Genomic DNA, 57,671 nt, shown 5'->3' with positions numbered 1-57,671 from the left:
TTTTATTGATTTGTTCTATGAATTCCTACCATAAAATTAGTACCATTATAGCACATTTCAGCTCTATTGAATACTGAAAGGAAAGCATGAAAAAAATCTGAGACAGGAAGCTCAGATTTTTTGGATTAAAAGTTTTCTGTGATATATTTATAAACTTCTTGGCCAGCAATCGCACCGTCTCCGACGGCTGTCGTCACTTGACGCAAATCTTTTTGACGAACATCGCCAACCGCAAAAATACCTGGGACTGTGGTTCTCATATGATCATCCGTGACCACCCAGCCATTTTCATCTAAAATACCAAGTTCTGTCGCAAATTCACTGACAGGATCTAAACCGACATAGATAAAGACACCACCGAAGGCTTGCTCTCTAACCTCTCCTGTCTTCACATCTTTTAAAAGGACAGACGTTACTTTTTGTTCACCCTTAATTTCTTCAACAACTGTATTCCAAGCAAAGTGAATTTTATCATTGGCAAAGGCACGATCTTGAAGAACTTTTTGAGCACGCAATTGATCACGACGATGGGCAATGGTCACTGTTTTTGCAAACTGAGTCAAAAAAACAGCTTCTTCTACCGCAGAATCGCCTCCACCAACGACCAAGAGATCCTCGTCTCTAAAGAAAGCTCCATCACAAACAGCACAGTAGGAAACCCCTCTACTATTCAGCTCCTCTTCACCAGGGACATTTAATAAACGGTGGTTGGAACCTGTTGCAATCACAATAGTTTTAGCTTCAAATTCTCCGTCATCTGTGACAATCTTTTTGGTTGCTCCGAGGTCTTCGATGCACTCTACATGACCAAACAAATGTTCCACACCAAGATTCTCCAAAGGCTCGAACATTTTTTCAGCCAAGTCTGGGCCACTAATATTCGCATAGCCAGGATAGTTTTCAATGTCAGACGTATTGTTCATTTGACCGCCTGGAATTCCTCTCTCAATCAATGCGACTTTTAAATTGCTTCGTGCTGCATAAAGGGCAGCAGTCATCCCTGCAGGACCTGCTCCAATAATCACTGTATCAAACATACTCAACCTCTTTCTGTTTCGTTGTAACCATTATAATTCTAACACGGTCTTTTTGCAATTATCGTGCTTGAAAGATAAACAAAATCCCTATGACCGCAAAGGTTAAAATAGGAATCGTCATGATATCAATTAAGAGGATATCATACAAATGGGCTTGTCGTTGCTTGGCTGTTTTATCTTTCTTCTTAAGGGCACGGTAGCCAATCCAAATACAAGAAGCGATCCCAACTAAAATCGTTGTCGTCACTAAACTTTGTAAATATAAGGACAATAATTTATTTAACATCACGACTCCAAATATTTTTACATTTTCAGAAAACAAACCCAGCTAGCATCGCCAGCTGAGTCTTACCTCTCCTCTATTATATCAAACATAGGTCCGTTTGTAACTAGCAAAGAATTCTTTTGTCCGTTCTTCTTTTGGATGTTGCATGATTTCCTCTGGTGTTCCAGATTCAATAATCCGTCCTTTATCCAAAAATAGGACCTTATCTGCTACTTGCGCTACAAAAGACATATCATGGCTGACCAGTACCATGGTTTGTCCTGATTTTGCTGCATTGGCAATGGATTTTTCAACTTCTCCAACCAATTCTGGATCCAAGGCTGAAGTCGGTTCATCCAGTAAAAGAACTTCTGGTTTCATAGCCAAGGCACGAGCCAAAGCCACACGTTGTTTTTGTCCACCTGAGAGGTGACGAGGATAGTGATTTTCACGATCCGATAAACCGACTTTTGCCAGTTCTTCTCGAGCAATTTTCGTTGCTTCTTGATCGGATAGGCCCTTCACAACAATGAGCCCTTCTTTCACATTTTCAAGAGCTGTTTTTCTACCAAACAAATTAAACTGTTGGAACACCATGGCCAATTTTCTTCTTAAGGTTAAGATTTGATCTTGGGTAATGTGCTCAAAATCAACCTCGAAATCATCAATCTTAATTCTACCGCTATCTGGTGCTTCCAAATAGTTTAAACTGCGTAAGAAGGTTGATTTACCAGCTCCCGAAGACCCGATTAGGGCCACGACTTCCCCTTTTTGAATTTCCAAACTTAGATTATTTAAAACCTTTTGACCTGAAAATGTCTTTGATAATTCTGAAATATAAATCATTAAATCCGGACCTCCTGATCTGGTAAATCAATTGCTACGGGAGTCTCAATATCCAGTCGACGTTCAATGTGACGGCCTAGTATTTCAATGAGAATATTCACAATCCAGTAAACAATCGATACCGTGATAAAGCGTTCAAAGTACTTCAAATCGGTCCCCCCAATAATCCGTGCTTGAGCAAAAATTTCAACTACACTGGCACTAAAGGCTAGCGAGGTCCCCTTGGTCAAGCCAATGAGAGAATTGATTAAGGTTGGAGTTGCAACGACTGCTGCATTGGGAATAATAATCCGGCGATAAACTTGACGGTTGGTCATTCCAAGACTACGCGCTGCCTCAATTTCACCAGGATCAACCGATAAAATGGCTGCCCGGATGGTCTCACTCGCATAAGCTGCCTCATTAAAGGCAAGAGCTACAATTGCAAATAACTCAGCTGGAATGGCATTAATATTAAAAGCTGTTCCATAAGACTGATTGATCGCTTTTAAAATAAGAGGAATCCCATAATAGGTCAACATCAACTGAACCAACAAAGGAGTCCCCCGTAAAAAACTGACAAAAACAGCTTGAATCGGGTAAAGAATTCGTACACGATTAATTTTGACCAGAGCAAAAATCATGGCAAAAATAATCCCAAAAAATGCGCCTCCTAGGGCTAATAAAATCGTCACAGGCAATTTCCCTATGACAGCCGGAAATGCATCCAATACGGCTCTCAAACTAAACAGCTTGCTATCTGGAACGTGTTTTAAAAAGTCAGCATACCAGTTGGCAGTTAAAAGATTAGTTGTAAACATTTTTGTTACTTCCTTTCTCGAACATAAACATTCTATCACATTCACTATCGGAATTCCAAAAATTGCTACAGAAATAGAAAAATGATAGACTACTCAAATTTAGTCTATCATAATTTTAGACAAGTTCCTAATAGTTTTTCTTTATGGAGTTCATAAAGAAAATCTATGTTTTCTTCTGAACATTTGAAAGAAGGGGTTAGAAAGTTTGACGTTTGGCCTTTCGTTCGGCCCGACCACGCGCACGGTTTTCAGCTCGCTTAGCTTTTCTCCGCTTTTCATCAACTGCCCATTTGATTTTTTTCTTGTAGCCTGGTTTGATTTTTTTCTTTTTCTTCTTCACCAGACCAATCATTTCGATGTCGAGTTTCTCTTGCTTTTTCTCACGATTCGCCCGTCTGTCCCGATCATAAGTATCTTCAATAACCCCATTTTTCAACACTTTCGGTACGAAACGAATTCCCATTTTTTCTAGTTCACGGATATCTGAATCATCACTTGGTTGGTAAAGAGTAATAGCGACACCTGGTAGACCATTGCGCCCTGTCCGGCCAACACGGTGAACAAAGAAGGAAAGATCTTGTGGAATAGCATCGTTGATGACATGACTCACCCCTTCGATATCAATTCCACGAGCCGCCAAATCGGTGGCCACAATATACTCAAAATCAAGATTTTTAACCTGATTCATGATTCGTTTCCGTTCACGTGGTGGGATATCTCCGTGAATCTTTGCCACTTTCAATCCCTGAGCCACCAAATAGGCATGGAGATCATCTGCTCTCGTTTTGGTATTAACGAAAATCATGGCCAAATAAGGTTGCAAGGTCTTGGTCAATTGGTAAATTTGCTCATTTTTATCCCGACCCTTGGTGGAAACCAGCCAATTATCGATGGTATCTGAAATCACCGTCTTAGTCTTAATTTGCTCCATGACTGGGTTTGAGAGATATTTTTTCAAGAAAGGCTGCAATTTTTGCGGAATGGTGGCTGAAAAAACTAAAAATTGCAGTTGTTGCGGAAGCCTTGAAGCAATCTTATCCACAGTAGACAAGAATCCCATGTCCAGTGTCATATCTGCCTCATCTACCACAAAAGTATGGGCCTTATGAATAGCCAGATCACCCGATGCAACCAGATCATAAATCCGGCCTGGAGTTCCAATCACGATATGTGGTTGTTTGACCTGCAGTTTTTCAATCTGACGGCTTTTATCCGTTCCTCCAACATAATTTACAATCCGAATCTCTTTTTCAGAATGACTAGCGATTTGACGAGCAGCTTGGTAAATTTGCGTCGCCAACTCCCGACTAGGAGCCGTGATGACCGCTTCTACTTGTTGGCTGTCTTCATTTAAGGTTTGAAAAATCGGCAAGAGGAAAGTATGGGTTTTCCCAGAACCTGTCTTTGACTCTCCTACCAAATCATTTCCAGCTAGGACAATCGGAATTAGTTTTTCCTGTACTTCGGTTGCTTCTCTAAAATTGATTTCTTTCAGTGCCTCTTGAATATAAGGCTTAAAATTAAACTCTGTAAATTTCATTTTCTCAGTTCCTTTCATGATCTCTATTATTATATCAGAAAAGCTGTCTTCTTGCCTCTCTTATGAGTCATTTTTCCTAACCAGCGAAGTCTCTCTGAGTCAGTAAAAAAACGATGGGCAAGCCCACCGTCGTTTTATAGGTAGAGAAGAACTAGAGTCACGACACTTGTCACCAAGGCAATGCTCCACATAAAGGCATCCACTTTCCATTCTGACCAGTTTCGGCCATTGCCAGAAAGGCCACCCAATTCTAAATGATGGTGGAAAGGAGTCATTCGGAAAATCCGACGTCCTTCCCCGTACCGTTTCTTGCTCCATTTGAAATAGGTCACTTGTAGCATCACTGAACCTGTTTCAATAACATAGACCAGACCAATTAAGAGCAGCGTCCACTCAACATGCAAAGCCATTGACAAGGCTGCAAGCATCCCTCCAAGAGCTAGACTACCGACATCTCCCATAAAGATTTTAGCCGGCTTGTGGTTGAAGACAAAGAATCCTAGCAAGGCCCCAATCATACTCAAGGTGACAAAGAGAATGTCCCATTTCCCTTGCATATAGGCAATAAAGGAATAGGCACTCAGGCTAATGGCAACGGAGATGCTGGCTAATCCATCGATCCCATCTGTCAAATTGACAGCATTTGAGAAACCAACCAACCAAAATAAAGCAAAGAGAATGTAGAAATGGCCCAAGTAAAGTTCATATCCGAAAACATTCAAAAGGCTTCCTGCACCGTGGCGTTCAGAAAAAATATAGAAGATGATTCCACCAACAAGTTGAAGGGCCAATTTTTGTTTTGGATTGAGACCTTCATTAATCTTACGAAAGACTTTTAAAAAGTCATCCAAAAATCCAACAATTCCATATAGAATCAAGATAAATAGAATCAGTTGAACAGGGCGCGTGAAATTTCCAGTCAATACGGTAACGACAAAACTAACTAGAACGGCTGTAATGAGAAATACAACTCCACCCATTGTCGGAGTGCCAGCTTTCGCTTTGTGTTGTTTCACATCTTCGTGCATTTGTTGCCCGGAAATATGAGCACGATGGTAAAATCGAATAAAGGCTGGAATAGCAGCCACTGTTAATAGAAACGATACAAGGATCGTAGCAATATACATCTTAGTCTCCTAATGTTAACGTAATCTTTTTAGTTTTATTGAGTGAGGTGTTCATTTTGACACTTTGTTTGGTTACTTTCTTTCCACTACCTTTATAGGTAATCTCAATTCCAGTCCATTCTCCAAAGATGTCCGCATTTTTCTTTGTCCAACCGTACATATCTGGAACCGCATCAAAGTCTTCTGTCAATAACAATACTTGCTGATTGGCTTTGACTTTAGAGCCTACATCCACAGACATCTTGCGGATATTTTTCCCGGTTCCTAGGACAATTGGTTGCACCAAATTGCGACGCAATTCCTCTGAATAAGCACCTGGGCTCAGATTTTGTTTCAGATTCAACTCCTTAGAGAGAGTTTCTACTGAAGGGATTTTGTAGGTCGTTTCTTTGGTCACATCATCCAAAGTTGGTGCCTCTGATGTTAGATGCAATTCGTCTTTTAAAGCAACTGCATCTTCCAAAATAGGATTGACCAGCTCTTCCCAGCTGGTGAATGAGAATTTCACTTCTGGTTGTTGGACCGTCACATACATGATGAATTCAGGATCTTCTGCAGGTGTCATGGCTACAACCGAGTAGATATAATCATTTTCTCCTTGCAAGTATCCTTGATCTGTCGCCATTTGGGCAGTCCCTGATTTCACCGCAACGTTTTGACCGGGTACCTGAATGATGGGTCCATCACTGTACAAGGTTCCATACTCTGGATCTGTTCCGACGGTGATCATATAGTTCCGTGTCTGTTGTGCAGCTGATCCTGAAACTGGTTTTCCAACAACTTCTTTTTTTGATTTGCGGGCTGTGTCTGATTTTTTATCGTAAATAGCACTAATAAACTTCGGCTCCAACATTTGTCCATCATTAGCGATGGCACTAAAGGCCCGTAACATTTGGGTTTGACTGACGGAAATCCCTTGACCGAAGGAAGACATGGCCTGACTGACATAGTTATCCCCTGGAAGACCCCCGTAAGCTTCATTTCCCATTCCAAAACGGGTCGGAAGACCGAATTTAAAGCGGGTTAGGTAGTCCATCCAGACAGCATTTCCCATCTTTTGCTCCAAGCGGGTCATCCCCACGTTACTTGAGTAAGCAAAGCCTTGTGCGATATTCATATAGCGACCTTCAGACAGTCCCATATTGACATCCCAGTCACGGATCGTCGCATCTTTTACTTGTAGTTCGTTACTGTAGTATACTTCATTATAGGCTGGGAAGGTTCCATGATCAATCGCCGAAGCTAATAACATGACCTTCATCGTTGAACCCGGTTCATATTGATCTTGATAAAGGATGGTATTCCAGGTTTTCAAGTTTTTCAGATCCAACCCTTGTTTGGTATCCGCATTATAGGATGGACGTTGCGTTGTCGCCAGGATTTCTCCAGTTTTTGCACTCACAAGAGTCGCACTAACATACTTTCCTTTTACTTTTTCTTGGAAAACATCCATTCGCGTCTCAAGGTAGGTTTGTAATTCTGCTGAAATGGTCGTATAGACATCTTTTCCATCTTCTGTTTTGACAGAAACCTTATCTGAACCAGGAACGATATTCCCGTTTCGGTCTTTGTCATAGGTGATAACCCCATTTTGACCAGCGAGAATACGATCGAGGGATTTCTCCATCCCTGATTGCCCCTTCAGGGTTTTATTCCCCTCTTTATCTTCTTGAAGAGAGGCCTGACCTATAAATTGAGAGGCAAAAACCCCATTTTTATAGCTCCGATTTGGACTAGTTGTAAAGGCAACCCCTTCAATCTTCGCCGCTTCCATGGCCTCACGGATGGCCGTCATATTGCTATAAGTTATGCCGTTTCCGTTCGAGCCAAAAGAAACTTGTTTCAATTTCTTTTGCGACAACTGTTGAATGACGTAATCCTCATCCATCCCTAAGTACTGCTTAAAGATTTCTGCTACTTTTTTAAATTGGCTCTCTTCTACATAGAGGATTTTCCCAGTTGCTGATTTGTACTTTTTATCAATAATAGCATAAACGTTATAGGTCGTCGCATCTTCAGCAATTACTGCTCCATTTCGGTCGTAGATCGTTCCACGTTTTGCAGGAACAATGACCGTCTGCTCATGGACTTTTTTGGCTTGATCCGATAAGGTTACACCAAATTTTTTGTCAGTCCCAATGATCATTGCAAAATTAATCAGAAAGAGAAAAAAGAGGAAAATCGCCAGTACACTGAGATTTTTCCCAACTTGTTTTCGGTTCTGATCCGGCAAGCGACGTTTCTTTATCGAATACCCGATCAATAATTTTTTGAATTTATTCATCACTACTTGCACTCACTGTTTTTCGATTTTCTTTTTGCAGCTTCATTCCTTGGGAGCTAGCCAACTGTGATAAGCGGTCATAACGTGTTAATTCATTGACCTCTTGACGAACATCTGCCAATTCCGTCTTCTTGGCTTCTAGTTCCGTATTCAAATCCGTCAATTCACTTTGAACTTGTAAAATCCGTGTCTGCATAAAGACGATACTAATGGCTAAAATCACAGCTGTTAAGACAATCGACCCATAAAAAGCCTTTTCTACTCTAGAGAAACGGCGAAAGCGGTCTTGCAGTATCTGTGTTCTTGTTCTCTCATCTCTTGCTGCCATATCAATTCCTCTTACTTGTGTATTTTTCGAGCAACCCGTAGTTTTGCTGAATGGGATCGATTATTATCCTCAAGCTCTTCTTCACTTGGTAAAATAGGTTTCCGGTTGACCAACTCCATCTTTGGTTTCAAATCATCTGGAATAAAGGGAAGTCCCTTTGGAACCTCAACCGTCGAAGCTTCTTTAAACAATTGTTTGGTCAATCGATCCTCTAACGAATGAAAGGTAATCACAGAAATACGACCATCGAGGGCCAACAAATCCATGGCTTGCTGAATCGATTCATCTGCAGCTCCCAGTTCATCATTGACTTCGATACGAATGGCTTGGAAAATCTGTTTAGCAGGATGGCCCTTTTTCTTGAGCTCCTTAGCTGGTTTAGCAGATTTAATAATCTCTGCTAATTCAGTCGTTGTTTCAATCGGTTTAATTGCTCGTGCTTGCTCAATTTTCCGCGCAATTTGCTTGGAAAATTTGTCCTCTCCATATTTGAAAAAAATACGGACTAGATCATGGTAATCGTAGCTATTTACAACCTCATAGGCTGTCAAGGAAGCTTCTTGATTCATCCGCATGTCTAACGGCGCATCTTTCTTATAAGAAAATCCGCGTTCCCGTTCATCTAACTGAGGACTAGAGACACCTAGGTCATAACAGATCCCATCAATTTCAGTCACACCCAATTCGTTTAGACGTTCCTTCAAATGACGAAAGTTATCCTTAATGAAGGTCACCATGCCTTTCTCAATGAAAGGTGCCAATCGAATCTTAGCATTCTCAATCGCATGCTGATCTTGGTCAAAGGCATAAAGATGGCCCGATTCATTTAATTTTGTTAACAAATATTCGCTGTGGCCTGCCCCACCCAATGTGGCGTCTACATAGATCCCATCTGGCTTAACATCCAGCATATCGATCGTTTCATGAAGCAAAACCGTTACATGATGAAATTCTTTACTCATATCTTTACTATTTTACCACAAATGGGACCAAGATGCACTCCTAAAAGAAAATTCACTAACTAACCCTATCGGACCTTTTCAGATCCTACAAAATACCTAGAAAGGCTTGATTTTATTTGTTTCCTCTAGGATTTATGATACAATACTCTTATGAAAATAAGAAAACAGATTCTCATCCCACTTTTATTGGTCGATGCTATCGCTCTCTACTTTTTTCTAACCACTATTGAGGCTTGGATTTTTTGGCTTGCTGCCCTGATCCTAGTCGGCTCACTTTGGTGGCTCAAAAAAGCCATTCAAGGACAAAAAACAGAGATGGAAGAAAAATAATTTCTTCCACCTCTGTTTTTCTTTTATTCCCTCCAAGTAATTCCTTAAAAGAAAGCAAACTAGCTCTGAAATAATAAAAACTCACCGTTTGGTGAGTTTTGTTGTTTATTTATTATGTTTCCAATTGCTGTAAATTCCAAAAAGAATGATCCATATGGTTGCTCCAATCGCTCCAATGTATGTTGATTCTTGCAAGAAGAGACAAACGAATACAAAGAGGAAGAAAACAATGGTCAATGGATTCAACACTTTATAGGCTGGCATGACAAAACCATCTGGCATAAATTCTTTCGATTTACGGTACTTAAGATGGGCAAGCATAGTCAAAATGTAAATAGCAATGTAGACACCAGAAGAAGATGCCGTAATCAAGGCAAAGGCATCTGAGACACCTGGCAAGACATTGATAAAGGCAGAAACAGCAACCACAATCGCAGAAAAAATAATCGCCCGACTTGGAATCCCCATACGAGATAAGCTATTCAGTTTCAAACGATTCATCACTTTACTGTTTGGCGTCTCTTTTGCAATCTGGTACAAGTGACGCCCTGTTGAATAGAGGGTGGAATTCAAGGAAGATGCAGCAGCTGTCAGTACAACAAAATTAATCAATCCTGCTGCCCACTTGATTCCTACCATCTGAAAGACCGTTACAAATGGTGATTTATTGACGGGAAGCTGTTGCCAAGGGAAAATAGCCATAATCGCCAACAAAGCCCCTACATAAAAGATTACAATTCGGATTGGAATTTCTTTAATGGCTTTTGGTAATACTTGGCGGGGATTTGCTGTTTCAGAAGTAGTAATTCCAACAAACTCGATCGCTTGATAAGCAAAGAAGACCATTTGGAAGGCCATGACGAACTTGACCCAACCATTTGGAAACATTTGAAAACCATTGGTAATATTGGTTAAGCTAGCGTGTCCAGCAGGTGTTTCAAAATTCGTCGTCACCATAAAGATCCCTGTTGCGATCAAGGCTAAAATCGTGACAATCTTGATCATTCCAAACCAGAATTCAACCTCTCCAAACACCTTCACAGCGATCAAGTTTACACAACTTAAGAGCGCTAAAAAGATAATTTGAATCTGCCAGGCTGGCCAATTTGGAAACCAAAGCTGGACATAGTTGGAAACAGCGGTGATCTCTGCCATTCCCAAAAATACCAAGGAGACCCAATAGGACCATCCTGAAAAATAACCCCAACCTTTTCCTATATACTTGGTGATAAAGTTGATAAAGGTGTGTTGATCAGGGTCCATATAGAGCATTTCTCCGATTGCCCGCATCATCAAGTACATGAATGCGCCAGTCAGCATATAGACTAAAATAATAGAGGGCCCTGTCAAAGAAAGGGAACGACCGGCTCCAAGAAAGAGTCCTGTCCCGATGGTTCCTGCAATAGCGATCAGCTGAACATGCCGATTTTGCAGACCACGAACCATCCCATTTTCGGTTTCTTCACCAGGATGATGTTTTTTTGACATATAATTACTCCAATTCTTTTTCTGTACATTTTCAGAAAAGTATACTTCAAATTTTCATACAATCTACTATACCATGTTTTTAAAAATTGGTCAATCCAGTCCAGAATATTCTGAATTTTATAGATTAAAAAGAGTGCTGGAGTCTCTTCCAGCACTCTTTTGCTTATGAATTAGGGTCATCGAGACTACGGCCATGCAAACCTTTTTCACGTTGCACTTGGCGTAGTTTCTCAGGTGTTACATCGTTACCTTCTTCATCCACAATTTTGATCCCTTCGATGTGGTGACGAACCGAACGACGATAACCTTCAATGTATTCTTCACGAAGTTTTGCTTGTTCCACTGCTTCTTCAGGAGTCAAACCTTCTGTTTTTTTCTTTTTAGCAAGCTCATTGATACGAGCGATTTTTTCAGGTGTCATAATAAAACCTACTTTCTACCTGTCATCAGGTACTTATTTTGTGTTCAATTGGTTGAAGGCTGCAACAGCGTTAGCTTTCGCTACAAGGCCTGCAAGAAGGGCCAAACGGTTGTTTTTAACCGCCTCATCTTCTGCCATCACCATGGTATTATCAAAGAAAGCATCGATGACTGGGCTAAGAGCAAAGAGTTGAGCCAATTTGTCGCTAGCTGAACCAGTCAATTCAAGATCTTCAATTGCTTTAGCAAGGGCTTTTTCTTGATCGTTTTCAAAGAGACTGGCATCGACTGCTACTGAAGCATCTGCTTTTTCTGCCAAGTTAAAGGCACGAGAGAGGGACTCAACAGCCGCCTTATAACCATCGGTCTTCGCAGCTTCTGAAAGAGCTTCAGCTGCTTCCAGCATATCAGCCACGACAAAGTTTGAACCAGCAAGAACAGCGTCTTTGATATCTTTTGGTGTGCGTCCCATCATCTTGTCCACACGCGCCTTGATGAAGTTGAGCACTTCTGCTTGATTGTCATAGGAAAGGCTATCAAATGAAAGTCCGTAAAGGCTGTCAATCAACTCATCCATAGGGATATGCCAACCAAAAGCATCCAAGATTCGAACAATTCCTTGTGTTGCACGACGAAGCGCATAAGGGTCGTTGGAACCTGATGGAATCAAGCCAACTGAGAAGAAGGAAAGGAGGGTATCCAATTTATCTGCAAGGGCAAGAATGGCACCAACCTTAGTCTCTGGAAGGACTCCGTCTGCTGAATCAGGAAGGTAGTGCTCACGGATAGCTGTCGCAACCGCAGCATCTTCACCAGCGAGGAGGGCGTATTTTTCACCCATGATTCCTTGCAATTCATCGAACTCTCCGACCATACCCGTCAAGAGGTCAAATTTGTAGATTTCAGCTGCACGAGCAACGGCTGCTCTTTCTTCAGCAGTCAAACCAGCTTGCTCAGCTAGTGACGCTGCAATAACACCCGCACGCGCCATGTGTTCTGAAAGAGAACCAATTTTTTCATGGAAGGTCACGTTCGCCAATTTAGCAACGAGGTCTTCAATCTTAAGTTTTTGGTCTTCACGCCAGAAGAATTCACCATCTTCAAGACGCGCCACCAAGACTTTTTCATTTCCTCGGATAACATTTTCCAAGTGCTCAGCGTTCCCATTACGGACGGAGATGAAGTTTGGTTTCAGCTTACCATCAAGGTCGCGTACAACAAAGTACCGTTGGTGTGTTTCCATTGAGGTCACCAAGACTTCTTCTGGAACGTCCAAATATTTAGTGTCAAAACTTCCCATAAAGGCAGTTGGGTATTCGACCAAGTTCAAGACTTCATTCAAAAGTCCTTCTTCGATTTGGACTTGAACACCTTGTTCTGCTTCGATGGCTTTAATTTGCTCACGAATCATGTTTTCACGTTCTTTGCTATCCGCAATCACGTAAACCGTGCGAAGGTCTTCTTCATACGAATCCGCATTGGTAATTTCTACTTCATGTCCAAGGAAACGGTGCCCACGACTCACACGACCCGACTTAATATCCAAGAAATCAAGGTCGAGTGCTTCGTCGCCCAAAAGAACGATCAAGGTGTGAACTGGGCGAATGTATTCAAAGGTGTTGTTAGCCCAGTGCATGCTAACAGGGAAGGTCAATGAAGCAAGCACCTCTGGAAGGCCAGCCAAGACTTCTTTAGCTGGTTTTCCAGCTTCGTGCTTCGTAACATAAACGTACTCTTCACCCTTGACTTCACGGAATTCGATATCATCAACCGTCAAGCCTTTCCCACGGACGAATCCTTGAGCCGCTTTTGAGAAGTTTCCATCTGCATCCAAGGCGATTTTCTTAGAAGGTCCTTTAAAATCTTCGGTCAAATCAGATTGTTGATCTGCTAAACCAATCACACGGATAGCCAAACGGCGTGGTGTTGAGAAGGTTTGAATGCTTTCGTATGAAAGTCGGTTGTCATCCAAGAAGGCTGCCATTTTCTCACCGAGTTGTTTTTCACTTGGTGTGACAACGTAGGCTGGCAACTCTTCAAGTCCAAGTTCTACTAATAAGTTTTTTGTCATGTTTTTTCCTTTACAAAATTCTTCTTTTTGATAGGCACCTTAGGTACCGGGGACGTCGCTAACTAACTTTGTGAGGCTGTAGGGAAATCTTCTGTCTCTTTGACATCGATTTCCAACAGTCTCATCAAAGTGGATTTAGCCAACTGATTTTTGAACCTAACGTTTCAAAAATCCCCATCAAGCAGTACGGCGGTGCCTATCCCTTTAGCAAGTCTCCGACTTGCCTCTGGGTAGCCGTACGGGCTCACTTTGTTTGCCCATTTTCCATTCTTGTAACTCTTTTTATTCTTCCTCTTCTGCTAGGAGTTTGGCGCGTGTGGCTTCGTCGAGAAGTGGGTAACCAAGTTTCTTGCGTTCTGCGACGAAGGTTTTGGCTACGACACGGGCCAAGTTACGGATGCGGGCAATGTAGCCGGCACGTTCTGTAACGGATACAGCTCCACGAGCATCAAGCAAGTTGAAGGTGTGTGAACATTTCAAAACGTAGTCATAGGCGGGGTGAACAAGACCCAATTCCAAAGCACGTCCTGCTTCTTTTTCAAATTTTTCGAAGTTTTCAAGAAGCATATCTTGGTCAGAAACTTCAAAACTGTATTTTGAGTGTTCGTATTCTGGTTGAAGGAAGATTTCTCCGTATTTAACGCCTGGGGCCCACTCAATATCGTAAACAGAATCTACTTCTTGGATGTAAGAAGCCAGACGTTCCAAACCATAAGTGACCTCAGAAGTAACCGGACCAGTTGCCAATCCACCAACTTGTTGGAAGTAGGTGAACTGAGTGATTTCCATACCGTCAAGCCAAACTTCCCAACCAAGACCAGCCGAACCAGTTGATGGGTTTTCCCAGTTATCTTCAACGAAACGAATATCGTGTTCCAAAGGATTGATCCCCAATTTTTCCAATGACTCAAGGTAGAGTTCTTGGATGTTTGATGGTGATGGTTTCATGACCACTTGGAATTGGTGGTGTTGGTAAAGACGGTTTGGGTTTTCCCCGTAACGACCGTCCGCTGGACGACGAGATGGCTCTACATAAGCCGCATTCCATGGCTCAGGACCAATGGCACGGAGGAAAGTATATGGACTCATTGTTCCCGCACCTTTTTCATTATCATAAGCCTGCATGAGCATACAACCCTGGTCATTCCAGTATTGTTGCAAAGTCAAAATAATTTCTTGAAATGTTAATTTCTTAGACATTAAATACTCCTTGATTTAAATGATTTCTTGCGACACGAGTCTGCCTCGTCGATCATACGAGGCAAGACGAGTTAGTACTGCGTTTAGCTCAGGCACCCTAGTGCTGAGCGTGGGGCAGTCCGACTGTATGGAGGTCTCTGCCACTAACGCAGTGAAAGGTTAGTTTTTTAGACATTGCATACTCCTTTTTCATAAAGTTTCTTGTGACTCAGGATACAAAAAGAACCGCGTCTTCGCTCCTAAGTCTGTGACCTAGGGGCGTCAGAAACGCGGTTCCACCCTAATTTATTACTTCATTTTATCTTACTTTACTCAGCTTTTTACTGAGAGAAAGCGCCACTTGCTTACTTTGCTCTACTTGGCTCTCACTATCCCAAGCTCGCTAGAAAAACGCCATAAGCCCTTCTTTCTTGACTAGTATTATAGCAGATTTTTAGTGACTTGTAAATTAAAATCCGCATGAAACAATCGTTTCATACGGATTTTAGGCTAACAAACAATGTTGTTTTTCTTATGGACGTCTTGCAGCTTTTGGTTTTTTACCATGAAGTTTTTTCTTGGCATTCTTCAAGGCTGTCAAAGCATCTTTCACATCTTGTTGGCTTGCTCCTGGATTTGAAAGGATAGTTTGTGCATCCTTGAAGGCTACTAGGTAAGCTTCTTTTTCTTCATTTCCAGCATAGATGAATTTAGCATTCTTTTCTTGGAACTTCAATTCTTCCTTGATGTATTTTTCAAGACTTGAAAAATCAGTTGCTTTCCCGTTTAATTTTCCTTCTGCACGGCTAAGCTCAGCAAGTGCTTGATTGATTTGTTCTTGTTTCACAGTTGGATCAACTGCAAGCAAGGCAACTGTTTGGAAAGCACGATCGTAGTCGCGACGTACTTTTTCTTTGGCATTGGCATAACGACCAGTTTTAGTCGTAGCATCGTAAGCCTGCATGGCTTCTTTCAAGGCCGCAACGTTTGAATCTTTCCCATCCAAAGCTTGGCTGGCAGCTTCAAGACTAGCTAGAGCTTGGTTGACTTGCTCTTGACTAACCTTGTTGGTCAAGGCTGCTTGGGCAGCTTGCAAGGCTTGATCATAGGCTTCCTTCTTATCTGCACTGGCATTGAAGTATTGCGCTGTCTTTGTAACATCTGCTTGGTTGTTCAAAGCAGCCAAGAGATCCACTTTTGAGATCACTCCAATACGATAATTATTGTTGCGTCCTGCGACAACTGAGATCACTGGTACTTTCTCAGCTAGTTCATATCCTGTAGGAAGAGTTGCAACCAAGGTATATTGACCAGTTGCTACAGATTTACCAAAGCCATTTTTACCATATTTTTCAGCAGGCAAGACAAAGTTTTCACCATCTGCCCCTTTTAATACGATCGTAGCTGCTTTTGAAACCGGTTGATCAAAGCGAATGCTGACAGGTGCATATTCCAAGGTGTTGGCAAGGAATGTGATCGTTTGGAAACTATTCTCTTCTGTCAAATCGAACTCTTGCGTCAAGCTGCTGACAAATTTCACTTCGGTACGATCATACGTAAAGATTTCTGCAGTATAATGACCAAAGTTCAAGAAGTTAATATCTTTTGTCTTATCAACTGATACGTATTGGCCATTGCTATCTTTGATTCGGTAAACATACATAGTATCCAAATCTTTGTTCGTTTTAACGTCACGAACTGCAATTTGAACCCGACCACTATTTTGATCCCGAACTAAATCTGCTAGTGAAACATAGTCTACGTTCCCCGCAAAGTCTTCTACATAGTAGTAGATATTCTTCTTATCGATGTTTTCAGGAAGATCGAAGCTACCATCTGCATTGGCCTTGATCACATGGTAATTTTCAAGCGCACGTGTACCATTCTTATCTTCACTGGTTTGGACCATTGTCCCCTGATCATCGAATGGAGTCACGTAGACGAGTTTTTCAGTTAAGATACCACCTTCGCCAACATCTTTGGCTTTACGTGCTACAAACTGTTGAGCCCCATCTTTAAAGCGAATATATCCAGATGTGATCACTGGTTTTTGAGTATCGACCCGAACCTTGAAGGTCGTTGATTGCTCTTCAGCTCCAGGAACCATTGGTGTGTAACGAATGACATAATCATATAGACCATCTGCTACTGCTTTCCCATTTGCATCGGTACCATTCCAAGCAGTATTATCTAGTGTGTAGCTGCGTGGGTTCTTTTGGTCTCCGTTGAAGAAGTTCTTACGATGGTCAGATGGAGTTCCTTCCCACAATGGATTTTTATGTTCCGTATCACTTGCTGCATAAACAGTTGCACGAAGGTTTTCAATGTTTCTAAGGGCAACTGTCTTGTATTCAACGAGGTCTTTATTCCCATCTTCATTTGGCGAAATAGCGATGCGAACATTTCCATTTTCATCTAATTGAAGAGAATGTGTACCTTCCGCATTTTCTTCAATACCAAGAACTGTCATCCGACGACCATCTCGTTTTCCTTGTGTGAGGAGAAGATCATTTTGAAGGGTAACAAGCGCAGAAACATTGGCACTAGAGGAGATATTCAAATCTTTTGGAACATGATAGTAGAAGCCATCTTTTCCTTCGCGAACCAAATCATAGATTGGTTTTTCAACAGCTGGAAGGTTTTGGAATTCTCCCTTGAATCCCATAAACGGCAAGCTGACCACATCCCCATCATCTGCCGGATCTACAAAGCGAACAAATCCTTCAAGGAAATAGCCGTTCGGCATTTCTTTGCTCAACTCTTCTGTGAATTTACTTGTATCGACTTTCACTGTAACCGTTTCAGAGCTATGAGCTTTCACAGTTACTTCAGGCCAGGCTGTTTCAGTCAATTTACGTGGACGAAGGGTAAATTTACCATCTTTTACTTCATCTGTGTCTGTATTGACCAACATTTTCAAGGTACGATCGGTATCTGAAATATTGTGGACTGTGACATCAAAGGTAAAGCTATCTCCAACATTACCAAGAGTGACGCTTGGATAGTTGTTTTCACCAGTCACATACAAGTCTGTTGAAACGGCTGCGGCTGTATCGACAACCCCTGCACCTTGTTGACGTGGAGAAGTATAGACACCAGTTTCTTTGTCAACATGTGGTTTAGCTGTAGACATAATCAAGGCTTTCACAGTTACAGAAACTTGTTCTGGAGTCAATTCTGGATGGTTCTTCACAAGGTATTCTTTAACCAAGGCTGCCACACCTGCTACGTGAGGAGAGGCCATACTTGTACCACTCATATCCCCGTAGGTATTGTCATTTAAAGAAGAAAAGATATTCCCACCAGGTGCTGTGACATCTGGTTTCAACTGACCATCGGTTGTCACTCCCCAGCTTGAGAAATCAGACAATTGGTCTGCTTCTGGAGATGGACGGTTAGCCATGGTATCGTTAAAGACAACTTTGTAAGATCCAGCTTTAAGAGCTTCCCCATAGCGTTTTGAAATGAAGACAGATGGAATTTTCTTAGCATCTCCATCAATTGCCATTCCAAGATTAGATCCTTCCACATTATTGTAGACCAAAGCTCCTGCTGCACCATGATGGAAGGCATTGGCAATCTTTTCTGAGAATGGAATTTCCCCACGTTGGATTAAGGCCAATTTACCGGTAAGGTCTAGATCTTTAAAATCATCTTCTTTCCCAAGACCAACTGATACATATTCGTACTCTTTGCCTTTTTCAAAATCAGCATCTGCAGCAGATTTACTGTAATCAAATTTTCCGTTATCCGCTTCTGCATTGCCTTCCAAACCTTTGACTTCAAAAACTTCTGTTGTAATGATGTTGTTATTGATAGAAGCAACAGAGATAGAGTCCTCTACCGTTGATGGATTTCCAACCAAACCGTAATCTGGATTTTCTGCTGCTGGTCTAGAATAACCATTCCCAAAAGTATTGCTATTTCCTGCAGAGATTAGGACAGATACCCCTTTAGCACGCGCTCGTTTAATGGCATCCACAATATCTGAATCAGCATTGACCATAGAACCAGTAGTAGATCCAAGACTCATATTGATGGTATCTGCACCAAGGGCTACAGCATCATCAATTGCTTTTACATAAAGGGCAGAACCCGTTGTTTTTTGACGATCTGAAAAGACACGCATAAACATAACTTGCGCTTCTGGTGCTACACCATAGATCTTTTCACCGTTCCCTGCTTCTTTATCAGGATTCCCTGTTGCAATCCCAGTAACGTGCATCCCATGGGAATCTCTTTCAGCCTCTTTGATATTGTCGGTCCCATCAAAGTAGTCATAAGCGTAGACAACCTTGTCGTTGTACCATTTACCATAATCAATTCCTGCCGCTTTCTTAGCAGCTTCGATTTCTTCTTGGTTTTTAAACTTAGCTTTTGAAGGATCGGTAATCCGAAGAACCTCGTGGTTCACATCCAAGCCAGAGTCGATGACGGCGACAACCATCCCTTCCCCTTTATAACCTTGCTTCCAGGTTTGGGGAACAGTAATAATTTCGTCACTTTCGATGCTTTGAGGTTTTTCAGCTGCCTCATGGCGATTCGTTGTTTCTGAACTTGTCGCAGTAGCCACTGCTGTTGCTTTTTCTACAGGTTTTTCCGCTACTTCCGGTTTTGTTTCTGGAACAGTAGCTGCCTCTTTCGGAGCTTCTGTTTTTTCAACAAGAGCTACTTCTGTTGCATTCGTTGTCTTTTCAGCAACTGTTGCTTCTTTTGCAACTTCTACTTTCTCACTAGCAACTGCTGTATTTGCTTCTGTTGCTTGTGAATGCTCTTCTTCAGCAGGTGCCTGTTGAGTAGTGGCTACAAGCTGTGTTCCAGCACTTGTTTGGCTGGCTGCTTGTTCTTCAGCACTCGCTTGTGCAGATCCAAATACCAAAACAGCCCCTAATAAAACTGAGGCTACACCAAATTTGTATTTTCTTAATGAAAAACGTTCTTGTCTATTCATAGAAACTCCCCTTTTATTTTAATAGTAACTATTATAACGCAAAATTGTCTGAAAATTCATTCAAAAAACAAAATGTAACACAAATGTAACATTCACGAATGTTACTAACTATTAATTTATTTTCGTTCGGAAAAATGTAAATTAGTATGGGAAGGTATTATAGAACATCTGTTTTTGTTGGAGTTTTAAAATTATTTAATCATTGAAAGGATTTTAAAAACCGAGAACGAAACTGTCCTCGGTTTTCATTAATGAATAGAAATTCTCTCTTAAAAATCTTTGGTGTCCGGATCTGGTGCACCTGCTTCAACCGGAAGATGGCGAAGGAGTTCCATATCATCTGCCGTCAATTCAAAATCAAAGCAATTTAAATTACTCGCAATCCGCTCAGGTGTAACCGATTTTGGCAGTGGAAGGAACCCTTCTTGCAAACTCCAAGCCAGGGCTAGTTGAGCAACCGTCTTTCCATATTTAGTAGCCATTTCTTTTACTTGTTCATTTCGGAACAATTCTCCTTGGCCAAAAGGTCCCCAAGCCTCTAGTAAAATGCCATGCTTACGACTTGCTGCAATGGCTTCACTTTGGTACACCCCAGGTGCTAGACGAATTTGGTTCACAGCCGGAATGACCCGAGCTGTTTCAAGGAGGGCTTCCAAATGATGAGGCAGAAAATTGCTAATACCAATAGCCCGAACCTTGCCAGAAGCTAGCATATCTTCCATTGCTCGCCAAACCTCAGCATTTCGTTGTTTCCAAGCATCATTTTCTCGAAGGGGTTTTGGATTTGGCCAATGAATCAAATAAAGATCCACATAGTCCAAGCCTAGTTTCTCAAGAGACTCTTCCAAAGCAGCTTGAGCGTCTTCATAGGTGTGATGAGTATTCCAAAGTTTGGTGGTAATAAACAGGTCTTCGCGCGCAAGACCACTGTCTTTAATGGCCCGACCCACACTCTCTTCATTCTGATAAATCGCAGCTGTATCGATATGGCGATAACCTGCTTTTAAAGCAGCTAAGACAGCTTGATAGGCTTCTTCTCCATTCGCTGCTTTCCACGTCCCAAATCCCAATACAGGAATCTCCACCCCATTATTTAAACGATAATGATTCATTTCTTCTTTCCTTTCTTCGACTTCGGTTTCTTAGGCCCTCGAAGCTTGAGCTCTGGCTTAAAAATATTCTTCTTGGTTGGCTCCATCTTCTTGCTATAAAAACTATAGAGTAAAAATGCCCCACCAACGATCACAATAAAGATATTTTTTCTTACAATCCCATAGAGCAAGAAAAAAATCCCCATCAATAAAAAACGTATATCAATTGCCTTCATAAGCTACCTCACATTTCAATTCCCATTATAGCATGAAAAGACAGCATTCACAAAATTGCACTACCATTGGTAAACAAAAACCTCTCTAGGTATGACCTAGAGAGGAAGTATTCTATCTTTAATTCTTGAATCTAGTTCGTAGCCTGGTAACGTTTGACCCCATCGAGATAGGTCGCAACCAGATCCAAATTTTGATCAAGCACGATGAAGTCAGCATCATACCCTTCGCGAATTTGACCACAAACATCATCAATATGGACTGATTTTGCCGGATTGAGGCTGGCCATCATCACTGCTTCGTGAGGGTTAGCAATCCCCCACTCTACAACATTTTTTAATCCATCTTTCAATTTCAAGATTGAGCCAGCTAGATTACCAGTTGATTTCAAGCGAGCCGTCCCTTCAGCGACCACAACCGGGAATTCCCCAAGCATGTAGTCCCCGTCTTCTAAGCCCCCAGCTGTCATACAGTCAGTAATCAAGGCAACATTTTCTTTTCCTTTTTGTTTCATCAGGATATCACACGCTAGCGGATCCACGTGATGGCCATCACAGATCAACTCTGCTGTTGTATGAGGCAACTCATACATAGCACCAACCATACCGAGTTCACGGTGCGTCAAACCACGCATACCATTGTAGGCATGCACCCAGACACTCGCACCTGCATCTACCGCTTTTTTAGCTTCTTCAAAAGTTGCATTGGAGTGTCCCAAAGCAACAGTCACCCCTTCTCCTGTAATGGTCCGAACAAAGTCTTCTACACCTTCACGCTCAGGAGCAAGGGCAATCTTATTCAACAGACCATTGGCAGCTTTTTGCCAAGCCCGGAATTCTTCCATACTTGGATCCTTCATATAAGATGGGTTTTGAGCTCCCTTGTATTTTTCTGTAAAATAAGGTCCTTCAAAATAAATCCCGCGAATCTTAGCTCCTGTTGCTTCTTTGTATCGTGCACCGATATTTTCCGTTACTGCCAAAAGTTGTTCGTAAGAGGAAGTAAGGGTCGTAGGCAAAAAGCTCGTAACCCCTGTACTCAAGAGCCCTTCACTCATGGTATGGAGAGTGCCTTCGATATTATTATCCATCACATCTACCCCACCAAATCCGTGAATATGGGTATCTACGAGGCCAGGCGCAATGCTGTAACCAGAATAATCCAGCACATCCGCACCTTCTGGTAAGCTTTCCACATGTTTTCCAAACTTGCCATCAACAAGCTCCAAATAGCCTCCGCGGCGAACCCCATGTGGATAATAAAATTGATCTGCTTTAATATATGTAGACATACAATCGTCCTTTCCATTGTAGGAACTGTGTTCCATTTATATTCATACATATTATAACGCTTTCACTTTCATTTGTAAATGGTCTAGACCTATTTTTGAATAGAATCCAACAAAAAAACAGAGTAAGCTTCCTACTTACTCTATTTAACGTTCATTAAATTTGCTCGATTTGTACTTTTTCAGCTAGATTCATGGCATGGTCTGCAACACGTGTATAGTGAGAAATGATATCAATAAAGTTCACTCCGGCTTGTGGCGTACATTCACCTTGGTTCAAACGACGAATATGAGTTTTCCGAAGTCTTTTCTCCAATTTTTCAATTGCCTCGTGACGTGCTACCAGTTGATTTGCAAGACTCACATCATTGTGCTCGATAGCTTTCAAAGCATCCTCTACAAATTGATGGGTTTGGTTGTAAATATCTTCCAATTCAGCCAAGGCCGCTTCTGAAAAGACCACTTTCTTACGAATTAAATAATCGGTCAGATTGATCAAGGCTTCCGCGTGATCTCCAATCCGCTCCAAGTCCCGTGAGGAATCTAGGATGTTGGTGAGAACTTCACTTTCTCTCGGACTCAAGGCTTCACTCGACAAACGAATCAAGTAGCGAGTCAAATCATCATCAATGGTATTAATGGCTTCTTCTGTCTTATGTCCCTTTTCAGCTGTTTTTTCATTTTGATGAACAATATAATCATAAGAGAGATTAAAAGCTTTGTCTGCATATCCACCTAAATGAAGCAACTCTTTTTTTGCATTTCCTAGAGCAATCGAAGGCGCTTGAGTGATCAAGTTTTCATCCAAATAGAGCGGTTCATATTTAACAACCTCATCCTCACCAGGAATCAGCTTGGTCACAAAGTATGCCAAAGCTCCAATGAATGGGAACTGGATGATGGTATTGGTTATATTAAAGGTTCCGTGAGCAAAGGCTATGGTCATTTCTGGGGATAAATGAAGAGTCGTTTCAAACCATTGAATCAAAGAGGTAAACGGAACAAGGAAGACAAGACAGATAATGGTTCCGATAACATTAAAGGCTACATGGGCACCTGCCACACGTTTGGCCGCAATATTAGCTCCCAAGGAAGCAATGATAGCTGTAATGGTCGTTCCGATATTATCACCAAAGAGAACTGGGAGGGCTCCTTTCAGGTCAATCAAATGACTAGCATAGAGATTTTGCAAGATACCAATGGTTGCAGAAGAGGCCTGAATCAAAAGTGTTAAGCCTGATCCAACAAAGACACCCAAGATAGGACTTTTACTTAACTGCACCATATAGTCACGAAAGACTTGCAAATCTTTAAGAGGTTCCATAGCCCCACTCATCAAGTTGAGGGCAAAGAAGATACCACCGACACCAAAAACGATTCGTCCAACATTATTAACCAAACGATTTTTGGTAAAGAAGAGACAAACCGCTCCGATAAAGAGCATGGGAAGAGCGTAGTCTCCTAATTTAAAACCAATGATAAAGGAGGTAATAGTCGTTCCAATATTGGCCCCCATAACAATACCAATAGCTTGACGGAGGGTTAGAAGTCCTGCACTCACCAGACCGACCGTAATCACTGTAACCCCTGAACTCGACTGAATCAAGGCAGTCATCCCAATCCCTACTAGAACCCCTAGAAAGGGATTACTCGTATATTTATCAATATAGTAGCGAAGTCGATCTCCTGCAGCCTGTTGCAAGCCTTCTCCCATGGTTTTAATACTATAGAGAAAGAGCCCCAGCCCTCCCAAAAAGTTAAATACAATTTCCTGCCAGTTAATCGACATGTTCATTCCTCCAAATTTGAGATCAGAAATAAAACTCCTCTCCTATTGTAAAGGATAATTTCCAATCACACAAGAGATTTCTGTAAATTTCTATTATTTTTTGAAACCGTTTTTTCCTTCTGTTTTATTTTCCTCGTTTTAAGAGCCAAAAAAAGAGGGTGGAAAATTTCCAACCCGAGACTGTAGACAAACTATTCTTTTTTATAAATCTAATAAATTCTATAAAAAGAAATGTTACTCGTTAGAGTGATTCAATCATCTACTGAAACTTTTCGTCGTGAGAAAAGTACCTGAAACTTAATAGTTTCAGGTACTCGGAATTATTGAGACCTTAGGCTCAATAATTAGTCATGGAACTTCGAAGAAGTTCGCTGACGTCCGTACTCACCTAAGGAAAGTTTCTAAGAAGACTTTGTCTTTCAATCTGGGCGTGGAAAATTTCCAACCTCTCTAGTCTTTGTTCAAATTGCGTAACATCTCATCGATCTTGTTACCGTATTCGATAGACTCGTCTTTGACAAAAGTAAGATCCGGAATCTTGTATAATTTCAGATTCCGACCTAATTCACGCTTGATGGTTCCTGTTGCTTTTTCAAGGCCTGTCTGAGCCTTTTGATTGTCTGAAGCCAAATCACTCATAATTGAATAATACACTTTGGCCATAGACAAATCACCTAGCATTTGAACATCCGTAATGGTGACGCCTTGAACACGCGGGTCACGGACTTTCTTTTGTAAAATCTCGTTGACTTCCCGCTTAATTTCCATCCCTACTCGGTCTGTCCGAAAATGACTTGCCATAGGAACTCCTTTCTGCTCTGTGTTTAAAAACTAGGAAATCAGAGGAAAACCCTCTTTTTTCCTAGTCAGCATCTTATTTTTTAATTTCTTCCATGATGTAGGCTTCGATGGTATCATCTGTCTTGATATCATTGTAACCTTCAATCATCAATCCACCTTCACGACCATTTGTGATCTCTTTGACATCATCTTTGAAGTGTTTCAAGCTTGCAAGAGCACCGTCATAGATCACGACACCGTCACGAATGACACGAACTTTGGAATCACGTGTAACCTTACCACTAAGGACCATAAATCCACCAATGGTACCCACTTTAGAGACCTTAAAGGTTTCACGAATAACCGCTTCCCCGATGACTTTCTCTTCGAACTCAGGATCCAACATTCCCTTCATAGCATCTTCCATTTCTTCAATCACTTTGTAGATAATTGAGTGAAGACGGATTTCTACCTCATCAGCTTCTGCTTGCTGACGTGCTTGTGGCGTAGGGCGGACGTTAAATCCGATGATGAAGGCATTTGAAGCTTCTGCAAGGGTCACGTCTGATTCGTTGATCGCACCAACTGCTGAGTGAACGATGGTCACTTTCACACCTTCCACTTCAATCTTTTGAAGGGAGGCAGCAAGGGCTTCAACCGAACCTTGTACATCGGCTTTAATGATGACATTAACAGATTTCACTTCCCCAGCCTTCAAGGTATCAAAGAGATTTTCAAGGCTGACGCGGTTGGTTGCTTGACGTTGTTTCATCAGAGCACGTTTGGCACGTTCTTCACCCGCTGCACGCGCTGATTTTTCATCTTCATAAACCGCGAAGTGGTCACCCGCCATTGGCGCTTCGTTCAAACCAGTGATAGAAACCGGAGTAGATGGTCCTGCCACCTTCACACGACGTCCAAGGTCATTGGTCATGGCACGGACACGTCCAAAGGTATTTCCGACAACGATTGGGTCTTGAACATTCAAGGTACCTTGTTGAACAAGGAGGGTTGCCACCGCACCTTTTCCTTTATCCAAGCGCGCTTCGATAACAGTACCGATGGCACGAACAGTTGGATCTGCCTTGAGTTCTTGGATTTCAGCCACAAGAAGGACCGTTTCCAAGAGTTCGTCGATATTTTGGTTGAACTTAGCTGAGATTTCTACAAACTCAGAATCGCCACCCCAAGCAGTTGACATAACCCCATGCTCTGCCAATTCACCGATGACACGCTCTGGGTTGGCACCTGGTTTATCAATCTTGTTAATAGCCACAATGATTGGGACATTGGCAGCTTTTGAGTGGTTGATGGCTTCGATGGTCTGTGGCATCACCCCATCATCTGCTGCTACAACCAAGATGGTAATATCGGTAACAGATGCACCACGCGCCCGCATAGAAGTAAAGGCCGCGTGTCCAGGTGTATCCAAGAAGGTAATCTTCTTACCATTTTCCACGATTTGGTAGGCACCGATGTGCTGGGTGATTCCTCCCGCTTCACCTGTTGCTACACGGGAATTACGAAGGGTATCCAAAAGGGTAGTCTTCCCGTGGTCAACGTGTCCCATGATGGTGACAACTGGTGGACGCTCTACCAACTCATCTGGATTCAAATAACCATCTTCAACGAAGAAGCGTTCGATATCGGCATTGTCTACTTCAACCTTTTTCTTGGCTTCAATTCCATAATCCACCATCAAGAGTTCAATCGTATCTCCATCCAGCGATTGGTTTTGAGTCGCCATGACTCCCATCATAAAGAGTTTCTTGACGATTTCAGCCGGTTCACGCTTGATGCGTTTTGCGATTTCTGCAACCGTCATTCCATCCGTATACTCAAATTCACTTGGTAATTCATGGAATTTACGCTCTGTTACTGGTTTTGGAGCATCATTACGGTTGTTCTTTCCTTTTTTATTTTTCTTATTGTTATTCCAGTTACTATTTCTCTGATTTCTCACTTGATTTTGACTATTTCGATTCCTTTGTTGTTTTCTTGGACCATCTTCTTCACGATCAAAATCATCGCGTTTCTTATCTGGTCGCGCTTGTTTCTTCCGACGTGTATCGACTTGAGCTGGAGCAGCAGCAACAGCTGGTTTTGTATGGTTCTCAACAGCTGGCTCCTGTACAGGTGCTTTCACTTCTGGTGCTTCTACCCGTTTCCGGCGCTGTTGACGTTCTTGTTCTGCTTTTGCAGCTTGTTGTTTGTAGCGATCTTCACTTCCACGTGCGTACTCAGCATTTTGTTCAGCTTTCAGTGCTGCTGCACGCGCTTTGAAATCAACTTTTGGTGCTACTTGGGGTTGTGCACTACGTCTTTGATCTGGTCGGTTATTGCGACGCTCAGAACCTTGATTTCGTTGTTCATTTCGCTCTTGTGGTCGTTGATTTCGGTTGTCACCATAACGCTGATTGTCCTTGCGATCGCGTTTTGGACGATTGCCTTGTTGTTTTCTACGTTCAGCCTGCTCTTTTGCACGCGCTTCTCGTTCCGCTTTAAAGTTACGACTCTTTGGTTTAGCAGCTGGCGTTACTGATTTTGTCTCAGTTGCTCCTTCTTTTTTGACGGGCGCTGCTTCTTTTTTCGCTGCGACAGCCGTTGTCTTGGCAGCCACTTCTGCTACTTTCTTTTCGACTGTTTCTTTTTTCGCTGCAAAGCTCTTGATCAACTTTTCAGCAACATCAGTATCGACACTAGATGCATGACTCTTGACGTCAAAACCTAATTCTTTCGCACGAGTGACGACTTCTTTACTTTCCTTGCCCAATTCTTTGGCAATTTCGTATAATCTTTTCTTAGACAATTGCTGTCCTCCTCTTCTATTCCATAAGAGACCTCATTTTCTTTGAAAATCCAGCATCTACAACAGCGACGACCTTACGAGAACGTCCAATTGCAGTGCTTAATTCTAGTGTTGAAAACACGGTAGATACTTGAACCTCATAATAGTGACCCTTATCTGTCACCTTTTTTGTCAGGTTACTAGCTGCATCATTTGCTAGAAAAACTAATTTTGCTTTTTCTTCCTGGATGGCTTTGATCACGAGTTCTTCTCCAGAAATGAGTTTTCCTGCTCTTTGCGCCAAACCCAACAAATTACTTATCTTTTGCTTATTCAAGGCCTAACTCTCTTCTCTTCACCTTATGATCTACATAAGCGATCAATTCATCATAGAAAGCTTCTTCCACTTCCATATTAAAGCTACGATTAAAAACTTTCTTTTTCTTAGCAAGTGCCGCTTCTTCATTGTCTAGCTTGATGTAAGCACCTCGACCATTGGCTTTGCCAGTTGGATCGATAAAGACTTGTCCTTCTTTATTTTTGACAATGCGGAGCAAATCGCGCTTATCAATAATTTCATTTGAAACGACAGATTTTCTTAAAGGGATTTTTCTTGTTTTTACCATTTTCCCTCCCTCTCTTAATCGACTTGCTCTTCGCCACTTTCTACTTGGTCTTCAAAAGTTTCTTGAGCTGCTTCCATTTCTTCGAACTCACTAGCAGATTTGATATCAATGCGGTAACCAGTCAAATGAGCCGCCAAACGAACGTTTTGACCACGACGACCGATGGCAAGAGATAGTTTATTATCTGGAACCACAACGAGAGCATGTTTGCTATCTTCATCATCAAAAATAACTTGGTCCACTTCTGCAGGAGCGATCGCATTGTAGATAAATTCAGCTGGATCTGGAACCCACTCGATGACATCGATATTTTCTTCTGTCGGAACCATACGGTCTAATTTTTGATCGTATCGAGCTGGGTGGAACTTGCTGGTAATCTTTTTAATATTCGATCCACCACGACCAACGATAGTCCCAATCGCATCTACGTTTGGATTATGGCTACGAACCGCAACTTTTGTACGATCTCCAGCTTCACGCGCTACACTCATAATCTCAACAGTTCCATCGTAGACTTCAGGAATTTCTTGTTCCATCAAACGTTTGATCATTTCAGGGTGGCTTCGGCTAACAAAGACATTGACACCACGTGGATTATCTTCTACCTTGTAGACAAATACTTCAATTCGATCATGAGATTGGAATACTTCTCCTGGAATTTGGTCTTGCTTAGACAATTGAGCTTCGATCGAACCAAGATTGACATAGATAAATCGATTGTCAAAGCGCTCCACCGTTCCACTCATGATTTCATTTTCATGTTCTTTATAAGTGTTATAGGTGATGGTGCGCGTTTGCTTACGCATTTTTTCCATGATCGTTTGTTTAGCAGATTGAGCTGCTACACGACCAAATTCAGCTGGTGCTTCTTCAAACTTGATCTTGTCCCCCAACTCATAAGCAGAGCTAATGGCCAAGGCATCCTTCAAGCTGATTTCTAAACGGCTATCAAAGACTTCATCCACCACTTCACGAACCGTATAAACACGGAAATCTCCAGTTTTTTCATTGAATTCAATCGCTGCACTTTCTGATTGTCCATAACGACGGCGATAAGCCGAACGCAATGATTCTGTGACGGCTTCGATGATATCTTCTTTTTTGATCCCTTTGTCTTCTTCCAAAATGCGGAAGGCTTCTAGCATTTCTTTACTCATGTTTTTCTTGCCTCTACTATAAAGGCATCCTTTCTTTCATTCTGTTACAATTTTACAGCCAACCTTGCTTTGGACACAAGGTTATAAGGAATTTCTACAGTTTTCTTTCGTGTTTTATCCATATACTCAATGGTCAAAACATCCTCTTCAAAACCTACCAAGTTCCCCTCAAAGACCTTTTGCTTTTCAACAGCCTTATACAAGCTGATATTGACATACTTGCCAACAGCTCCCTCGAGTGCTTCCTTGGTTTTCAAAGGTCTCTCCAAGCCAGGACTGGTAACTTCTAAAAAGTACTGTTCTGGAAATGGATCTGGTTTGATTTGATCCAATAGCGGGCTAATGATTTCTGTCAAATCCGCTGTATCATTCAGTGTGATCCCTTCTGGTTTGTCTACGAAAATGCTTAAGACGTAGTCACCACCCATTTTGCCATATTCAACATCGACCAATTCAAATGGTTCCTGGATGGCAGGCTGAATCACTTCTGTTACTAAATCAACAATCGTTGCGATGGTTGCCACCTCCTCATAGATAAGAGGCGAAGATATTTCCCCGCCTCTCCTTTTCTATTCATTTAAAGTATTATAACACGATTCCCCAATGATTGCAAGGAATATGCTAAAACTGTGCTTCTACACGGTAAATGACCTGGCCTTTACTTGAGAACTTTTTCTCATATTCCGTCATGACATTCCCCTCAAAATCACTATCATGAAGATCTAGCCAGACTCCCTTCAAAGTCATACCATACTGTGAAAAGCTCACCAAACTGTATTCAAACAGACCTCGATTATCTGTTTTAAAGTGAATCTCCCCATGTTCTGGAAGAATTTGCTTGAAGGTATCCAGGAAGGTCTTGTAAGTCAAGCGACGCTTCTCATGACGTTTCTTAGGCCAAGGATCTGAAAAATTCAGATAGAGTTGATCAATTTCCCCATCTTCAAAATAGTTGGTCAAGCTATCTCCGTCTACCCAAAGCAATTTAATGTTAGGAACATCAGCTTCTAAGACCTTATCTAAAGCATAACTCAAGACCGATTTTTGAATATCAATTCCGATGTAGTTGATCTCTGGATTGGCCTTGGCCATCCCAGTAATAAAGGCCCCTTTCCCGCTGCCCACTTCGATATGAATAGGATGGTCATTCCCAAAAATTTCATGCCACTTTCCCTTGGCATCTTCTGGATTTAGGACCACATATTGCGGATTCGCTTCTAATAATTCAGTCGCTCCCTTGCGATTTCTAACTCTCATATTTCCTTTCCATATTTCAACCGGAAATTGCGCAGAGCATAGATCTCGCGATTGACATTTTCTAAATCATTATTTTCATAGTATTTAGCAATTTGGCACAAGAAAGAGTATTGACCAAACCAATAGAGTTTATCAAATACTTTTTGATTGTACTTGTAGCCATAATAGCCTAACCAATCGCGCCAATTAGAATCTGGGATATAGTGACTCAAGATATGCGCCACATCCAACATCCGGTCTGTCAAACGAACAGAGTCCCAATCGACTAGATAAATCAAGCCGCTCTCTGTCTCAATCCAGTTACTATGACGAACATCTCCGTGGACGATCGTCGCATAATCCTCCCGAAAGGCAGGCACTGTCTTACGTAAATTCTTTACGACTGATTGGATATAGTGGTTCTGACGTAGGGCAATTGGCAACCGGTTACTCCAAGAATTGAGCAATTCTAATGGAGATTCCACAGGATAGCCAAGTTTTTTTAATTGAGTCATCAAAGGTCTAGAACGGTGCAATCTCGTTAAAATATTGACGACTTGTTTTTTCGACATCCCATTTGGCGTGAGAATTTCCCCATTCAACCATTCTTGGGCACTCATCACATTTCCATCTGGCAAGCGTCGACTCCATAACAATTGAGGAGCAATCTGTTCTTTTGCTAGACCCGCAAGGATTGGGGTCGTATTCATTTTTACAAAAACGCGCCCACCATCTGGGTAGGTCCCCATGTAGGCCTTCCCACTCTTCCCAGGAATTGGGGTGAGGCTTAGCTCTTTTTCATTCGAGTCCATCTTTTCCTCCGTAAAAAGTTTCCAATCTATTTTACTAATTTTAACGATTTTCGTCAACCAAGCGCACCATCTTAAATGGAAGATAGAGTAGGATTAAAGCAACTGTATAAGCCAGTAGACCTAACAACAGGACTTTATCTGAAATAAAGACCAGGCCAATTCCCCCTTCTATCACCGTTATCATCCCCATGACCAGCTGAATCGTTTTGTTCAACCCTGCCTTTTTACTACCCTGTTTCATCGGGAAAAGGAGGGTCAAGGGTTGGTAATCAAAAGCACTGTAAAGCCCCAGTAATTGAAAAATAACCAAGTAATTGAGCAAGGCTACAAGGGCAATCACTACGAGAGGTTGAGGAATAAAGATGATAGCGAGAATGGAAAGAGCCAAGAGTCGGAGAGTCATAGAGAAAAGATCTCCATTCCGTAGGAAGGAGCGCATATATAAGTGAAGCCACGTATTGCCATGTGTTTTGGGAAGAAGCCCTAAGAAACCATCCAAGTAAGCTCTTCTTTTAACACTGTTAGTAATACCTTTCACCGTTGTAAACAAGGCAAAGAAACGAAGAATCAATTGTTTCCTTGCATTCTCACGAGCAATGGCCAAGTTCCAATTCAAATTTCCATCCTGGTAGAAGCGCGCTTCCTTCCAGCTAAAAACAGCCCCTTTAGCCACTCCTAAGACAAGGATATAAGCTACAATAGCAAGTTTATCCAGCCCCGTTGCCAGAAGAAGAGGCACAAATAATAGAAGGACAAAACTTTGAATCAAAAACCAAAACACAAAAGACTTCTTGGCCTGCCCTTTGATATAACGTTTCACTTCCTCTTCCTTTACCAAAAGGAATAAAGCATCGGGCTTCTCTAAGTAGGTCGCAATAGAGCCTATCGGAACCAAGAGGAGCAAACCAATCATGAGACTCCAACGGATCAGGCTTGTATCTTTGGGTAGATCTTGCAAGAATTGACTGTATTGAACCGCCAAAAATCCTATAAAAATCAACATAAAGAGGACGAAATGATCATTGAGAACATAGCGGCTATATTTTACACATTGAGTTCGAAACGTTTGTTGCCGTTTTTTCATCAACTCTTTCATGCTGTTTCCTCTTCTGTCAAGGTCATGTAGATATCATTTAGACTTGCTTTCTCATCCCCAAAAGTTGAACGCAGCTCGTCCAAGGTCCCTTTTGCTCGGATCTGACCCTTATGGAGGATCACAAAACCATCACACATCTTTTCAGCCGAATCCAGAACGTGAGTACTCATCAAAATCGATTTTCCTTTTGCTTTCTCATCTGCCAATAACTGAATCAAATCTGCAATCGCAACAGGATCCAATCCCAAAAAGGGTTCATCGACAATATAAAGACTTGGATCCACTGCATAGGCGCAAATAATCATGACCTTTTGCTTCATCCCTTTTGAAAACTGGGTCGGGAACCAATCTAATTTTTCAGCCAAACGGAAGCGTTCCAACAAAGGCTGGACGCGTACCATGACCTGATCCATGTCTAAATCATAGGCCATAGCTACGGTCTCGATATGCTCTCTCAGGGTTAATTCTTCATATAGGCTAGGGGTTTCTGGAATATAGCCGATTTTTTTACGATAGTCAGTTGGAGCTTCTGGAAGACTCAAGCCGTCAATCCGTACTTCTCCAGCATAAGGATGCAGGAGACCAATAATTTCATTAATCGTGGTTGACTTCCCAGCTCCATTAAGTCCAATCAAACCAATCAGTTGGCCATCCGGAACTGAAAAACTCACCTCTTTCAGGACAGGGATGTTGACATAGCCCCCTGTCAACTTGTTGATTTCTAACATATTTTCTCCGATTTCTGGTATAATGTTCTTATATTATAACAAAATTTAGTCTAAATGAGGTGTATTTATGGTTGACGATTGTATTTTTTGTAAGATTATAGCTGGCGACATTCCTTCCTCCAAAGTCTATGAGGACGAGGAAGTCCTCGCATTTTTGGACATCTCTCAGGTTACACCAGGTCATACGTTAGTGGTTCCAAAAAAACACGCTCGCAACCTCTTAGAGATGGACGAAACCGCCACAGCTCAACTATTTGCACGTGTTTCTAAAGTTGCTAAAAAAGTAGAAGCTGCTACCCAAGCTAAGGGAATGAATATCATCAGCAACATGGAAGAAGTTTCTGGACAAACCGTTTTTCACACACATGTCCACATTATCCCTCGCTATTCTGATCAAGATGAGCTTGCCATTTCATTTACTGAACACGAGCCTAATTTTGAACAACTAGCAGTTCTCGCAGAAACCATCAAAAACAGTTAAAAAGGAGGCCATATGAAACTCAAAAATCTCTTTTGGTTTGCAACAGGAGCTAGCATTAGCTACCACCTAGTAAAAAACCGCAAAGAAATCAAAACAGAGGTGACTGAATCCAGCCAATTGATCAAGGGAATTCAAGATAACCTAGCAAAAATCCAACGCAATCTGGATATTATCCAATACCAAAAGACCAATCTTCAAGAATTGGTAACGGATTTCCAATACAAGACCAAACTATTTAGTCAACAAGCAACAGCCTCTCTAAAAGAAATTCAAGACATCTGGCAACCAAGTAAAAACGATTGAGAAAACTCAATCGTTTTTTTCTTATTCTGAAGGTACCGTAGGTGTCACACTGCTCGACTCTGTAGCTGCAGGTGCAACTGGTGTCACTGGTGCAACAGAACTTTGAGGCGTCACCACTCCCGTATCCTGGGTCGATGGTACAACTGGTAGTTGGTTAAACTCTTGGTAAACAGGTGCTTCCTCAGATGATGCCGCTGGCGTATCATTTTGAGAAGAAGTATTCTTCAACTCTTCATCTCCATCTAATAGGTAAGCATTGGTTTTCAATGTTTTAATTTCTTTCATCCCCAAAGCTTTGCGGATGATATTTTGAATTTTCAAGAGATGTTTTGAAGTGACAATCTGATAACTTCCGCCATCTGCTAAGGTGGCATCTTCTCCTTTCAGCTGGTACTGATGAATCGTTGAAAGAGCATCTTTATATCCTAGCAATTGAAGAAGACTATTACTGTCAAGCGCTATGTTGGTTTGCATATTGTCACTAACAGACTCAATGATTCCTTTGTAGTGACTCAAACTATTGAGGCTTAAAACTTTCTCAACAATCTTTTTGATCACTTCACGTTGGCGTTTTTGACGTCCGTAGTCTCCTTCTGGGTCTTGGTAGCGCATGCGTGAATAAACGAGAGCTTGGTCCCCATTAATCTCCTGACGTCCTGGTGCAATCTTAGCCGTATATTCTGGCTCATTTTCCTCGATCGAGATATCGAAGTCAAATGGATTGTTAACCGTGATACCACCAACCTTATCCACTAATTGAACCAATCCCTTCATATTGATCATGACATAGCGGTCAATATGGATATTCAAAAGATCTTGAATGGTCTTAATGGCTAACTTGGCACCGCCTTGAGCATAAGCCGAATTCAATTTTGCTTGGACCGTTTCGCCATCTGAAGTAATATTGGTTAGGATATCTCTTTCCAAACTCGTCATGGTTGTTTCTTTTGTTTGAGGATTAACAGTCACCAAAATCATGGTATCACTATTTCCGGCCCAAGGATCTTCCCGAGAACCGCTACCTGTATCAACCCCCATCAAAAGGATAGTCATCGGCTTGTTTTCTGCAATGACATTGGTCTCATTTCCAAAGCCCTTATAAGTCTTACTGAGAGTCCCAGTCGTTTGATTGAGGATAGTGAGGCCATAGGCCCCGATCCCAATCACTGTTACCGTCAATAAGCTCAAAAACATCAAAATAATTTTTTTTACCATGTAGACTCTCTCTCTAATCTATCAGTTTCCCCATAAGGTAAACATCTAAGAATTCTCCTTCAGCTGAACAAGCTCCACGAGCTTGGCAACCTTCGATCTCAAAACCTAACTTTTTATACAGGTGAACTGCTCGTTCATTGCACACTTGGACATTCAAGACTAGTTTCCTAAGAACACCGGTCGAGTGCGCCCACTCGATCCCTTCTTCCAACAAGATCTGTCCAAGCCCTTGATTCCAATAAGCTTTTTGAACCACAATAAAGACATCACCAATATGCCGAATGGACCGTTGAGAAGCTGCAGTGATATTTAACAAAGCTGCCAGTTCCTGATCTAGAAATAGCAAGAGGCAAATCCGATTTTCCGCCATCTCTTGCACCATTAGAAATTGCTCCATGTCTGCTGGAGACATGCCAATCCCAGCTTCATCTAGCGTCATGTAATCTGACTCTTTCCCAACTTGATTTAAGAAATCAACGACAAGAGCCGCGTCTGCACTGTCAGCTTGCCGAATTTCTAATGTTACTTCCTTTTCCTTAGTCATCCGTTTTTTCCACCTGCTCAAAGGATGCTAGTAAAGCTTCTGCACGCGCTCCATGAGCTTCAAAAGCCAACTCTCGCCCATCTTCTAATTTTCGGATAAAAATTTTTAGATAAGCATCCGAGAGACTGGGCTCAATCAGCTCTCCCCATTCAATAATGGTCGCCCCATCTCCAAATAGAAAATCATCTAAATCAATAGAATCTGGATCATTCCCAATCCGGTAAACATCCAAATGGTATAAAGGCAAGCGACCTTCGTATTCACGAACAATGGTATAGGTCGGGCTTTTAATCATCTGATCAATCCCTAACCCCTTTGCAATTCCTTTGGTAAAGGTCGTTTTTCCTGCTCCTAGATCACCTGATAAGATAATCACGTCTTGCTTTTCTAAGAGTTTTCCTAGCTGTTTTCCTAGAGCGATCAGCTCCGTTTCATTGTGACTAATCATTTTTCTATTATACCAAACTTTTTAAAAATCTGCTCTTTCTTTTAGAAATTGTTTGATTCAAGTTTGTTTTTGAGAAGAAGAAATCAAAGAAAACAGGAAACTCTCCGATTTATTCCCTCGATCCATCTAAAAAGGAATGGGAGACAACTCCCATTCCTTTTTGGCACTTTTCTGATACTTAATTCAAGGCCATGCTAACGTAGTTTAAAATAAAGAGAACATCTAGGATCCAAATCATGCTGTGCACTTCTTTGGCTTCTCCTTTAACCACTTTCACTAAGCTATAGGTGATAAATCCAGCAGCGATCCCTTGTGTAATCGAGTAGCTGAAGCCCATAAAGATAGAGGTGAAGAAGGCAGGAACTGCTTCTGACATATCTTCCCAATGGATATTTTTCAAGCCACTCAACATCATGATCCCAACAACAATCAAAATTGGAGCTGTAGCAGCGGTCGGTACAATCGCCAACAAAGGACTAAAGAGACTTGAAATAGCAAAACAGATTGCCACAACCAAGGCTGTCAAACCAGTGCGTCCACCAGCTCCAATACCGGCTGCAGATTCAACATAAGTCGTTACGTTTGAAGTTCCTGCAATAGCTCCGACTGAAGTCGCTACAAGGTCTGAATAGAGAGCCTTATCTAATTTCGCTGATTGATGGTTTTCCCCATTTGTCGCAACAATCCCAACTTTTTCACCCGTACCTATTAAAGTTCCAATTGTATCAAAAATATCCGTCAAGGAGAAGGCTAAAATTGCCATTAAGGTCTCAGGCAAACGAGACGTATTGGAAATCAAAGAACCCAATCCTTTTGATCCCAAAGCTTGACCAAAGATCGTGCCTAAATCATTAAAGGCAGCTCCTAGATGATTACTTGCAAAGTCAATTTTAGTGATATCAACCACATGGATGAGAATCCCAAGCACAGTCGTTGCTAAGATAGAAAGGATAATCCCTCCCTTAATCCCTTTGACAACAAAGAAAATAGTAATTGCAAGACCAACAAGAGCCAAGAGGACCGCCGGATTGTTAAAATCAACCAATCCAGGAACAGCAGATGCATTGGCTGAGATCGTTGCATTCGCCTTATCTGCTCCTTCCCCGACCACTGTATAAGTATGAGGGTCAATCGTGAATTTTAAAAATCCTGCATTCTTAATCCCAACATAGGCCAAGAAAATCCCGATCCCCGCTGAAATAGCAGAGCGAAGAGCAGTCGGAATCGATTCGATGATCATCTTCCGAACTTTTGTCAATGTGATAATCAATGAAATCACACCACAAATGAAGACCATTCCCAAAGCTTCCTGCCATGAGTATCCCATACCAAATACAACTGTAAAGGTAAAGAAGGCATTCAAGCCCATCCCAGGTGCTTGTGCATAAGGTAAATTGGCATAAAAAGCCATCATCAAGGTCCCGACAACGGATCCAATAATCGTTGCAAGGAAGACTCCTTGAGCTGGCATACCTGTTTGTGACAACATTTGAGGGTTTACGAAGAGGATATAACTCATCGCAAAAAAGGTTGTCAAACCAGCAAGAACCTCTGTTCGAACAGTGGTTCCATGTTCTGAAAGTTTAAAAAACTTATCCATTTCAGAATAAACTCCTTTTTCATCATTCTCGCTCCCAATCAATTTGCGAACGTTATTTCTATTTTACCAAAAGATCTTTCGCCTTTCAAGAAATCCTACTTCTCTTCTCGATTTTTGAGCGCTTTTCCGATTTTTCTGATATAATGGTCTCATTCTTCTCGAAAGGAACTGAAATATGCATAAAAAGATGATCGCTCTAGATCTAGACGGCACTCTCTTAAATTCCGAAAGCAAATTGAGCGACTTTACCATTGATACGATAAAAAAAATTAGTGCTCTCGGCCATAAAGTCATTATTACAACAGGCCGCCCCTACCGTATGGCGCACACCTATTACAAACAGCTAGAGCTAGATACTCCGATGATCAATTTTAACGGCTCCCTAACGCATCTCCCTGAGAAAAAATGGGCGGATGAACAATGTTTGACTTTAGATAAAAAATACCTGTTAGATATGGTCGCTAACCGAGACACCATCCAAGCGGACTTTATCGCTGGCGAATACCGCAATAAATTCTTTATTACCGATCCAAATGAGCACGTTGCAGATCCTAAACTATTCGGTATTGAATCTTTCCAACCAGAAAATCAATTCAATCCCAAACGGGTAACGAGCGACCCAAACTGTATCCTCTTTCAAACGAAAGCGGAAGACAAATATGCTCTGGCAGATGAAATGAATCGGCATTATGACTACAATCTGTCTATCAATACTTGGGGTGGTCCCTTAAATATTCTGGAATGCAATCCAAAAAATGTGACCAAAGCTTCTGCTCTGACCTACCTTCTGGATAAACTCAATATGGATCAGAAGGATTTGATTGCCTTTGGAGACGAGCACAACGATACCGACATGCTAGCTCTTGCTGGTCATGGATACGCTATGAAAAATGCCAGCTCCGTCCTTCTCCCATATGCAGACTCCATCACAGATTTCACCAATAACGAAGACGGTGTAGCGCGCCAACTCATTCAATTATTCTTATAATAGGAACAGACATGAGCTATCCCTCATGTCTTTTTCTATCCTAAATACTTAATCGGTTAATCAATACCCTCCTATTTTTACATTTTTTTCATTGCCTTGCCATCTAGTTTGTGATATTATTAACATAGTTATTAAAGAAGCGCTTTCAAAAAATGCTAAATCGCTTCTCGTTCACTTAAGGAGGAACAAAATGAAAGCTGTTGTTGTTAATCCAGAAGGTACTGGTGTTGAAATCGTTGCAAACAAAGACATGCGTCCACTGGAAACAGGGGAAGCACTTGTTCAAATCGAATACTGTGGTGTCTGCCACACTGACTTGCACGTTGCTCACGGAGACTTCGGTAAAGTTCCAGGCCGTGTTCTTGGACACGAAGGAATCGGTATTGTTAAAGAAGTTGCTCCAGATGTTAAGAGCCTAAAAGTTGGGGATCGTGTCAGTGTTGCATGGTTCTTCGAAGGATGTGGAACTTGTGAATACTGTACAACTGGTCGTGAAACCCTTTGCCGTACTGTAAAAAATGCTGGTTACTCTGTTGATGGAGGAATGGCTGAACAATGTATCGTTACTGCAGATTACGCAGTGAAGGTACCTGAAGGATTAGATCCAGCCCAAGCTTCTTCTATTACCTGTGCAGGTGTTACAACTTACAAAGCTATCAAAGAAGCCAAAGCTGAACCTGGACAATGGATTGTTATCTACGGAGCTGGTGGACTAGGAAACTTGGCTGTTCAATATGCCAAGAAAGTCTTCAACGCACATGTCATCGCTGTCGATATCAACAATGATAAACTAGAATTGGCAAAAGAAGTTGGTGCAGACTTTGTCATCAACGGTCGCGAAGTTGAAGATGTCCCAGGATTGATCAAAGAAAAAACAAATGGTGGAGCTCACTCTGCTGTCGTAACAGCTGTTTCTAAAGTGGCTTTCAACCAAGCAGTAGATTCTGTTCGTGCAGGTGGTCGCGTGATCGCAGTTGGTCTTCCTTCTGAAATGATGGACCTCAGCATTGTGAAAACTGTATTAGATGGTATCCAAGTCATTGGTTCTCTTGTAGGAACTCGTAAAGACTTGGAAGAAGCCTTCCAATTTGGTGCAGAAGGCTTGGTAGTCCCTGTCGTTCAAAAACGTCCAGTAGAAGATGCTGTCAAAGTCTTTGACGAAATGGAAGCCGGAACCATTCAAGGACGTATGGTGCTTGACTTTACAAACTAAACTACTAAACCTACAGGACTAGCCCAGTTGGGCTGGTCTTTTTTTGAGTACTCTCAATCACTCTAATTTACAATTTGTTATATATTTATTTTTGTTTTTGGGAATATTGCTTGATTGTCGGAATTTTTTCATTAAGAAAAAAATCCTATAAAACATATCTATCATTGATTTTTTTAAGCATCAACAAGTAATAAAAAAGATCTATCCAAAAACATTCTTTTTCTATCCAACTATAATTTAATATAATAAATTGATATTTTTACATCGAGATTTTGATAGAAAAATTGACTTAAGTGTGGAAACGATTTATAATAAAGTAGCTTAAAGTTTTCTTAAACTGAAAGTCAAACAAATTTTATAAGGAGGAATGTCAATAATGAGTATTGGTATCATTATTGCTAGCCACGGTGAATTTGCAGCTGGAATCCACCAATCCGGCTCGATGATCTTTGGGGATCAAGAGAAAGTTCAAGTGGTTACGTTCATGCCAAGCGAAGGCCCGGATGATCTCTATGCTAAATTTAATGCAGCTGTTGCCGCATTTGATGCAGAAGATGAAGTTTTGGTTTTGGCTGACCTTTGGAGTGGTTCTCCATTTAACCAAGCAAGTCGCGTCATGGGAGAAAATCCAGATCGTAAATTTGCGATCATCACAGGATTGAACCTTCCGATGTTGATTCAAGCTTATACAGAGCGTTTGATGGATGCAAATGCCGGCGTTGATAAAGTCGCTGCAAACATCATCAAGGAAGCTAAAGACGGTGTCAAAGCCCTTCCAGAAGAATTGAATCCTGTCGAAGAAGCTAGTTCAGCCGCTGCTGCTCCTGTAGCCCAAGCTGCGATTCCAGAAGGAACGGTTATCGGAGATGGAAAACTCAAGATTAACCTTGCCCGCTTAGATACACGTCTTCTTCATGGACAAGTCGCAACTGCTTGGACACCTGATTCAAAAGCCGATCGGATCATTGTTGCTTCAGATTCTGTTGCCAAAGATGAACTCCGTAAGGAATTGATCAAACAAGCGGCACCAAATGGTGTGAAAGCAAACGTTGTCCCAATTCAAAAATTGATCGACGTTGCAAAAGATCCACGTTTTGGAAATACCCATGCTTTGATCTTATTTGAAACACCCCAAGATGCTCTTCGCGCCATCGAAGGTGGTGTTCCGATTAAAACCTTGAACGTTGGTTCAATGGCCCACTCAACTGGTAAAACCATGGTGAACAATGTGTTGTCAATGGATAAAGATGACGTGGCTACATTTGAAAAAATGCGTGATCTTGGAGTAGAATTTGACGTCCGTAAAGTGCCAAATGACTCTAAGAAAGATTTGTTTGACTTAATTAACAAAGCTAACGTTCAATAATCGATTACTTACGAAAGGATTTTAAACATGTCTATTATTTCTATGGTATTAGTGGTCGTTGTTGCCTTCTTAGCAGGTCTTGAAGGTATCCTTGACCAATTCCAATTCCACCAACCCCTTGTTGCTTGTACCTTAATCGGTTTGGTAACAGGTAATTTGACTGCTGGCATTATGCTTGGTGGTTCACTTCAATTTATTGCACTTGGCTGGGCAAACATTGGTGCCGCAGTTGCACCCGATGCTGCCCTTGCATCTGTCGCTGCTGCCATCATCATGGTACTTGGGGGAGACTTCAGTACAAAAGGAATCGCTGTCGCTCAAGGTGTCGCTATTCCACTTGCAGTTGCTGGTCTTTTCTTGACCATGATCGTCCGTACCCTTTCCGTTGGTTTGGTTCACACTGCCGACGCTGCTGCTAGAAAAGGGGATATCAAAGGTGTAGAACGCGCTCACTTTGTGGCCCTTCTTCTTCAAGGTCTTCGTATCGCCATTCCTGCAGCCCTCTTGTTGATGATTCCTGCTGAAACTGTCAAAACTGCTCTTGAACAAATGCCAAAATGGCTCTCTGATGGAATGCAAATCGGTGGTGGTATGGTTGTAGCCGTTGGTTATGCCATGGTTATCAACATGATGGCGAGCCGTGAAGTATGGCCATTCTTTGCCATCGGTTTTGCTCTTGCAGCTGTTAGCCAATTGACCTTGATCGCCCTTGGAGCAATTGGTGTTGCCCTTGCCTTGATCTACCTTACTCTTTCTAAGAAAGGTGGCAATGGAGGTGGCGGAGCCGCTACTTCTAACGATCCAATTGGCGACATTCTCGAAGACTATTAAGAAAGGTGTGACACTATCATGACTGAAAAATTACAATTATCTAAATCAGATCGTCAAAAAGTTTGGTGGCGTTCAACCTTCTTGCAAGGTTCTTGGAACTATGAACGGATGCAAAACTTGGGTTGGGCATACTCATTGATCCCAGCTATCAAAAAACTCTACACAAAGAAAGAAGACCAAGCGGCTGCTCTTGAGCGTCACATGGAATTCTTTAACACTCACCCATACGTTGCCGCTCCTATCATCGGGGTAACGCTTGCTCTTGAAGAAGAAAGAGCAAACGGTGCCGCTATTGACGATGCTGCCATCCAAGGGGTTAAAATTGGTATGATGGGTCCTTTGGCGGGTATCGGAGATCCAGTCTTCTGGTTCACTGTCCGTCCAATTCTTGGGGCTCTTGGTGCATCACTTGCTGCGTCTGGTAATATCCTTGGTCCACTCATCTTCTTTATCGCATGGAATGCGATTCGTATGGCCTTCTTGTGGTACACGCAAGAACTTGGCTACAAAGCAGGTTCTGAAATTACCAAAGATATGTCTGGTGGGATCTTGCAAGATATCACTAAAGGGGCTTCTATCCTTGGGATGTTCATCCTCGCTGTCTTGGTAGAACGTTGGGTATCTATTAAATTCATCTTTAATGTTTCTTCTGTCAAATTAGACGACAAAGCTTATATCCACTGGGATAAACTTCCTGAAGGATACAAGGGTATCCAAGAAGCCTTCGCTCAAGTTGGCTCAGGTCTCTCTCAAACACCTGAAAAAGTTACGACTTTCCAACAAAACTTGGATTCTTTGATTCCTGGTTTGATGGGATTACTTCTTACTTTTGCTTGTATGTGGTTGTTGAAGAAAAAAGTATCTCCAATCACTATCATCATCGCTCTCTTTGTAATCGGTGTATTAGCACACGTTGCTGGCTTGATGTAAGCAAAGATCAACTAAAAAGAAGGTTTCGGCCTTCTTTTTATTATGATATAATGGAGTGAATAGCAATACAGGAGGATCTCATGGCTCAATCATTGAATAAAACCGTTGAATTCCATACTACAGGGGTTTCTTACCTTGGAGTGGGGGGAAAGGTTGGAAAAATCCTAGTCGGGAATGCCGCTTTTGAATTTTATGCGGATGCAAATGTAGAAGACTACATCCAAATTCCCTGGCAAGAAATCGAGCGAATCGGAGCCAATGTATCCGGACGTAAAATTAGCCGCCATTTTGAAATCTATACCAGAGAATCAAAATTTCTCTTTGCTTCAAAAGACTCTGGAAAAATTTTAAAGATTGCTCGGGAACATCTAGGAAATGATAAAATTGTCAAACTTCCTACGTTGATCCAAATCATCACGGCTAAAATTAAAAATCTATTTGCAAAATAGGATCTTTTCTTGTATAATAGACGCAAACGGATAAGTAAGTTAAGAGGTTCTTTCAGAAAGTCTGCGGTTGCTGCGAGCAGATAGAAATCTTAATTGAAATTCTACCGTTTCTTTAAAATACAATATCGAATCAAGTGCACACCTGTGAAGTTGGATGGAACCGTGGCTATGCCACTCCAACACTCTAACAGGTGTGTTTTTTGTTAAAGGAGAAGCTATGTTAGATATTAAACGAATTCGTACAGACTTTGATGCGGTTGCTAAAAAATTGGCAACACGTGGCGTAGATGCAGCTATTTTGAATGAAATGAAAGAAATCGATGCCAAACGTCGAGATATCTTAGTCAAAGTAGAAAATCTCAAAGCAGAGCGTAACACTGTATCTGCTGAAATCGCACAAGCTAAACGCAACAAGGAAAATGCAGATGATAAGATTGCTGCCATGCAAACCCTCTCTGCAGAAGTCAAAGCATTGGATACAGAATTGGCTGAAATCGATGCCAAATTAACTGAATTCACTACTACCCTTCCAAACATCCCTGCTGATAGTGTCCCTGTTGGAGCGGATGAGGATGACAACGTTGAGGTTCGTCGTTGGGGAACACCTCGTGAATTTGGCTTCGAACCAAAAGCACACTGGGATTTAGGAGAAGGCCTTGATATCCTTGACTGGGAACGCGGGGCTAAAGTTACTGGTGCTCGTTTCCTCTTCTACAAAGGTCTTGGAGCTCGCTTAGAACGCGCTATCTACAACTTCATGTTGGACGAACATGGCAAGGAAGGCTACACTGAAGTCATCACACCCTACATGGTCAACCATGATTCTATGTTTGGTACTGGACAATATCCAAAATTCAAGGAAGATACTTTTGAACTTAGCGATACTAATTATGTCCTCATTCCAACTGCTGAAGTTCCTTTGACAAACTACTACCGCGATGAAATTCTTGATGGGAAAGACCTTCCAATCTACTTCACCGCTATGAGTCCATCATTCCGTTCAGAAGCTGGTTCAGCTGGTCGTGATACTCGTGGATTGATCCGTTTGCACCAATTCCATAAGGTTGAAATGGTGAAATTTGCCAAACCAGAAGATTCATATGGTGAATTGGAAAAAATGGTTGTCAATGCTGAAAATATCCTTCAAAAACTGAACCTTCCATACCGTGTAGTAGCTCTCTCAACGGGAGACATGGGCTTCTCAGCTGCCAAGACTTACGACTTAGAAGTATGGATTCCAGCGCAAAACACCTACCGTGAAATCTCAAGCTGTTCCAATACAGAAGATTTCCAAGCTCGCCGTGCGCAAATCCGCTACCGTGATGAAGCAGATGGCAAGGTAAAACTCCTTCACACTTTGAACGGTTCTGGGTTGGCTGTCGGACGTACCGTTGCTGCTATTCTTGAAAACTATCAAAACGAAGACGGTTCTGTGACCATTCCAGAAGTCCTTCGCCCATACATGGGTGGCGCAGAAGTCATCGCACCAAAATAAAGTTTAAAAAAACTGAGTCTTGCAAATTGCAAGCTCAGTTTTTTAATATTTACGAAAACGTTGGTAGCGTTGCTCCAAAAGATCTTCGAGAGGCAAGGCTTGTAAAACCTTTAACTCTTCCTGTAATTCCTTCTTCACTTGAGCCAGTAGTTCTCCATTTGAAAATCCATGCTCGGGAATCACCTTATCGACAATTTCCATATTTAACAATTCGTGAGAAGTAATCTTCATCAACTCTGCTGCTTCCATGGCACGACTTCCATCTTTCCAAAGAATAGAGGCGAAACCTTCTGGACTCAAGACTGCATAGATAGAGTTCTCAAGCATCCAAACCTTATCTGCTACAGCAAGAGCCAAGGCACCACCAGAACCACCTTCTCCGATGATAATCGCGATAATCGGCACTTTTAAATCACTCATTTCCATAAGGTTACGGGCAATGGCTTCACCTTGTCCTCGTTCTTCAGCACCAACACCAGGATAAGCACCCGCTGTATTGATAAAGGTCACAACTGGACGGCCAAATTTCTCTGCTTGCTTCATGAGGCGCAAAGCTTTTCGATAGCCTTCTGGATGTGGTTGTCCAAAATTACGTTTTAGATTATCCTGAAGATTTTTTCCTTTTTGGATCCCAACGACTGTAACCGTTTGATCGCCTAAGCGTCCAATCCCACCAATCACCGCACCATCATCACGGAAGTTTCGATCTCCATGCAATTCGATAAAATCATCAAAAATTCCTTGAGCAAAATCAAGAGCAGTCAATCTTCCTTGGTCACGTGCTTCTTTAATAATCTGTGTTATTTTACTCATGTTTACCTCCATGAAGGGCCAATAATTGTCCAACTGTTGCTCGGATTTGGCTTCTCTCCACGATCAAGTCTACAAATCCATGTTCTTGTAGAAATTCTGCTTTTTGGAAATCATCTGGCAATTTTTCACGCACAGTTGATTCGATCACGCGACGACCGGCAAACCCGACCAAGGCCTGACTCTCTGCCATGATAATATCACCTTCCATAGCAAATGAGGCTGTCACCCCACCAGTTGTCGGATCTGTCAATACCGTCAAATAGAATAATTTTTCTTTGGAATGGCGTTGAACAGCCGCAGAAATTTTTGCCATTTGCATCAAACTCACGATTCCTTCTTGCATCCGAGCACCACCGGAAGCGGTAAAAAGAACAACTGGCAATTTTTCTTTTGTCGCAAATTCAAATAAACGAGTAATTTTTTCGCCTACTACAGAACCCATTGAAGCCATGATAAAGTTGGAATCCATGATCCCAAGCGCAACTTTTTGACCTTTAATCAAGGCAGTTCCAGTCAGGACAGCTTCATCCAGTCCTGTCATTTCCCGCACTGCTGCTAGTTTCTTCTTATAATTTGGGAAATTCAAAGGATCTGTCGTTTCGATTCCTGTAAACATTTCTTCAAAGCTAGCTGGATCCACTGTCAGCGCCAAGCGTTCTTTAGCAGAAATACGGAAGGTATAGCCACAATTCGGGCAGACACGCTCACTACCTAAATCCTTTTGGTAAATGGTATGTTTACAACCTGGGCATTGTGAAAATAGTTCATCAGGAACTTCAGGTTTTGGCTGAGGCTCCTTCCAGGCTGACCTATTCGGATTGATCCGAATATATTTATCTTTTTTAGAAAATAATGCCATTACTTACTCCTTATAATATGCTACAGTATCTGCAGCATTACTATAAAAGCCTGAAACTGTGAAGATGATGTTCATACTTCCCTCACAACTCCAGGCTTTTTCATCATTCCTTATTATAATTTGGAAGGAATTGTTCCATCAAAAATGCAGTGTCGTAATCACCAGCGATCACATGCGAATCTGAGATCAAATCCAACTGGAAACTACTATTGGTGGTGACACCATCGATTTCCAACTCATAAAGAGCACGCTGCATTTTCATCAGTGCATCAAAGCGATTTTCCCCATGGACAATGATCTTGGCAATCATACTATCATAGTATGGCGGAATCGTATAACCAGGATACACAGCAGAATCCACACGCAAGCCAACCCCACCACTTGGAAGATAGAGATTAGTGATCTTACCTGGGCTTGGTGCAAAGTTGAAGGAAGGATTTTCCGCATTGATCCGGCATTCAATCGCATGGCCTTTAATGACAATATCCTCTTGAGTAACGGATAATTCTTGGCCAGCTGCGATTTTAATCTGTTCCTTAACGATATCAACTCCTGTTACAAATTCTGTGACAGGATGCTCCACTTGCACACGGGTATTCATTTCCATAAAGTAGAACTCACCCTTGCCTTCATCATACAAGAATTCAATCGTTCCAGCATTCTCATACCCAACTGATTCAGCAGCCCGAACAGCAGCAGAACCAATTTGATTACGAAGAGTTTTTCCGATAGCAATTGAAGGGGATTCTTCTAGAACTTTTTGATTGTTCCGTTGAAGAGAGCAATCGCGTTCACCTAAGTGAATGACATGTCCATGCTGATCCGCTAAAATCTGTACTTCAATGTGGCGTGCCGGATAAATCACCCGCTCCATATACATGGCACCATTCCCAAAAGCAGCTTGAGCTTCTGAGGAAGCAGATTCAAAAGCAGCAACCAAATCTTCTGGTTTTTCAACCTTCCGAATTCCCTTACCACCGCCTCCTGCAGATGCTTTCAACATCACAGGGTAACCAATACGTTCTGCAATCTCGAGGGCTTCTTCAGCAGTATACACTTCACCATCTGATCCAGGAATAACAGGCACTCCTGCTTTGATCATCTGTTTACGAGCATTAATCTTATCCCCCATCAAATCCATGACTTTAGCAGAAGGACCAATAAATTTAATGCCCACTTCCTCACACATGGTCGCAAATTTTGAGTTTTCACTTAAAAATCCAAAACCAGGATGGATAGCTTCTGCTCCTGTTAGAACAGCTGCAGACAAGACAGCACTCATATTCAAATAAGATTCTGTTGATTTAGCAGGGCCAATACAGACTGCTTCATCCGCTAGTAAGGTATGCAAGGCTTCTTTATCAGCAGTAGAATACACCGCAACCGTCTCGATGCCAAGTTCACGAGCCGCACGAATAATGCGCACTGCAATCTCACCACGATTGGCGATTAAGATCTTACGAAACATAGATAGGCCTTTCTTAATTTCCAATTACAAAAGTAAGCGTTCCTGAAGCTGCAAGCTTACCGTCTACCTCTGCTTTCGCTTCAACAACAGCAATTGTTCCACGACGTTTGACAAAAGTAGCTGTCATCACCAGTTGATCTCCTGGAACGACTTGTTTTTTAAACTTCACCTTGTCCATCCCTGCATAAAAGACTAATTTCCCTTTATTTTCAGGTTTTGACAACTCTAGTACACCTGCTGTTTGTGCCAAAGCTTCCATGATGAGAACACCTGGCATAACAGGATATTGTGGAAAATGTCCATTAAAAAATGGTTCATTAATTGTCACGTTTTTAATGGCAACAATCGTATCTTCACTTGTTTCTAAAACGCGATCCACCAAAAGCATTGGGTAACGATGCGGCAAAGCCTCACGAATAGCATTAATATCAATTGTCATTTGATTCGAACCAATCCTTTTCCAAATTCAACCATTTCTTCATTCGTTACCAAAATTTCAGTGACTACCCCATCTTTTGGTGCTGGGACTTCATTCATCACTTTCATGGCTTCGATAATCAAGAGTGTTTGACCCTTAGTGACCTTATCTCCTACAGATACAAAGGCTGGTTTATCCGGAGCTGGCGACAAGTAAGCCACCCCAACCAATGGACTTTCAACCACATCACCTTCTGCAGCCTGAGCTGGAGCAGCAACTGGTTCAGCCGCTACAGCTGGAGTTGCTGGTGCTTCAACAACAGGGGCTACTACAGGAGTTTGAGGAGCTGCTACCACTTCAACTGCAGGAGCAACCGGTGTAGCCGCAACTGAACTCGTTTGGTTTTTACTCAAATTCAATTCTTCGCCATTATTTTTATATGAGAATTCACGCAAAGTTGACGCATCAAATTGAGCCAACAAATCTTTGATTTCAGAAATATTCATGAATTAACCCTCCCAACGTTTAAAGGCCAGAACAGCATTGTGTCCTCCAAAACCAAAGGTATTTGAGATAGCGTACTGAATATCCGCTTCTTGACCTTCACCATAAACAACGTTTGCTTCGATATAGTCAGACAATTCTTTAGTACCAGCAGTTTTTGGTACAAAGCTGTGACGAATCGCTTCGATGGTAGCAATCGCTTCAACCGCACCAGCAGCACCAAGCAAGTGTCCTGTAAATGATTTCGTAGATGATACAGGAACTTCTTTACCAAGTACAGAAACAATAGCTCCGCTTTCACCTTTCTCATTGGCAGGTGTAGATGTACCATGCGCATTGACATAATCGACATCTTCAGGTTTGATACCAGCTTCATTAATAGCCAATTTAATTGCTTTAGCAGCACCTGAACCATCTGGTGTTGGTGTTGTCATATGGTAAGCATCACAGTTTGAACCGTAACCAACAATTTCAGCCAAAATATTAGCACCACGTTTTTGGGCATGTTCCAAACTTTCGATGACAAGAACCCCTGCACCTTCACCCATCACAAAACCATTACGGTCTTTGTCAAATGGGATAGATGAACGTTCTGGGTCTTCTGTTGTTGAAAGGGCCGTAAGAGCATTGAAACCACCGATACCAATCTTAGTAATCGAAGCTTCAGCACCACCTGCCAAAACAACATCATGCATACCAAATTTAATTTCACGGAAAGCTTCACCAATGGCATCGTTGGCAGAAGCACAAGCTGTTGTCACGGATTTACATACCCCTTGAGCCCCAATCTTAAGTGCGATGTTTCCAGCCCCCATGTTTGAAAGAGCTTTTGGAATAAACATTGGTTGGATTCTCTTCATCCCACGTTCATGCATCCGGATAATTTGATCTTCCAATTCTTGCAAACCACCGATACCAGATGATACAATCACACCAACACGATCGCGATCTTCTTCTTCCATGTTCAAGCCTGAATTTTCAATAGCTTCCATTGCAGCATAGATTGCATACAATGAGTAAGTATCCATACGATTTTGATCTTTTTTTACGAAATATTTATCGAATGGGAAATCTTGAATTTCACCAGCATTAAAGACTGGAATTTCAGAAGCATCAAATTTTGTAATGGGCTTGATTCCAATTTTTCCTTCATGAAGGCTATTCCAGAACTCCTCTGGTGTATTTCCGATTGGTGAGGTTACACCGTAACCTGTAACAACAACACGATTTGTAGACATATATATTCTCCTTTTGTCGGATGGATATTTAAGTAAGTGATTTTCGATCAGTGAGCATTCATTATTGCATAGTCATGCCGCCATCAATGGCAATTGTTTGACCAGTTAAATATTCTTGACCTGCTAAGAAAGCCGCAACTTCTGCCACTTCTTCAGCTTGACCAATTCGTTTCATTGGCACTTGAGCTAGCATGGCATCTTTCATTTTCTCTGGAATAGCATCAGTCATATCTGATTCAATGAAACCAGGTGCAATGGCATTCACACGAACGCCACGAGCCGCAACTTCACGCGCTACTGATTTAGTGAAACCAATCAAACCAGCTTTTGAAGCCGCATAGTTAGCTTGACCGATATTCCCCATTAGACCAACAACAGAGGACATGTTGATAATGGCCCCTTGACGAGCTTTAGACATCGGTTTTAAGACAGCTTGAGTCATATTAAAGGCACCTGTCAAGTTGATTTTCAAGACCCGTTCAAAATCTTCTTCAGTCATTTTCAACATCAACTTGTCGTTTGTGATGCCAGCGTTATTGACCAAAACATCAACACTTCCAAGCTTTTCAATTGCTTCAGCCACCATACGTTGCGCATCTTCGCCATTAGAAATATCCCCAGAAATACCAACAACAGTCACACCATAGTCAGCAAACTGTGCAAGCAAGTCCTCAGAAATTTCAGAACGTCCATTTAGGACAACATTGGCACCGAGACTCGCAAATTTATGAGCCACAGCCAATCCAATTCCGCGTGTTGAACCTGTTACAAAAACATTTTTATTTTTAAGTTCCATCTTTACCTCGTTTTAAGCATTCAGAAGTGCATCTAGACTAGCCTGATCTTCGACGTTATGAGTTGGAAGAGTTTTATCAATTTTCTTCAAGAATCCTGACAAGACTTTTCCAGGTCCAATTTCGATGACCTCATCTACACCAAATTCTTGAATCGTAGCAATTGAATCATAGAAACGAACCGGTTCTTTTACTTGACGGGCCAAAAGTGCTTTCACATCTTCTGACTTCATGATAGTAGCTTCTGTATTCCCAACTAAAGGAAGATCAAAATCATTAAATGATACTTTTTCTAGTTCAGCCGCCAATTTTTGACTAGCAGATTCCAGTAAGGCTGTGTGGAATGGACCTGACACATTCAAAGGGATCAAGCGTTTGGCACCTGCTTCCTGCAATAGTTCCACAGCATAGTCCACAGCCGCAACCTCACCACCAATCACAATTTGTGCTGGCGTATTGTAGTTAGCTGGTGTTACTACACCCTTTTCGGATGCTTGTTGACAAATCTCCTCGATCAAACTTGGGTCTGTATTCATAACAGCAACCATTTTCCCACTTCCAGCGGGAGCTGCCGTTTCCATGAATTCACCTCGTTTCGCAACCAAAGCTACTGCATCTTCAAACGAAAGAGCTCCAGCCGCAACCAGGGCAGAGTATTCCCCCAAAGAAAGGCCGGCAACAATATCAGGAGTGATACCATTTTCTACTAAGAGACGATAAATGGCTACTGACGTTGTCAAAATAGCTGGTTGAGTATAGCGTGTCTGATTCAGTTTTTCTTCGTTAGAATCAATCAATTCACGCAAATCATAGCCTAGAATACGACTAGCCGTATCAAATGTCTCTTTAACAACGGGATAAGCCGCATACAAATCGCTCGCCATGCCCAATTTCTGAGCCCCTTGACCAGCAAATAAGAACGCACGTTTTGTCACTATCCTAATCCTTTCGACGTTTTTAGACGTTTACATCTGCCCAACGAGCAGCTTCTTCTTTAATCACCTTGGCAGCACCTGTGTAAAGGTCTTCCAAGATTTCTGCACATGTTTCTTCTTTACGAACAAGACCTGCAATTTGTCCAGCCATAACTGAACCATATTCCACATCTCCATCAACAACAGCGTTACGAAGGGCACCTGCACCAAGCTCTTCAATTTCCTCTTGAGTCTTCTTACCAGCCAAGAAATCTTTTTCAGCTTGGTTATATTCTGTAGCCAATTTATTCTTAATCGCACGAACTGGGTGTCCAACAACTGAGGCTGAAATAACAGTATCAATATCTTTAGCCTTCAAAATCTTATCTTTGAAGTTTTGGTGTGCATTAGATTCCTTAGCAACAGCGAAACGAGTACCAACCTGAACAGCTTCTGCTCCAAGCATAAGAACAGCAGCCATACCACGTCCATCTGCAACACCACCAGCACCAATAACTGGGATAGATACCGCATCCGCAACCTGGCGAACAAGTGCCATGGTTGTCAATTTACCAATGTGACCACCAGCTTCCATACCTTCTGCGACAACAGCATCAGCTCCAAGTTTTTCCATACGTTTAGCAAGTGCTACCGATGGAATAACTGGGATTACTGTAATTCCAGCTTCGTGGAAACGCTCCATATATTTACCTGGGTTTCCGGCACCTGTTGTAACAACCTTAACACCCTCTTCGATAACGAGGTCGACGATGTCATCTGCAAATGGTGACAAAAGCATGATATTAACACCGAATGGTTTGTCAGTGATTTGTTTTACTCTATCAATATTAGCTTTTACCACTTCTTTAGGGGCATTACCACCACCAATAATTCCGAGTCCACCAGCATTTGAAACGGCTCCAGCCAAGTCTCCATCAGCAACCCAGGCCATACCACCTTGGAAGATTGGATATTTAATATTCAATAGTTCAGTAATTCGTGTTTGCATTATACCTACCTCTTTTTTCACTTAAGTAATAGTTTGAGTTTAAAAGATTGTTTCTTTGAGCCTCAAACTATTACCTAAATAAGAGAGAATATCTTTCGATACTCTCATCTATCATTATTTTGTTTTTTCTTCTACGTAAGCGACAAGGTCACCAACTGTAGACAATCCTTCTTCAGTTTCGATTTGGATGTCAAAAGCATCTTCAATTTCAGAGATCACTTGGAACAAATCCAACGAATCTGCTTCTAAATCTTCAAATGTAGATTCAAGAGTTACTTCTGATGGTTCTTTACCAAGTTCTTCAACGATAATTTCTTGTACTTTTTCAAATACTGCCATGATAGGCCTCCTTAAAAAATAATATATAAATTTTTAAAATGTGTTTCCACATGTTTAACTAGATTGTAACAAGAAGTGTGCCCCATGTCAAACCTCCACCGAATCCTGTCAGAAGAATTTTTTGACTTCCATCCATCTTGATTCGATGATTCTCGACACACTCCGATAATAGAATGGGGATACTAGCAGCACTAGTGTTCCCATATTCCATCATATTTGCTGGGATTTTCTCTCTAGAGACACCCAGCTTCTTTGACATCTTATCTAACATTCGGTCATTCGCCTGGTGTAACAGAAAATAGTCAATCTCTTCTGCTTCCATTGAGGCGTCTGCTATTATTTTTTGAATACTTTTCGTGACATCACGAATGGCAAAATCAAAAACTGCCCGTCCGTCCATGGTCAGATATCTTCGATCAGAAACTTCATCTGAATAAGGAGAAGACAAACCCAAATAGCAAGACTCCAGACTAGCACCTCGGCTACCATCCGTAAAAAGATTTTCAGCCAAAAACGATTTTTGATCACTCGCTTCAAGCAAGACACCACCAGCTCCATCTCCAAAAAGGACTGAAGTAGAACGGTCTGACCAGTCTAATACTTTTGAAAGCGTCTCACTACCGATCACAATTCCTCTCCGGTACATACCTGAAGAAATGTATTTTTCAGCAGTGGCTAATGCAAATACAAATCCGCTACATGCTGCAGTCAGATCAAATCCAAAAGCTCGAGTAGCTCCAATATTAGCTTGTACCCGGGCTGCAGTTGATGGCATTAAGCTGTCTGGAGTAATCGTAGCCACAAGGATGAAATCAATTTTCTCAGCGTCTAAGTTTGCTTTTGCTAATAATCTTTGTGCAACGACTGTTGCTAGATCACTTGTCGTCTCATCTTTTGAAATGTGACGCCGAAGGATACCTGTCCGACTACTGATCCATTCATCACTTGTATCCATGATCTCAGCCAAATCATCATTTGATACGACTTGGTCAGGTGCATAATGAGCAACTTGACTAATTTTAGCAAAGACCATTATTTAATTTCCTCCAAGAAACGATACAGATTTTGCAATCCTTTTTGCATCACTTTCTTCTCTTCGGGACTCATATCTCCAATAATCTGGTTGACCATCCGTTTATGGAATTGCTGATGAAGACGATAAAGTAGACGACCGTTCTTCGTTAAACTCAAGTGTACAACCCGGCGATCAACTTCCGATCTTCTTCTTTCGATATACCCTTTGCGCTCAAGATTATTCAAACTTGTCGTGACAGTCCCCAAAGTCACCATCAACTCCCGTGAAATATCACTCGGGGTTGCATTCGGTGTCGAACCAATCACATCGATCGTATGCATTTCTTTAATAGAAACATCTTTGAATCGACTTGCTCTTAGACTCGACTCCTCAATAACCAAAACATTATTAAAGATGGATGTTAAATAGTCGTTAACTAATTGGTAATTCAAAACTCCACCTCCTAATTTTACTTTGATAGTCAAATTTTATCAAAAATGAAAATAATTTGCAAGCATTTTTTCACAAAACATAGAAAAAATACAAATTTATTTTCCTTTAAATTGTGGCCGACGTTTCTCGGAGTAGGCAATAACCCCTTCCTTGAAATCTTCTGTAAATGCTAGTTTCTTTTGCAAATCCAATTCAAGACCCGCATATTGGTCCCATTCTTTCAAGAACGCTTCCCAAACCATTTCTTTCATGGCAGCATAAGAATTTGAAGATCCTCTTCTTAATTTTTTAAGCAATTGCTCAACCGTTTTATCGAGTTTTTCAGATTCACAAACACGATAAGCTAGGCCATAATCAAATGCCTTTTCAGCAGTCAAAGCTTCACCCGTCATTACTAAATGAGTAGCCCGAGACATGCCAATGGCTTTTCCTAACAAGAACAACCCACCTGCATCTGGTGCTAAACCAACGCCAACAAAGGCTTGGATAAATTTAGTACGATCACTAATAATACAAAAATCAACAGCTACTGCAATGTTGGCTGCTGCTCCTGCGACCGCTCCATCTGCCACCATAATAACCGGTTTTGGTAATTGCTTAATTTTCTTTGAAATCGTATTAACTAATTCAGCAATTAAAACAAGAGACTCGATGTCATCCGCATCGACTGCGCGTTTCATTTCGCTCAAATCTCCACCAACTGAAAAGATTTTCCCTTCTGCTGATAGAATAATGAATTTTACTTCCTCATTTTTTTCTGCATCTTCCAGGGCAGCTAAAATTTCCTGACACATTGGAATGTTAAAACCATTGGATACTTCAGGACGATTTAAAGAGATTGTCGCGAGGTCGTTTTCGACAGAATACAAAATTGTTTCAAACATCACAGACTCCTTTTGTTTAAATATAAAATATTTTGACATTAAAACTTTTGAATTATAACATATCATACCACAAAAAAGTAAAATAGTAAAATATATCTATAAGATGTAACAAAATTGTAAAATTTGAATAATTACAATTTCTCCCCTCTACAGAATCAATTATTTTATGCCCTATTTGTAAATACATTGTATCAATAACTGAACTTTGGTATAATGTATTAATGAAACTATTAAGGAGAAAATATGAAAGTAACTAAATTCGGTGGAAGTTCTCTAGCATCAGCTTCTCAATTAAAAAAAGTACTTAATATCATTAAAGATGATCCAGAAAGAAGATTTGTAGTTGTATCAGCTCCAGGAAAACGCAACGCTGAAGACACAAAAGTAACAGATGCTCTGATCCGGTATTATAAAGAATTTACTTCAGATAAGGATGTCACACAAACACAACAGTGGATTATTGAACGTTATCGTGCCATTACAGAAGAATTGGGTCTCAAAGATTCTATTATTCAGGAAATTGCTGAAGATATCTATGATCTGACAAATTTGCCTAAAAAAGGAAATCCATTTACATACGATGCATTCTTAGCAGCAGGTGAAAATAACAATGCTAAACTCATTGCTGCCTATTTCAATCAGAATGGATTAGAAGCAAGATATATCCATCCAAAAGAGGCAGGAATCACGGTCACTGCAGAACCTTCTAACGCTCGTATTTTACCATCTAGTTACGATAAAATTGAAGAACTAAAAGATTCAAGTGAAGTGATTGTCATTCCAGGATTCTTTGGTGTTACCCAAGATGGGGATATTTGTACATTTTCTCGTGGTGGATCCGACATTACAGGATCGATCATTGCAGCAGGTGTAAAAGCAGACTTATACGAAAACTTTACAGACGTAAATGGTATTTTTGCAGCACATCCAGGTATCATTAAACACCCACATTCTATTCCTGAATTAACTTACAAAGAGATGCGTGAATTAGCCTATGCTGGCTTTTCAGTTTTACATGATGAAGCTCTTGTGCCAGCCTACAGAGGTAAAATTCCATTAGTCATTAAAAATACAAACAATCCGGACCACCCAGGGACCCGAATTGTTTTGGAACATTCAAATGATCATGTAACTGTCGTAGGAATCGCTGGAGATTCAGGGTTTGTAAGTATCAATATGACCAAATACCTCATGAACCGTGAAGTTGGGTTTGGTCGAAAAGTTTTACAAGTACTAGAAGATCTTAATATTAGTTGGGAACATATGCCAACTGGTATCGACGACCTGTCCATTATCTTACGTTCACGTGAGCTTACTCCAATTAAAGAACAAGAAATTTTAAAACAATTAACGCAAAAGCTAGAAGTAGACACCGCCGAAATCGAACACGATCTTTCAATCATTATGATCGTCGGTGAAAAAATGAAAAGTCAAGTAGGGGTTACCGCAACTGCAGCTAAAGCACTATCAGAAAACGAAGTGAATATTCAAATGATCTCACAAGGTTCTAGTGAAGTCTCTATTATGTTCGTTGTAAGTAAGGATCAAGAAGAAAAAGCTATTAAAGCTTTATATCAAGCATTCTTTCCAAATAACTAGTTAACTAAAGGCTCCGTATAAAAACGGAGCCTTTAGTTTTATAAGATAAAAATAAAAAGATCAATAAAAATTGATCTTCACTTTCTTATGTACTCCGCCAGTAGGACTCGAACCTACGACATCATGATTAACAGTCATGCGCTACTACCAACTGAGCTATGGCGGAATAAAGCTAAGCGACTACCTTATCTCACAGGGGGCAACCCCCAACTACTTCCGGCGTTCTAGGGCTTAACTGCTGTGTTCGG

Annotated in this window: 55 protein-coding genes, 1 tRNA gene and 2 pseudogenes; 11 read left to right on the top strand and 47 right to left on the bottom strand. The window is 41.5% G+C overall.

The features are described from left to right. Positions 1 to 125: 125 nt before the first annotated feature. From trxB to rsmH, 9 genes are all read right to left on the bottom strand, one after another. On the bottom strand, positions 126 to 1,037 hold the full coding sequence (gene trxB, locus P5Y91_RS06435) for a thioredoxin-disulfide reductase (protein ID WP_118398440.1): 912 nt from the start codon (positions 1,035 to 1,037) through the stop codon (positions 126 to 128). A gap of 58 nt (positions 1,038 to 1,095) precedes the next feature. After that, on the bottom strand, positions 1,096 to 1,323 hold the full coding sequence (locus P5Y91_RS06430; protein ID WP_003003995.1) for a DUF4059 family protein: 228 nt from the start codon (positions 1,321 to 1,323) through the stop codon (positions 1,096 to 1,098). 81 nt (positions 1,324 to 1,404) lie between these two features. Further along, entirely contained in the window at positions 1,405 to 2,148 is a 744-nt protein-coding gene (locus P5Y91_RS06425; RefSeq protein WP_003003991.1) for an amino acid ABC transporter ATP-binding protein, read from the bottom strand. Then, positions 2,148 to 2,948 (bottom strand): amino acid ABC transporter permease, encoded by an 801-nt coding sequence (locus P5Y91_RS06420; RefSeq protein WP_277839169.1) that lies wholly within the window; start codon positions 2,946 to 2,948, stop codon positions 2,148 to 2,150. The genes P5Y91_RS06425 and P5Y91_RS06420 overlap by 1 nt, the downstream gene beginning before the upstream one ends. A 196-nt stretch (positions 2,949 to 3,144) precedes the next feature. Further along, complete coding sequence (locus P5Y91_RS06415) at positions 3,145 to 4,488, bottom strand: DEAD/DEAH box helicase (RefSeq protein ID WP_023920282.1); 1,344 nt, start codon at positions 4,486 to 4,488, stop codon at positions 3,145 to 3,147. Positions 4,489 to 4,622: 134 nt separating this feature from the next. Continuing rightward, on the bottom strand, positions 4,623 to 5,615 hold the full coding sequence (gene mraY, locus P5Y91_RS06410) for a phospho-N-acetylmuramoyl-pentapeptide-transferase (RefSeq protein ID WP_070674540.1): 993 nt from the start codon (positions 5,613 to 5,615) through the stop codon (positions 4,623 to 4,625). 1 nt (position 5,616) lies between these two features. Continuing rightward, on the bottom strand, positions 5,617 to 7,899 hold the full coding sequence (gene pbp2x / locus P5Y91_RS06405; RefSeq protein WP_223141314.1) for a penicillin-binding protein PBP2X: 2,283 nt from the start codon (positions 7,897 to 7,899) through the stop codon (positions 5,617 to 5,619). After that, positions 7,892 to 8,227: a cell division protein FtsL gene (ftsL, locus tag P5Y91_RS06400; protein ID WP_049485557.1), complete on the bottom strand. Its 336-nt coding sequence runs from the start codon at positions 8,225 to 8,227 to the stop codon at positions 7,892 to 7,894. The genes pbp2x and ftsL overlap by 8 nt, the downstream gene beginning before the upstream one ends. An 11-nt stretch (positions 8,228 to 8,238) precedes the next feature. Beyond that, positions 8,239 to 9,189 (bottom strand): 16S rRNA (cytosine(1402)-N(4))-methyltransferase RsmH, encoded by a 951-nt coding sequence (gene rsmH / locus P5Y91_RS06395; RefSeq protein ID WP_049490974.1) that lies wholly within the window; start codon positions 9,187 to 9,189, stop codon positions 8,239 to 8,241. A gap of 150 nt (positions 9,190 to 9,339) precedes the next feature. On the opposite strand from rsmH, the gene P5Y91_RS06390 reads away from it, so the two are divergent. Next, entirely contained in the window at positions 9,340 to 9,519 is a 180-nt protein-coding gene (locus tag P5Y91_RS06390) for a hypothetical protein (protein WP_003014929.1), read from the top strand. Between the two features lie 105 nt (positions 9,520 to 9,624). Here P5Y91_RS06390 and P5Y91_RS06385 read toward each other — a convergent pair whose 3' ends face one another. The 20 genes and pseudogenes from P5Y91_RS06385 to P5Y91_RS06295 all read right to left on the bottom strand — a co-directional run bounded on the left by P5Y91_RS06385 (position 9,625) and on the right by P5Y91_RS06295 (position 33,253). Continuing rightward, positions 9,625 to 11,007 (bottom strand): amino acid permease, encoded by a 1,383-nt coding sequence (locus tag P5Y91_RS06385; RefSeq protein WP_277839168.1) that lies wholly within the window; start codon positions 11,005 to 11,007, stop codon positions 9,625 to 9,627. Between the two features lie 163 nt (positions 11,008 to 11,170). Continuing rightward, positions 11,171 to 11,428 (bottom strand): DUF896 family protein, encoded by a 258-nt coding sequence (locus P5Y91_RS06380; protein ID WP_003012632.1) that lies wholly within the window; start codon positions 11,426 to 11,428, stop codon positions 11,171 to 11,173. 33 nt (positions 11,429 to 11,461) lie between these two features. Beyond that, positions 11,462 to 13,498, bottom strand: coding sequence for a glycine--tRNA ligase subunit beta (gene glyS / locus P5Y91_RS06375; RefSeq protein WP_049504220.1), 2,037 nt, complete (start codon positions 13,496 to 13,498; stop codon positions 11,462 to 11,464). Between the two features lie 282 nt (positions 13,499 to 13,780). Next, entirely contained in the window at positions 13,781 to 14,698 is a 918-nt protein-coding gene (glyQ, locus tag P5Y91_RS06370; protein WP_002886077.1) for a glycine--tRNA ligase subunit alpha, read from the bottom strand. A 511-nt stretch (positions 14,699 to 15,209) separates the two neighbouring features. Then, positions 15,210 to 19,628: a S8 family serine peptidase gene (locus P5Y91_RS06365; protein WP_277839167.1), complete on the bottom strand. Its 4,419-nt coding sequence runs from the start codon at positions 19,626 to 19,628 to the stop codon at positions 15,210 to 15,212. 269 nt (positions 19,629 to 19,897) lie between these two features. Beyond that, positions 19,898 to 20,740 carry an aldo/keto reductase gene (locus P5Y91_RS06360; RefSeq protein WP_049522809.1) on the bottom strand — a complete coding sequence of 281 codons (843 nt, stop codon included), beginning with the start codon at positions 20,738 to 20,740 and terminating at the stop codon, positions 19,898 to 19,900. Further along, positions 20,737 to 20,955 (bottom strand): hypothetical protein, encoded by a 219-nt coding sequence (locus tag P5Y91_RS06355; RefSeq protein ID WP_003018530.1) that lies wholly within the window; start codon positions 20,953 to 20,955, stop codon positions 20,737 to 20,739. The genes P5Y91_RS06360 and P5Y91_RS06355 overlap by 4 nt, the downstream gene beginning before the upstream one ends. A gap of 131 nt (positions 20,956 to 21,086) precedes the next feature. Then, positions 21,087 to 22,244, bottom strand: coding sequence for an N-acetylglucosamine-6-phosphate deacetylase (gene nagA, locus P5Y91_RS06350; RefSeq protein ID WP_037608475.1), 1,158 nt, complete (start codon positions 22,242 to 22,244; stop codon positions 21,087 to 21,089). 154 nt (positions 22,245 to 22,398) lie between these two features. Then, complete coding sequence (locus tag P5Y91_RS06345) at positions 22,399 to 24,030, bottom strand: Na/Pi cotransporter family protein (RefSeq protein ID WP_155199174.1); 1,632 nt, start codon at positions 24,028 to 24,030, stop codon at positions 22,399 to 22,401. Between the two features lie 450 nt (positions 24,031 to 24,480). Further along, positions 24,481 to 24,831 carry a 30S ribosome-binding factor RbfA gene (gene rbfA, locus P5Y91_RS06340; protein ID WP_003003976.1) on the bottom strand — a complete coding sequence of 117 codons (351 nt, stop codon included), beginning with the start codon at positions 24,829 to 24,831 and terminating at the stop codon, positions 24,481 to 24,483. Positions 24,832 to 24,904: 73 nt separating this feature from the next. Continuing rightward, positions 24,905 to 27,397 (bottom strand): annotated as a pseudogene (infB, locus tag P5Y91_RS06335) (translation initiation factor IF-2); the annotation flags it as partial. A 98-nt stretch (positions 27,398 to 27,495) separates the two neighbouring features. Beyond that, positions 27,496 to 27,619, bottom strand: a pseudogene (locus P5Y91_RS10400) (translation initiation factor IF-2 N-terminal domain-containing protein); the annotation flags it as partial. 16 nt (positions 27,620 to 27,635) lie between these two features. Beyond that, positions 27,636 to 27,935 carry a YlxQ-related RNA-binding protein gene (locus P5Y91_RS06330; RefSeq protein ID WP_045760253.1) on the bottom strand — a complete coding sequence of 100 codons (300 nt, stop codon included), beginning with the start codon at positions 27,933 to 27,935 and terminating at the stop codon, positions 27,636 to 27,638. Next, on the bottom strand, positions 27,928 to 28,224 hold the full coding sequence (rnpM, locus tag P5Y91_RS06325; RefSeq protein ID WP_003010401.1) for an RNase P modulator RnpM: 297 nt from the start codon (positions 28,222 to 28,224) through the stop codon (positions 27,928 to 27,930). Before rnpM ends, P5Y91_RS06330 begins: the two co-directional genes overlap by 8 nt. A 14-nt stretch (positions 28,225 to 28,238) precedes the next feature. Then, positions 28,239 to 29,381, bottom strand: coding sequence for a transcription termination factor NusA (gene nusA, locus P5Y91_RS06320; protein ID WP_003010402.1), 1,143 nt, complete (start codon positions 29,379 to 29,381; stop codon positions 28,239 to 28,241). A 44-nt stretch (positions 29,382 to 29,425) separates the two neighbouring features. Continuing rightward, a complete protein-coding gene (rimP, locus tag P5Y91_RS06315) occupies positions 29,426 to 29,905 on the bottom strand; it encodes a ribosome maturation factor RimP (protein ID WP_023920253.1) in 480 nt (159 codons plus the stop codon). A gap of 97 nt (positions 29,906 to 30,002) precedes the next feature. Continuing rightward, positions 30,003 to 30,638 carry a tRNA (guanosine(46)-N7)-methyltransferase TrmB gene (gene trmB, locus P5Y91_RS06310; RefSeq protein ID WP_003010406.1) on the bottom strand — a complete coding sequence of 212 codons (636 nt, stop codon included), beginning with the start codon at positions 30,636 to 30,638 and terminating at the stop codon, positions 30,003 to 30,005. Next, on the bottom strand, positions 30,635 to 31,429 hold the full coding sequence (gene ccrZ / locus P5Y91_RS06305; protein ID WP_003003852.1) for a cell cycle regulator CcrZ: 795 nt from the start codon (positions 31,427 to 31,429) through the stop codon (positions 30,635 to 30,637). The genes trmB and ccrZ overlap by 4 nt, the downstream gene beginning before the upstream one ends. A gap of 40 nt (positions 31,430 to 31,469) precedes the next feature. Beyond that, on the bottom strand, positions 31,470 to 32,525 hold the full coding sequence (locus tag P5Y91_RS06300; protein WP_049474382.1) for an ABC transporter permease: 1,056 nt from the start codon (positions 32,523 to 32,525) through the stop codon (positions 31,470 to 31,472). Then, positions 32,522 to 33,253 carry an ABC transporter ATP-binding protein gene (locus tag P5Y91_RS06295; RefSeq protein ID WP_021154515.1) on the bottom strand — a complete coding sequence of 244 codons (732 nt, stop codon included), beginning with the start codon at positions 33,251 to 33,253 and terminating at the stop codon, positions 32,522 to 32,524. Before P5Y91_RS06295 ends, P5Y91_RS06300 begins: the two co-directional genes overlap by 4 nt. A gap of 67 nt (positions 33,254 to 33,320) precedes the next feature. Here P5Y91_RS06295 and P5Y91_RS06290 point away from each other — a divergent pair, with 67 nt between their 5' ends. Together P5Y91_RS06290 and P5Y91_RS06285 are read left to right on the top strand one after the other, a co-directional pair. Continuing rightward, positions 33,321 to 33,734: an HIT family protein gene (locus tag P5Y91_RS06290; protein ID WP_003012582.1), complete on the top strand. Its 414-nt coding sequence runs from the start codon at positions 33,321 to 33,323 to the stop codon at positions 33,732 to 33,734. Positions 33,735 to 33,746: 12 nt separating this feature from the next. Further along, complete coding sequence (locus P5Y91_RS06285) at positions 33,747 to 34,037, top strand: hypothetical protein (RefSeq protein WP_023920243.1); 291 nt, start codon at positions 33,747 to 33,749, stop codon at positions 34,035 to 34,037. A gap of 21 nt (positions 34,038 to 34,058) precedes the next feature. On the opposite strand, the gene lytR is transcribed toward P5Y91_RS06285, so the two are convergent. The 4 genes from lytR to P5Y91_RS06265 all read right to left on the bottom strand — a co-directional run bounded on the left by lytR (position 34,059) and on the right by P5Y91_RS06265 (position 37,844). Further along, positions 34,059 to 35,252 (bottom strand): glycopolymer--peptidoglycan transferase LytR, encoded by a 1,194-nt coding sequence (gene lytR, locus P5Y91_RS06280; RefSeq protein WP_023920240.1) that lies wholly within the window; start codon positions 35,250 to 35,252, stop codon positions 34,059 to 34,061. A 13-nt stretch (positions 35,253 to 35,265) separates the two neighbouring features. Beyond that, positions 35,266 to 35,796: a GNAT family N-acetyltransferase gene (locus tag P5Y91_RS06275; RefSeq protein WP_118398468.1), complete on the bottom strand. Its 531-nt coding sequence runs from the start codon at positions 35,794 to 35,796 to the stop codon at positions 35,266 to 35,268. Further along, positions 35,789 to 36,244 carry a tRNA (adenosine(37)-N6)-threonylcarbamoyltransferase complex ATPase subunit type 1 TsaE gene (gene tsaE, locus P5Y91_RS06270; protein ID WP_031575203.1) on the bottom strand — a complete coding sequence of 152 codons (456 nt, stop codon included), beginning with the start codon at positions 36,242 to 36,244 and terminating at the stop codon, positions 35,789 to 35,791. The genes P5Y91_RS06275 and tsaE overlap by 8 nt, the downstream gene beginning before the upstream one ends. Positions 36,245 to 36,422: 178 nt before the next feature. Then, positions 36,423 to 37,844 carry an NCS2 family permease gene (locus tag P5Y91_RS06265; protein WP_049474384.1) on the bottom strand — a complete coding sequence of 474 codons (1,422 nt, stop codon included), beginning with the start codon at positions 37,842 to 37,844 and terminating at the stop codon, positions 36,423 to 36,425. Positions 37,845 to 38,019: 175 nt separating this feature from the next. On the opposite strand from P5Y91_RS06265, the gene P5Y91_RS06260 reads away from it, so the two are divergent. From P5Y91_RS06260 to serS, 7 genes are all read left to right on the top strand, one after another. Beyond that, positions 38,020 to 38,832 carry a Cof-type HAD-IIB family hydrolase gene (locus P5Y91_RS06260; protein ID WP_070664898.1) on the top strand — a complete coding sequence of 271 codons (813 nt, stop codon included), beginning with the start codon at positions 38,020 to 38,022 and terminating at the stop codon, positions 38,830 to 38,832. 190 nt (positions 38,833 to 39,022) lie between these two features. Then, on the top strand, positions 39,023 to 40,045 hold the full coding sequence (gene adhP / locus P5Y91_RS06255; RefSeq protein WP_023920230.1) for an alcohol dehydrogenase AdhP: 1,023 nt from the start codon (positions 39,023 to 39,025) through the stop codon (positions 40,043 to 40,045). Between the two features lie 376 nt (positions 40,046 to 40,421). Next, positions 40,422 to 41,411: a PTS sugar transporter subunit IIB gene (locus P5Y91_RS06250; protein WP_118096388.1), complete on the top strand. Its 990-nt coding sequence runs from the start codon at positions 40,422 to 40,424 to the stop codon at positions 41,409 to 41,411. 27 nt (positions 41,412 to 41,438) lie between these two features. Then, entirely contained in the window at positions 41,439 to 42,242 is an 804-nt protein-coding gene (locus tag P5Y91_RS06245) for a PTS mannose/fructose/sorbose transporter subunit IIC (RefSeq protein ID WP_048789380.1), read from the top strand. Positions 42,243 to 42,260: 18 nt separating this feature from the next. Beyond that, positions 42,261 to 43,172, top strand: a complete 912-nt coding sequence (locus P5Y91_RS06240; RefSeq protein ID WP_003010435.1) for a PTS system mannose/fructose/sorbose family transporter subunit IID — start codon at positions 42,261 to 42,263, stop codon at positions 43,170 to 43,172. 80 nt (positions 43,173 to 43,252) lie between these two features. After that, a complete protein-coding gene (locus P5Y91_RS06235) occupies positions 43,253 to 43,621 on the top strand; it encodes a DUF956 family protein (RefSeq protein ID WP_023920226.1) in 369 nt (122 codons plus the stop codon). Between the two features lie 217 nt (positions 43,622 to 43,838). Next, positions 43,839 to 45,116 carry a serine--tRNA ligase gene (gene serS, locus P5Y91_RS06230; protein ID WP_269796215.1) on the top strand — a complete coding sequence of 426 codons (1,278 nt, stop codon included), beginning with the start codon at positions 43,839 to 43,841 and terminating at the stop codon, positions 45,114 to 45,116. A 42-nt stretch (positions 45,117 to 45,158) separates the two neighbouring features. On the opposite strand, the gene P5Y91_RS06225 is transcribed toward serS, so the two are convergent. The 13 genes from P5Y91_RS06225 to P5Y91_RS06165 all read right to left on the bottom strand — a co-directional run bounded on the left by P5Y91_RS06225 (position 45,159) and on the right by P5Y91_RS06165 (position 55,827). Beyond that, positions 45,159 to 45,929, bottom strand: a complete 771-nt coding sequence (locus tag P5Y91_RS06225) for an acetyl-CoA carboxylase carboxyl transferase subunit alpha (protein WP_023920222.1) — start codon at positions 45,927 to 45,929, stop codon at positions 45,159 to 45,161. Next, positions 45,922 to 46,788 (bottom strand): acetyl-CoA carboxylase, carboxyltransferase subunit beta, encoded by an 867-nt coding sequence (accD, locus tag P5Y91_RS06220; RefSeq protein WP_003003810.1) that lies wholly within the window; start codon positions 46,786 to 46,788, stop codon positions 45,922 to 45,924. Before accD ends, P5Y91_RS06225 begins: the two co-directional genes overlap by 8 nt. A gap of 103 nt (positions 46,789 to 46,891) precedes the next feature. Continuing rightward, on the bottom strand, positions 46,892 to 48,256 hold the full coding sequence (locus P5Y91_RS06215) for an acetyl-CoA carboxylase biotin carboxylase subunit (RefSeq protein WP_003003860.1): 1,365 nt from the start codon (positions 48,254 to 48,256) through the stop codon (positions 46,892 to 46,894). Between the two features lie 13 nt (positions 48,257 to 48,269). Then, on the bottom strand, positions 48,270 to 48,695 hold the full coding sequence (fabZ, locus tag P5Y91_RS06210; protein WP_277839165.1) for a 3-hydroxyacyl-ACP dehydratase FabZ: 426 nt from the start codon (positions 48,693 to 48,695) through the stop codon (positions 48,270 to 48,272). Then, positions 48,692 to 49,180: an acetyl-CoA carboxylase biotin carboxyl carrier protein gene (accB, locus tag P5Y91_RS06205; RefSeq protein ID WP_003010451.1), complete on the bottom strand. Its 489-nt coding sequence runs from the start codon at positions 49,178 to 49,180 to the stop codon at positions 48,692 to 48,694. Before accB ends, fabZ begins: the two co-directional genes overlap by 4 nt. A 3-nt stretch (positions 49,181 to 49,183) precedes the next feature. Then, positions 49,184 to 50,416 carry a beta-ketoacyl-ACP synthase II gene (gene fabF / locus P5Y91_RS06200; RefSeq protein ID WP_003010454.1) on the bottom strand — a complete coding sequence of 411 codons (1,233 nt, stop codon included), beginning with the start codon at positions 50,414 to 50,416 and terminating at the stop codon, positions 49,184 to 49,186. A gap of 61 nt (positions 50,417 to 50,477) precedes the next feature. Then, positions 50,478 to 51,212, bottom strand: coding sequence for a 3-oxoacyl-[acyl-carrier-protein] reductase (gene fabG, locus P5Y91_RS06195; protein WP_003010456.1), 735 nt, complete (start codon positions 51,210 to 51,212; stop codon positions 50,478 to 50,480). 12 nt (positions 51,213 to 51,224) lie between these two features. Next, positions 51,225 to 52,145 (bottom strand): ACP S-malonyltransferase, encoded by a 921-nt coding sequence (gene fabD / locus P5Y91_RS06190; protein ID WP_003010459.1) that lies wholly within the window; start codon positions 52,143 to 52,145, stop codon positions 51,225 to 51,227. A gap of 22 nt (positions 52,146 to 52,167) precedes the next feature. Next, positions 52,168 to 53,133 (bottom strand): enoyl-[acyl-carrier-protein] reductase FabK, encoded by a 966-nt coding sequence (fabK, locus tag P5Y91_RS06185; protein WP_037608323.1) that lies wholly within the window; start codon positions 53,131 to 53,133, stop codon positions 52,168 to 52,170. Positions 53,134 to 53,247: 114 nt separating this feature from the next. Next, complete coding sequence (locus P5Y91_RS06180) at positions 53,248 to 53,472, bottom strand: acyl carrier protein (protein ID WP_003003892.1); 225 nt, start codon at positions 53,470 to 53,472, stop codon at positions 53,248 to 53,250. Between the two features lie 58 nt (positions 53,473 to 53,530). Further along, positions 53,531 to 54,505: a beta-ketoacyl-ACP synthase III gene (locus P5Y91_RS06175; RefSeq protein WP_277839164.1), complete on the bottom strand. Its 975-nt coding sequence runs from the start codon at positions 54,503 to 54,505 to the stop codon at positions 53,531 to 53,533. Next, positions 54,505 to 54,939 (bottom strand): fatty acid biosynthesis transcriptional regulator FabT, encoded by a 435-nt coding sequence (fabT, locus tag P5Y91_RS06170; RefSeq protein ID WP_003003993.1) that lies wholly within the window; start codon positions 54,937 to 54,939, stop codon positions 54,505 to 54,507. The genes P5Y91_RS06175 and fabT overlap by 1 nt, the downstream gene beginning before the upstream one ends. A 96-nt stretch (positions 54,940 to 55,035) precedes the next feature. After that, a complete protein-coding gene (locus P5Y91_RS06165; protein ID WP_049482583.1) occupies positions 55,036 to 55,827 on the bottom strand; it encodes an enoyl-CoA hydratase in 792 nt (263 codons plus the stop codon). Between the two features lie 240 nt (positions 55,828 to 56,067). On the opposite strand from P5Y91_RS06165, the gene P5Y91_RS06160 reads away from it, so the two are divergent. Then, the gene (locus P5Y91_RS06160; RefSeq protein ID WP_031575152.1) at positions 56,068 to 57,423 is read left to right on the top strand and encodes an aspartate kinase; all 1,356 of its coding nucleotides are present in this window, start codon (positions 56,068 to 56,070) and stop codon (positions 57,421 to 57,423) included. Between the two features lie 92 nt (positions 57,424 to 57,515). On the opposite strand, the gene P5Y91_RS06155 is transcribed toward P5Y91_RS06160, so the two are convergent. Beyond that, a tRNA-Asn gene (locus P5Y91_RS06155) sits at positions 57,516 to 57,589 on the bottom strand. Between the last annotated feature and the right edge of the window lie 82 nt (positions 57,590 to 57,671).

Source organism: Streptococcus taoyuanensis (assembly GCF_029589235.1).
Classification (GTDB): Bacteria; Bacillota; Bacilli; order Lactobacillales; family Streptococcaceae; genus Streptococcus; species Streptococcus taoyuanensis.
This window is presented reverse-complemented; position numbering and strand designations above follow the sequence as displayed.

What these genes read in the sequence shown, in the direction of transcription:
- P5Y91_RS06360 (WP_049522809.1), bottom strand. Translation starts at nt 20,740, where the DNA reads ATGAATCATTATCGTTTAAATAATGGGGTGGAGATTCCTGTATTGGGA.
- P5Y91_RS06275 (WP_118398468.1), bottom strand. Translation starts at nt 35,796, where the DNA reads ATGACTAAGGAAAAGGAAGTAACATTAGAAATTCGGCAAGCTGACAGT.
- glyQ (WP_002886077.1), bottom strand. Translation starts at nt 14,698, where the DNA reads ATGTCTAAGAAATTAACATTTCAAGAAATTATTTTGACTTTGCAACAA.
- fabK (WP_037608323.1), bottom strand. Translation starts at nt 53,133, where the DNA reads ATGCAAACACGAATTACTGAACTATTGAATATTAAATATCCAATCTTC.
- P5Y91_RS06365 (WP_277839167.1), bottom strand. Translation starts at nt 19,628, where the DNA reads ATGAATAGACAAGAACGTTTTTCATTAAGAAAATACAAATTTGGTGTA.
- P5Y91_RS06425 (WP_003003991.1), bottom strand. Translation starts at nt 2,148, where the DNA reads ATGATTTATATTTCAGAATTATCAAAGACATTTTCAGGTCAAAAGGTT.
- tsaE (WP_031575203.1), bottom strand. Translation starts at nt 36,244, where the DNA reads ATGATTAGTCACAATGAAACGGAGCTGATCGCTCTAGGAAAACAGCTA.
- P5Y91_RS06235 (WP_023920226.1), top strand. Translation starts at nt 43,253, where the DNA reads ATGGCTCAATCATTGAATAAAACCGTTGAATTCCATACTACAGGGGTT.
- P5Y91_RS06175 (WP_277839164.1), bottom strand. Translation starts at nt 54,505, where the DNA reads ATGGTCTTTGCTAAAATTAGTCAAGTTGCTCATTATGCACCTGACCAA.
- P5Y91_RS06420 (WP_277839169.1), bottom strand. Translation starts at nt 2,948, where the DNA reads ATGTTTACAACTAATCTTTTAACTGCCAACTGGTATGCTGACTTTTTA.
- P5Y91_RS06345 (WP_155199174.1), bottom strand. Translation starts at nt 24,030, where the DNA reads ATGTCGATTAACTGGCAGGAAATTGTATTTAACTTTTTGGGAGGGCTG.
- P5Y91_RS06160 (WP_031575152.1), top strand. Translation starts at nt 56,068, where the DNA reads ATGAAAGTAACTAAATTCGGTGGAAGTTCTCTAGCATCAGCTTCTCAA.
- P5Y91_RS06265 (WP_049474384.1), bottom strand. Translation starts at nt 37,844, where the DNA reads ATGGATAAGTTTTTTAAACTTTCAGAACATGGAACCACTGTTCGAACA.
- accD (WP_003003810.1), bottom strand. Translation starts at nt 46,788, where the DNA reads ATGGCATTATTTTCTAAAAAAGATAAATATATTCGGATCAATCCGAAT.
- P5Y91_RS06285 (WP_023920243.1), top strand. Translation starts at nt 33,747, where the DNA reads ATGAAACTCAAAAATCTCTTTTGGTTTGCAACAGGAGCTAGCATTAGC.
- trxB (WP_118398440.1), bottom strand. Translation starts at nt 1,037, where the DNA reads ATGTTTGATACAGTGATTATTGGAGCAGGTCCTGCAGGGATGACTGCT.
- P5Y91_RS06380 (WP_003012632.1), bottom strand. Translation starts at nt 11,428, where the DNA reads ATGACACCTGAAAAAATCGCTCGTATCAATGAGCTTGCTAAAAAGAAA.
- accB (WP_003010451.1), bottom strand. Translation starts at nt 49,180, where the DNA reads ATGAATATTTCTGAAATCAAAGATTTGTTGGCTCAATTTGATGCGTCA.
- serS (WP_269796215.1), top strand. Translation starts at nt 43,839, where the DNA reads ATGTTAGATATTAAACGAATTCGTACAGACTTTGATGCGGTTGCTAAA.
- mraY (WP_070674540.1), bottom strand. Translation starts at nt 5,615, where the DNA reads ATGTATATTGCTACGATCCTTGTATCGTTTCTATTAACAGTGGCTGCT.
- P5Y91_RS06180 (WP_003003892.1), bottom strand. Translation starts at nt 53,472, where the DNA reads ATGGCAGTATTTGAAAAAGTACAAGAAATTATCGTTGAAGAACTTGGT.
- lytR (WP_023920240.1), bottom strand. Translation starts at nt 35,252, where the DNA reads ATGGTAAAAAAAATTATTTTGATGTTTTTGAGCTTATTGACGGTAACA.
- glyS (WP_049504220.1), bottom strand. Translation starts at nt 13,498, where the DNA reads ATGACAAAAAACTTATTAGTAGAACTTGGACTTGAAGAGTTGCCAGCC.
- trmB (WP_003010406.1), bottom strand. Translation starts at nt 30,638, where the DNA reads ATGAGAGTTAGAAATCGCAAGGGAGCGACTGAATTATTAGAAGCGAAT.
- P5Y91_RS06215 (WP_003003860.1), bottom strand. Translation starts at nt 48,256, where the DNA reads ATGTTTCGTAAGATCTTAATCGCCAATCGTGGTGAGATTGCAGTGCGC.
- fabG (WP_003010456.1), bottom strand. Translation starts at nt 51,212, where the DNA reads ATGGAACTTAAAAATAAAAATGTTTTTGTAACAGGTTCAACACGCGGA.
- ccrZ (WP_003003852.1), bottom strand. Translation starts at nt 31,429, where the DNA reads ATGGACTCGAATGAAAAAGAGCTAAGCCTCACCCCAATTCCTGGGAAG.
- rnpM (WP_003010401.1), bottom strand. Translation starts at nt 28,224, where the DNA reads ATGGTAAAAACAAGAAAAATCCCTTTAAGAAAATCTGTCGTTTCAAAT.
- P5Y91_RS06385 (WP_277839168.1), bottom strand. Translation starts at nt 11,007, where the DNA reads ATGTCAAAAAAACATCATCCTGGTGAAGAAACCGAAAATGGGATGGTT.
- P5Y91_RS06290 (WP_003012582.1), top strand. Translation starts at nt 33,321, where the DNA reads ATGGTTGACGATTGTATTTTTTGTAAGATTATAGCTGGCGACATTCCT.
- adhP (WP_023920230.1), top strand. Translation starts at nt 39,023, where the DNA reads ATGAAAGCTGTTGTTGTTAATCCAGAAGGTACTGGTGTTGAAATCGTT.
- P5Y91_RS06390 (WP_003014929.1), top strand. Translation starts at nt 9,340, where the DNA reads ATGAAAATAAGAAAACAGATTCTCATCCCACTTTTATTGGTCGATGCT.
- P5Y91_RS06300 (WP_049474382.1), bottom strand. Translation starts at nt 32,525, where the DNA reads ATGAAAGAGTTGATGAAAAAACGGCAACAAACGTTTCGAACTCAATGT.
- rsmH (WP_049490974.1), bottom strand. Translation starts at nt 9,189, where the DNA reads ATGAGTAAAGAATTTCATCATGTAACGGTTTTGCTTCATGAAACGATC.
- rbfA (WP_003003976.1), bottom strand. Translation starts at nt 24,831, where the DNA reads ATGGCAAGTCATTTTCGGACAGACCGAGTAGGGATGGAAATTAAGCGG.
- P5Y91_RS06250 (WP_118096388.1), top strand. Translation starts at nt 40,422, where the DNA reads ATGAGTATTGGTATCATTATTGCTAGCCACGGTGAATTTGCAGCTGGA.
- P5Y91_RS06260 (WP_070664898.1), top strand. Translation starts at nt 38,020, where the DNA reads ATGCATAAAAAGATGATCGCTCTAGATCTAGACGGCACTCTCTTAAAT.
- P5Y91_RS06225 (WP_023920222.1), bottom strand. Translation starts at nt 45,929, where the DNA reads ATGAGTAAAATAACACAGATTATTAAAGAAGCACGTGACCAAGGAAGA.
- fabF (WP_003010454.1), bottom strand. Translation starts at nt 50,416, where the DNA reads ATGTCTACAAATCGTGTTGTTGTTACAGGTTACGGTGTAACCTCACCA.
- nagA (WP_037608475.1), bottom strand. Translation starts at nt 22,244, where the DNA reads ATGTCTACATATATTAAAGCAGATCAATTTTATTATCCACATGGGGTT.
- ftsL (WP_049485557.1), bottom strand. Translation starts at nt 8,227, where the DNA reads ATGGCAGCAAGAGATGAGAGAACAAGAACACAGATACTGCAAGACCGC.
- pbp2x (WP_223141314.1), bottom strand. Translation starts at nt 7,899, where the DNA reads ATGAATAAATTCAAAAAATTATTGATCGGGTATTCGATAAAGAAACGT.
- fabZ (WP_277839165.1), bottom strand. Translation starts at nt 48,695, where the DNA reads ATGACAATTGATATTAATGCTATTCGTGAGGCTTTGCCGCATCGTTAC.
- P5Y91_RS06430 (WP_003003995.1), bottom strand. Translation starts at nt 1,323, where the DNA reads ATGTTAAATAAATTATTGTCCTTATATTTACAAAGTTTAGTGACGACA.
- P5Y91_RS06240 (WP_003010435.1), top strand. Translation starts at nt 42,261, where the DNA reads ATGACTGAAAAATTACAATTATCTAAATCAGATCGTCAAAAAGTTTGG.
- P5Y91_RS06355 (WP_003018530.1), bottom strand. Translation starts at nt 20,955, where the DNA reads ATGAAGGCAATTGATATACGTTTTTTATTGATGGGGATTTTTTTCTTG.
- P5Y91_RS06415 (WP_023920282.1), bottom strand. Translation starts at nt 4,488, where the DNA reads ATGAAATTTACAGAGTTTAATTTTAAGCCTTATATTCAAGAGGCACTG.
- nusA (WP_003010402.1), bottom strand. Translation starts at nt 29,381, where the DNA reads ATGAGTAAAGAAATGCTAGAAGCCTTCCGCATTTTGGAAGAAGACAAA.
- P5Y91_RS06295 (WP_021154515.1), bottom strand. Translation starts at nt 33,253, where the DNA reads ATGTTAGAAATCAACAAGTTGACAGGGGGCTATGTCAACATCCCTGTC.
- P5Y91_RS06245 (WP_048789380.1), top strand. Translation starts at nt 41,439, where the DNA reads ATGTCTATTATTTCTATGGTATTAGTGGTCGTTGTTGCCTTCTTAGCA.